This is a genomic window from Mucilaginibacter sp. SMC90 (assembly GCF_022811725.1).
In the GTDB taxonomy this organism is placed as follows: domain Bacteria; phylum Bacteroidota; class Bacteroidia; order Sphingobacteriales; family Sphingobacteriaceae; genus Mucilaginibacter.
On record NZ_CP094527.1, the window covers coordinates 4840431 to 4898101 of the forward strand.

47 protein-coding genes (2 of these 47 cut by a window edge) are annotated in these 57671 nt (G+C 42.2%); 17 read left to right on the top strand and 30 right to left on the bottom strand.

The features are described from left to right. From MTO98_RS20310 to MTO98_RS20375, 14 genes are all read right to left on the bottom strand, one after another. Positions 1 to 91 carry the start of a c-type cytochrome gene (locus tag MTO98_RS20310; RefSeq protein WP_243480819.1) on the bottom strand. 428 nt of this gene lie to the left of the window's left edge, so the window shows 91 of its 519 coding nt (coding positions 1–91); its start codon is at positions 89 to 91; its stop codon lies off the left edge, out of view. A gap of 67 nt (positions 92 to 158) precedes the next feature. Next, on the bottom strand, positions 159 to 1466 hold the full coding sequence (locus tag MTO98_RS20315) for a sugar MFS transporter (RefSeq protein ID WP_243480820.1): 1308 nt from the start codon (positions 1464 to 1466) through the stop codon (positions 159 to 161). Positions 1467 to 1910: 444 nt separating this feature from the next. Further along, positions 1911 to 2963, bottom strand: a complete 1053-nt coding sequence (locus MTO98_RS20320) for a sugar phosphate isomerase/epimerase (protein WP_243480821.1) — start codon at positions 2961 to 2963, stop codon at positions 1911 to 1913. A 27-nt stretch (positions 2964 to 2990) separates the two neighbouring features. Then, positions 2991 to 4142 carry a Gfo/Idh/MocA family protein gene (locus MTO98_RS20325; RefSeq protein ID WP_243480822.1) on the bottom strand — a complete coding sequence of 384 codons (1152 nt, stop codon included), beginning with the start codon at positions 4140 to 4142 and terminating at the stop codon, positions 2991 to 2993. Positions 4143 to 4289: 147 nt separating this feature from the next. Beyond that, positions 4290 to 4856, bottom strand: a complete 567-nt coding sequence (locus tag MTO98_RS20330) for a gluconate 2-dehydrogenase subunit 3 family protein (RefSeq protein ID WP_243480823.1) — start codon at positions 4854 to 4856, stop codon at positions 4290 to 4292. 188 nt (positions 4857 to 5044) lie between these two features. Next, positions 5045 to 6472 carry a Gfo/Idh/MocA family protein gene (locus tag MTO98_RS20335; protein ID WP_243480824.1) on the bottom strand — a complete coding sequence of 476 codons (1428 nt, stop codon included), beginning with the start codon at positions 6470 to 6472 and terminating at the stop codon, positions 5045 to 5047. Between the two features lie 40 nt (positions 6473 to 6512). Beyond that, on the bottom strand, positions 6513 to 8192 hold the full coding sequence (locus MTO98_RS20340) for a GMC oxidoreductase (protein ID WP_243480825.1): 1680 nt from the start codon (positions 8190 to 8192) through the stop codon (positions 6513 to 6515). A 270-nt stretch (positions 8193 to 8462) separates the two neighbouring features. Further along, a complete protein-coding gene (locus MTO98_RS20345) occupies positions 8463 to 10178 on the bottom strand; it encodes a GMC oxidoreductase (RefSeq protein WP_243480826.1) in 1716 nt (571 codons plus the stop codon). Positions 10179 to 10180: 2 nt separating this feature from the next. Further along, positions 10181 to 10792 (bottom strand): gluconate 2-dehydrogenase subunit 3 family protein, encoded by a 612-nt coding sequence (locus MTO98_RS20350; protein WP_243480827.1) that lies wholly within the window; start codon positions 10790 to 10792, stop codon positions 10181 to 10183. Between the two features lie 184 nt (positions 10793 to 10976). Then, positions 10977 to 11891 carry a TIM barrel protein gene (locus MTO98_RS20355; protein WP_243480828.1) on the bottom strand — a complete coding sequence of 305 codons (915 nt, stop codon included), beginning with the start codon at positions 11889 to 11891 and terminating at the stop codon, positions 10977 to 10979. Between the two features lie 17 nt (positions 11892 to 11908). Further along, positions 11909 to 13438 (bottom strand): hypothetical protein, encoded by a 1530-nt coding sequence (locus MTO98_RS20360; RefSeq protein ID WP_243480829.1) that lies wholly within the window; start codon positions 13436 to 13438, stop codon positions 11909 to 11911. A gap of 532 nt (positions 13439 to 13970) precedes the next feature. Further along, positions 13971 to 15050 (bottom strand): fatty acid desaturase, encoded by a 1080-nt coding sequence (locus MTO98_RS20365; RefSeq protein ID WP_243480830.1) that lies wholly within the window; start codon positions 15048 to 15050, stop codon positions 13971 to 13973. A gap of 256 nt (positions 15051 to 15306) precedes the next feature. After that, complete coding sequence (locus MTO98_RS20370) at positions 15307 to 17211, bottom strand: tetratricopeptide repeat-containing sensor histidine kinase (protein ID WP_243480831.1); 1905 nt, start codon at positions 17209 to 17211, stop codon at positions 15307 to 15309. A 52-nt stretch (positions 17212 to 17263) separates the two neighbouring features. Continuing rightward, complete coding sequence (locus tag MTO98_RS20375) at positions 17264 to 17830, bottom strand: acyl-CoA thioesterase (protein WP_243480832.1); 567 nt, start codon at positions 17828 to 17830, stop codon at positions 17264 to 17266. Positions 17831 to 18137: 307 nt separating this feature from the next. On the opposite strand from MTO98_RS20375, the gene MTO98_RS20380 reads away from it, so the two are divergent. Beyond that, complete coding sequence (locus tag MTO98_RS20380; protein ID WP_243480833.1) at positions 18138 to 18857, top strand: hypothetical protein; 720 nt, start codon at positions 18138 to 18140, stop codon at positions 18855 to 18857. A 147-nt stretch (positions 18858 to 19004) separates the two neighbouring features. Here MTO98_RS20380 and MTO98_RS20385 read toward each other — a convergent pair whose 3' ends face one another. From MTO98_RS20385 to MTO98_RS20395, 3 genes are all read right to left on the bottom strand, one after another. Beyond that, positions 19005 to 19508, bottom strand: a complete 504-nt coding sequence (locus tag MTO98_RS20385) for a peptidylprolyl isomerase (protein ID WP_243480834.1) — start codon at positions 19506 to 19508, stop codon at positions 19005 to 19007. A 12-nt stretch (positions 19509 to 19520) separates the two neighbouring features. Then, positions 19521 to 21542 (bottom strand): thioredoxin domain-containing protein, encoded by a 2022-nt coding sequence (locus tag MTO98_RS20390; RefSeq protein ID WP_243480835.1) that lies wholly within the window; start codon positions 21540 to 21542, stop codon positions 19521 to 19523. A gap of 262 nt (positions 21543 to 21804) precedes the next feature. After that, positions 21805 to 21963 carry a hypothetical protein gene (locus tag MTO98_RS20395; protein WP_243480836.1) on the bottom strand — a complete coding sequence of 53 codons (159 nt, stop codon included), beginning with the start codon at positions 21961 to 21963 and terminating at the stop codon, positions 21805 to 21807. 201 nt (positions 21964 to 22164) lie between these two features. On the opposite strand from MTO98_RS20395, the gene MTO98_RS20400 reads away from it, so the two are divergent. Further along, entirely contained in the window at positions 22165 to 24129 is a 1965-nt protein-coding gene (locus MTO98_RS20400) for a M1 family metallopeptidase (protein WP_243480837.1), read from the top strand. Between the two features lie 114 nt (positions 24130 to 24243). Here MTO98_RS20400 and MTO98_RS20405 read toward each other — a convergent pair whose 3' ends face one another. Further along, positions 24244 to 25407 (bottom strand): hypothetical protein, encoded by a 1164-nt coding sequence (locus MTO98_RS20405; RefSeq protein WP_243480838.1) that lies wholly within the window; start codon positions 25405 to 25407, stop codon positions 24244 to 24246. Between the two features lie 345 nt (positions 25408 to 25752). Between MTO98_RS20405 and MTO98_RS20410 the strand changes: the two genes are divergently transcribed. Next, positions 25753 to 26112 carry a two-component system response regulator gene (locus MTO98_RS20410; protein WP_110585230.1) on the top strand — a complete coding sequence of 120 codons (360 nt, stop codon included), beginning with the start codon at positions 25753 to 25755 and terminating at the stop codon, positions 26110 to 26112. A 45-nt stretch (positions 26113 to 26157) separates the two neighbouring features. Here MTO98_RS20410 and MTO98_RS20415 read toward each other — a convergent pair whose 3' ends face one another. Next, the gene (locus tag MTO98_RS20415; protein ID WP_243480839.1) at positions 26158 to 26718 is read right to left on the bottom strand and encodes an NADAR family protein; all 561 of its coding nucleotides are present in this window, start codon (positions 26716 to 26718) and stop codon (positions 26158 to 26160) included. Between the two features lie 357 nt (positions 26719 to 27075). Here MTO98_RS20415 and MTO98_RS20420 point away from each other — a divergent pair, with 357 nt between their 5' ends. The 3 genes from MTO98_RS20420 to MTO98_RS20430 all read left to right on the top strand — a co-directional run bounded on the left by MTO98_RS20420 (position 27076) and on the right by MTO98_RS20430 (position 30413). After that, positions 27076 to 29361, top strand: a complete 2286-nt coding sequence (locus tag MTO98_RS20420; RefSeq protein ID WP_243480840.1) for an ATP-dependent helicase — start codon at positions 27076 to 27078, stop codon at positions 29359 to 29361. 167 nt (positions 29362 to 29528) lie between these two features. Beyond that, positions 29529 to 29897, top strand: a complete 369-nt coding sequence (locus MTO98_RS20425) for a helix-turn-helix domain-containing protein (RefSeq protein WP_243480841.1) — start codon at positions 29529 to 29531, stop codon at positions 29895 to 29897. A 219-nt stretch (positions 29898 to 30116) separates the two neighbouring features. After that, complete coding sequence (locus MTO98_RS20430) at positions 30117 to 30413, top strand: hypothetical protein (protein ID WP_243480842.1); 297 nt, start codon at positions 30117 to 30119, stop codon at positions 30411 to 30413. A 25-nt stretch (positions 30414 to 30438) separates the two neighbouring features. Here MTO98_RS20430 and MTO98_RS20435 read toward each other — a convergent pair whose 3' ends face one another. Next, on the bottom strand, positions 30439 to 31869 hold the full coding sequence (locus MTO98_RS20435) for a tetratricopeptide repeat protein (protein WP_243480843.1): 1431 nt from the start codon (positions 31867 to 31869) through the stop codon (positions 30439 to 30441). Between the two features lie 567 nt (positions 31870 to 32436). Between MTO98_RS20435 and MTO98_RS20440 the strand changes: the two genes are divergently transcribed. From MTO98_RS20440 to MTO98_RS20470, 7 genes are all read left to right on the top strand, one after another. Next, positions 32437 to 32598, top strand: a complete 162-nt coding sequence (locus MTO98_RS20440; RefSeq protein ID WP_243480844.1) for a hypothetical protein — start codon at positions 32437 to 32439, stop codon at positions 32596 to 32598. A 51-nt stretch (positions 32599 to 32649) separates the two neighbouring features. After that, positions 32650 to 32793 carry a hypothetical protein gene (locus MTO98_RS20445; RefSeq protein WP_243480845.1) on the top strand — a complete coding sequence of 48 codons (144 nt, stop codon included), beginning with the start codon at positions 32650 to 32652 and terminating at the stop codon, positions 32791 to 32793. Positions 32794 to 32827: 34 nt separating this feature from the next. Next, complete coding sequence (locus MTO98_RS20450) at positions 32828 to 32980, top strand: hypothetical protein (protein ID WP_243480846.1); 153 nt, start codon at positions 32828 to 32830, stop codon at positions 32978 to 32980. 74 nt (positions 32981 to 33054) lie between these two features. Then, the gene (locus MTO98_RS20455) at positions 33055 to 34431 is read left to right on the top strand and encodes a hypothetical protein (protein WP_243480847.1); all 1377 of its coding nucleotides are present in this window, start codon (positions 33055 to 33057) and stop codon (positions 34429 to 34431) included. Positions 34432 to 34480: 49 nt separating this feature from the next. Beyond that, positions 34481 to 34648, top strand: coding sequence for a hypothetical protein (locus MTO98_RS20460; RefSeq protein WP_243480848.1), 168 nt, complete (start codon positions 34481 to 34483; stop codon positions 34646 to 34648). Positions 34649 to 34770: 122 nt separating this feature from the next. Then, entirely contained in the window at positions 34771 to 36141 is a 1371-nt protein-coding gene (locus tag MTO98_RS20465; RefSeq protein ID WP_243480849.1) for a dipeptidase, read from the top strand. Positions 36142 to 36245: 104 nt separating this feature from the next. After that, positions 36246 to 36383 (top strand): hypothetical protein, encoded by a 138-nt coding sequence (locus MTO98_RS20470; RefSeq protein ID WP_243480850.1) that lies wholly within the window; start codon positions 36246 to 36248, stop codon positions 36381 to 36383. A gap of 52 nt (positions 36384 to 36435) precedes the next feature. Here the strand turns inward: MTO98_RS20470 and MTO98_RS20475 are convergent, their stop codons facing one another. Together MTO98_RS20475 and MTO98_RS20480 are read right to left on the bottom strand one after the other, a co-directional pair. Then, on the bottom strand, positions 36436 to 36891 hold the full coding sequence (locus MTO98_RS20475; protein WP_243480851.1) for a GNAT family N-acetyltransferase: 456 nt from the start codon (positions 36889 to 36891) through the stop codon (positions 36436 to 36438). A gap of 4 nt (positions 36892 to 36895) precedes the next feature. After that, a complete protein-coding gene (locus MTO98_RS20480; protein WP_243487944.1) occupies positions 36896 to 37993 on the bottom strand; it encodes a mandelate racemase/muconate lactonizing enzyme family protein in 1098 nt (365 codons plus the stop codon). 207 nt (positions 37994 to 38200) lie between these two features. Between MTO98_RS20480 and MTO98_RS20485 the strand changes: the two genes are divergently transcribed. The 3 genes from MTO98_RS20485 (at position 38201) to MTO98_RS20495 (ending at position 42418) form a co-directional block, all read left to right on the top strand. Continuing rightward, positions 38201 to 38941 (top strand): DUF4290 domain-containing protein, encoded by a 741-nt coding sequence (locus MTO98_RS20485; RefSeq protein WP_243480852.1) that lies wholly within the window; start codon positions 38201 to 38203, stop codon positions 38939 to 38941. A 377-nt stretch (positions 38942 to 39318) separates the two neighbouring features. After that, on the top strand, positions 39319 to 40626 hold the full coding sequence (murA, locus tag MTO98_RS20490; protein WP_243480853.1) for a UDP-N-acetylglucosamine 1-carboxyvinyltransferase: 1308 nt from the start codon (positions 39319 to 39321) through the stop codon (positions 40624 to 40626). 229 nt (positions 40627 to 40855) lie between these two features. After that, positions 40856 to 42418, top strand: coding sequence for a glycosyltransferase family 39 protein (locus MTO98_RS20495; protein WP_243480854.1), 1563 nt, complete (start codon positions 40856 to 40858; stop codon positions 42416 to 42418). A gap of 113 nt (positions 42419 to 42531) precedes the next feature. On the opposite strand, the gene MTO98_RS20500 is transcribed toward MTO98_RS20495, so the two are convergent. Further along, a complete protein-coding gene (locus tag MTO98_RS20500) occupies positions 42532 to 43893 on the bottom strand; it encodes a pyridoxal-phosphate dependent enzyme (RefSeq protein ID WP_243480855.1) in 1362 nt (453 codons plus the stop codon). A 170-nt stretch (positions 43894 to 44063) separates the two neighbouring features. On the opposite strand from MTO98_RS20500, the gene MTO98_RS20505 reads away from it, so the two are divergent. Continuing rightward, the gene (locus MTO98_RS20505; protein WP_243480856.1) at positions 44064 to 49937 is read left to right on the top strand and encodes a carboxypeptidase-like regulatory domain-containing protein; all 5874 of its coding nucleotides are present in this window, start codon (positions 44064 to 44066) and stop codon (positions 49935 to 49937) included. A gap of 90 nt (positions 49938 to 50027) precedes the next feature. On the opposite strand, the gene MTO98_RS20510 is transcribed toward MTO98_RS20505, so the two are convergent. From MTO98_RS20510 to MTO98_RS20540, 7 genes are all read right to left on the bottom strand, one after another. Then, positions 50028 to 50882 carry an AMP nucleosidase gene (locus MTO98_RS20510; protein ID WP_208645635.1) on the bottom strand — a complete coding sequence of 285 codons (855 nt, stop codon included), beginning with the start codon at positions 50880 to 50882 and terminating at the stop codon, positions 50028 to 50030. A 90-nt stretch (positions 50883 to 50972) separates the two neighbouring features. Next, positions 50973 to 52211, bottom strand: a complete 1239-nt coding sequence (gene clpX / locus MTO98_RS20515; RefSeq protein ID WP_243480857.1) for an ATP-dependent Clp protease ATP-binding subunit ClpX — start codon at positions 52209 to 52211, stop codon at positions 50973 to 50975. Between the two features lie 134 nt (positions 52212 to 52345). Continuing rightward, positions 52346 to 53074, bottom strand: coding sequence for an ATP-dependent Clp protease proteolytic subunit (locus MTO98_RS20520; protein ID WP_090524532.1), 729 nt, complete (start codon positions 53072 to 53074; stop codon positions 52346 to 52348). A gap of 404 nt (positions 53075 to 53478) precedes the next feature. Next, on the bottom strand, positions 53479 to 54837 hold the full coding sequence (tig, locus tag MTO98_RS20525) for a trigger factor (RefSeq protein ID WP_243480858.1): 1359 nt from the start codon (positions 54835 to 54837) through the stop codon (positions 53479 to 53481). A 347-nt stretch (positions 54838 to 55184) separates the two neighbouring features. After that, positions 55185 to 56168 (bottom strand): cytochrome C, encoded by a 984-nt coding sequence (locus MTO98_RS20530; RefSeq protein ID WP_243480859.1) that lies wholly within the window; start codon positions 56166 to 56168, stop codon positions 55185 to 55187. A 91-nt stretch (positions 56169 to 56259) separates the two neighbouring features. Continuing rightward, positions 56260 to 56982, bottom strand: coding sequence for a head GIN domain-containing protein (locus tag MTO98_RS20535; RefSeq protein ID WP_243480860.1), 723 nt, complete (start codon positions 56980 to 56982; stop codon positions 56260 to 56262). Between the two features lie 116 nt (positions 56983 to 57098). After that, positions 57099 to 57671, bottom strand: partial view of a GIN domain-containing protein gene (locus MTO98_RS20540; protein WP_243480861.1) — the 3' portion only. It continues 36 nt past the right edge of the window; the window shows 573 of its 609 coding nt (coding positions 37–609); the start codon falls outside the window, past its right edge; the stop codon is at positions 57099 to 57101.

The following is a 57671-nucleotide window of genomic DNA, read 5'->3' on the forward strand; positions in this document are numbered from 1 at the left end:
CGAATACTTTTTTCATAAAAGTTGAATTGTGGTTTTTGATGATAACCTTGCCGAAAATCTGCTCCTTAGCAAAGCTCCTGCTGTTTTTCATCACGTAATTTTAATTGGGTTGGTTAATCAGGCGAAAATTACAACTTTTTATCATAAATAAAACCCCATTAAACCGATATAGCGCCTAATGAAGTAGTTTTTTTACGTGAGCGCATGTAAATTACCAGGCCTACAAATGCAATGATTAATACAACCGGAATTATCAGGGTAGTATTTAGCACTTCCGGGCCCGCAGCCGATCGTGCAGCGTCAAACGCCTTTGCCATCTCCGAGCCTGCCGGGGCCGAGCGGTAAGTATCTAAATTTGCTCCTGCCGGTAATTTTGAAACCATGATATTATCATAAAAGCCCCCCATGAACATCATATAAACAGATACGCCAAACATACCGGCTCCGCCCATCAGGTTTAAACCCACAGCACCTGTACGGGGCAGGTTTTCGGCCACAAAACCAATCATGCATGGCCAAAAGAAAGCTACGCCCAGGCCAAATACTACAGCCGCAAAATAAATGGCGTCGCCATGAAGGTGTACCATCAGGTAAATACCCAATGCTGATAAAATAGCCGAGATCAGTAATACCCCCTGCGGTGCCAAACGGTGTACAATTGGGCTTGCAAATGCGCGGCCCAATACCTGTACCGAAGCAACGAAGGTTAAAATGAGTATGGCATTATCTGTAACTGTTTTGAATAAAACGTCTGTCCATTGGTTGGTAAACAATTCGGTAATGGCAGTGCCAAACATGCAAATGATCATGAACAGGAACAACGGATTGACCAATGCCATATACATATCCTCGGTACTTACACCGGCCGATACGCGTTCGGTAACAGGGAAATCTAATTTTGAGAACAGATAACCGTAAGCGATAGTCGGGATCAGCATCAAGGCAATTTCTACCTGCGAGATCCAGTAGGGTTTTGGCGATACGCCATGAGCCAAAGCAGTATCCAGCCCGAATACTATTAAGGTACCTATTACGATACCTGCCGGGAACCAGAGGTGAAAGTGGTTAAGCTTTGTTGTTTTATTATCGGTATATAGTGAAGCCACAAGCGGGTTACAGGAAGCCTCGACAGTGCCATTAGCTATACCGATCATTAAGGTAGAGAGGAACAGCGTCCAGTAGCCATTGGCAAAAATGGTAAGCAGGATCCCCACCAGGTGAAATACAAAAGCTGATACCAGCAGTTTTTTCATCCCGATGATATCTACAATAAAGCCCCCTATAATGATGGCCAGTGGAAACCCCCAAAACGCGGTTGCCGCTATGGTACCTAATTGAGAAGCATTAAGGTGAAATCTTACACCCTGATCGTTCAGGATGCCGGCACGGATACCGAATGACAATGAAGTTACCAGCAATGACAGGCAGCTTGCCCTGAATAGCTGTGCACGGTTAATAGTTTGCATTTTAAATTATTTAGGTTATGATAATAATTGGTTAATTGGCTGTATCAAAATGCATTTCGCTGACGGTTTATTTCAGCGTTTTTCCTGCTTTGTGAATCCCATCTTCACGAGGCCGGGTAATAAATTAAATAACGAATACCACTTGCAATCATTTGTAATGAGTGCTTAATATGGTTTGGCGATTGTATCGCCTGTCGCGTTACAAACGCGAAGCAACGTTACGCACTCGTTAAAAACGAGCGCGAGATGAAAAATTTTGTCATGCTGAGAAACGAAGCATCTTCTTCGCTCTGTATAGCCGCTCTGCTTCTTGAAGAAGATCCTTCGCTATCGCTCAGGATGACAAAATTTAAGAGTCATGCCGAACTTGTTTCGGCATAACTTTTTTTTAATGCTAAATCATTCAATAAATCCGAAATCGAAAATCTCAATTCCGAAATCAAACTATATTCCTAACGTTTTCCTGTTGAAAGCATCATCAGAACCTGATGCTGCGAAATCATCAAAAGCACGTTCAGTTACACGAATAATATGATCTTTGATGAATTGGGCGCCTTCTCTTGCACCGTCTTCCGGATGTTTAAGCGCGCATTCCCATTCAAGCACGGCCCATCCTTTAAAATCATATTGTGTTAATTTGCTGAAAATCGATTTAAAATCAACCTGTCCGTCGCCCAGCGAACGGAAACGACCGGCACGGTCAACCCAGTTCTGGTAGCCACCGTAAACACCCTGGCGTCCGGTTGGGTTAAACTCCGCATCTTTAACATGAAACATCTTAATACGCTCATGATACAGGTCAATATACTCCAGGTAATCAAGACACTGCAATACAAAGTGCGATGGATCATACAGTAAGTTAGCACGTTTATGGCCTTTTACATGATCAAGGAACATTTCGTAGGTGATACCGTCATGCAGGTCTTCGCCCGGATGTATCTCATAGCAAAGGTCGATTCCGTTTTCTTCGTAAACATCCAAAATCGGTGTCCAACGTTTAGCTAATTCTTCGAAAGCGGTTTCAACAATACCAGCAGGACGTTGAGGCCATGGGTATACCATAGGCCAAAGCAGCGCACCGCTAAAAGTAACCGACGCATTCAAACCTAAATTTTTTGAGGCTTGTGCAGCATATTTTAATTGCTGAACGGCCCATTTCTGCCTTTCGGCCGGATTGCCACGTAAATGTTCGGGCGCGAAACCATCAAACAAAGTATCATAAACCGGGTTTACAGCCACCAGCTGACCTTGCAGGTGAGTTGAAAGTTCTGTAATTTCTAATCCGGCGGCATTAACAATTCCTTTAATTTCGTCAGCGTAAGTTTTGCTTTCGGCGGCTTTTTGCAGATCGATAAAGCGTGCATCAAGCGTTGGCAATTGCACACCTTTGTAACCCAAACCTGCTGCCCACTGGCAAATTGATTCAAGGCTGTTAAATGGTGCCGTATCTCCTATAAACTGTGCTATAAATATGGCAGGTCCTTTTATAGTGGTCATGTTTTTTTGATTTAAATAGATGATGAATTAAATAGTGAAATCAGTCCATTTGGTATCCGATTTACCTGATGCTATCACATTTTCGATAAAGGCCATTCCGCGAACACCCTCTTCGATACCAGGGAAATCCAGTTCTTCAGGAGTAGCCTCTTTACCTTCCAAACCGGCTTTTACTGTTAAAGCAAAGTTACGGTACAGGTTGGCAAACGCTTCCAAATACCCTTCCGGGTGACCGGCAGGTGTACGGGTGTTATGCTGCGCAAATGAGCTGGTATACCCACCGCCTGTACGCCAGGTTTCGGCAGGTTTATCGGTATACATTACAGTTAGTGAGTTGGCATCGCTCTGATGCCATTCTAAACCACCCTTTTCACCGTAAACCCTGATCTTTACATTATTTTCCTCACCGGCAGCAATCTGGGTAGCTGTTAACACTCCGCTTGCACCATTGTTGAATTTCAATAGCGCAGCGCCATCATCATCAAGTTTGCGACCTTCAACTACGATGTTGATATCAGCGCAAATTTTAGTAACCTCCAAACCGGTAACATATTCGGCCAGGTTAAAGGCGTGCGTGCCTATATCGCCCATAGCACCTGCAATACCGCTTTTACCCGGATCGGTGCGCCATGATGCTTGTTTGTTATCTTCTCCTTCTAAAAATGTGCTTAACCAGCCCTGCGGATACTCAACATAAACTTTTTTAACAGTACCAATAGCGCCTGCTTTTATCAGTTGTTTTGCTTCCTTAACCATAGGGTAACCGGTGTAAGTATGTGTAAGGCAAAACAGTTTACCTGAGGCTTTCACCACTTTTTCCAGTTCTTTGGCTTCTTCAAGCGAAAAGGTCATCGGTTTATCAAGCACAACATGGAAACCGTTTTCCAATGCCATTTTGGTTGGGGCAAAATGTACATGGTTAGGGGTTACGATACTGATCACCTGAACACGTTCGTTCTCGGGCAGTTGCTTTTCCTTTTCAATCAGTTCCTGGTATGAGCTGTATGAGCGGCTTGCAGGTAAGCCAAGTAAAAGGCCGCTGGCTTGTGATTTTTCGGCATTGCTGCTAAAAGCGCCGCAAACCAATTCATACTCGCCATCAATACGGGCTGCTATTCGGTGTACAGCGCCAATGAAGGCACCTTGCCCGCCGCCAATCATTCCTAATCTTAATTTCATTTGTTTTTGTTGGGGTTGATGTTTTTTGACTAAAGGCTTCTCAATCGATTGTATACATCAAAAACAGCATTACATGATAATGCTGTTTTTGATAATAATTTCATTGGACTTAAAGCCAAAGGTAAGATCAATTGATATCGCAATTTTTTAGGTTGCCCAGGCTTTATCGCCTTTTTTGTATGTTACGTTACCATCGTACTTACCCGGAACGGCAATATAACGTAAGGCCTGTGTAGCACCTGGTTTTGAAGTGAAGAATCCCAGCAGGGTCAATTCTTTCAGCATTCTGAAATAATGGTTTGGATCTTCGGGCTTTTTGTTTTTGGTATAGTCTTTTTGTTCTTTGTCAAGCTCGGTTAACAACTGGGTACGTTGCTCCGGAGTAGCCTCCAAAAACTTTTTACCGAATTTTTTGTCGCTTGCATCGTTCAGGTCTTTTAAACCTTTGGTAAATATCTTTTGATCATCAGCAGTATAGCAATCCTGAACCATAACAGTCATAAACTTGCCAACTTCGGCTGCTTTAGCACCCGGAGATGATGTTGCAGGCAAAATGGTTTCGCCTATTTCATCCATCAGGGCCACATCATCCTGCGTAAAAAGATCGTTTACTTTTGGCGAAGATGGTTTACATCCGGAGATGAAGAACTCGGCGCCGATGATGGTACCGCCAAGGATCAAACCTACCCTGCCTATCGCTTCTCTTCTATTCATAAATTAATTATTGATTTAGTGAATTAATGAATTAGTGATTTAGATTATTGATGAATTAGCGAATTAGTGAGTTAGTGATTTTTAATTCACTTAATCGCTAATTCATTAATTCGCTAATTAGCATTAGTAAATTAGTGAACGCAACTTTTCAATCACTAATTCACTAACTCACTAATCCACTAATTAGTTTATGCTTTTAACACGAAACCTTCACGGTAATCGCGTTTAATGTATTGGTTAACAGCATCAAAGTTGGTAACTTTCATTGCCTGGTTATCCCAAACAAGTTTTACCCTGCCGCCTTGCAGCTCATGACCGCGCACCGCAAGGTTAGCCATCAATAATGCCTCAGTAAGCGGACCAGCTTTATCAAACGATGAGCTTAATTCTGTTTTACCGTAACCGGCAATACATCCTTCAACCCATTGTGCATAGTGACCATCGGCACCACCAGGTACGCGTTTCCATTTTTGCGGAGCTTTCGCGTCTTTGGTTAATGATTTTGGCAGCAATGTTGGGGCATCAGAGTAAGTACTTGCAAACATTTTTCCTTTAGTACCGATAAATAATGTACCGTTACCTTCTTCGCCACCAAACCTTTCACTTGCTAACAGTTCCACAGGCCTTTCAGGCTGGATACCACCGTCCATCCAGTGCAGGGTAACATCACCCTTAGTTTTTTCAGTTTTAGGGAAGGTTAACGTAATGTGGCTTGACGGAGGACAGCTTTCAGGGAAGTGACCTTCTTTAAACTCATCTACATAAACACTACCAACGCTGGCTTGTACATCTTTTGCATATTGGATACCCAACACGCGGAAAGGCGCTTCAACCAGGTGACAGCCCATATCGCCAAGTGCACCGGTTCCGTAATCCCACCAGCCGCGCCAGTTAAATGGTACCAGTTTATCAACGTAATCTTTTTTAGGTGCTGTACCCAACCACAGGTCCCAATCAAGTTCTTTAGGGATATTTTGCTGTGGCGGCGGCCATGCAATACCTTGCGGCCAAACCGGACGGTTTGTCCAGCAATAAACGGTGTGCACATCACCAATCAAATCGGCATCATACCACTCTGAAAGTAAGCGTGTGCCATCGTTTGATGAACCCTGGTTACCCATTTGGGTTACCACTTTATATTTCTTGGCAGCCTCGGTTAACATACGGGCTTCCCAAATATCATGGGTTAAAGGTTTCTGAACATAAACGTGCTTGTTCAACTGCATTGCGTTGTAGGTGATGATAGCATGGTTATGATCGGGCGTTGAAACCGATACGGCATCAAAATGCTTGTGCTCTTTGTCAAACATTTCGCGCCAGTCTTTATAATACTTTGCTTTAGGGAAATCGCCGCGTGTTTTGGCCGACCTTCTGTCGTCCACATCGCATAAGAAAGCGATTTCAGCTTTACCGCTTTTGTAAAAGTTAGCGATATCACTTTGGCCCTTACCACCTGCACCAACGCCGGCAATTAACAATTTATCGCTCGGGGCGATGAAGCCTTTACCACCTAATACGTGGCGCGGAACGATCATAAAGCCAGCTGCTGCAATAGCGCTGCTTTTAAGAAACTGCCTTCTCGACGGATTAGGGGTTTTGTCCTTTTCTTCAGTCATGGGTGTTTTTTTGTTATAGGTTGTTTTTATGTGATAGTGATTAAATTTCGCCTTTTTTAAGTGCATCAACAGCGTAGTTAGCTGCACGGGCAGTTAACGCCATGTAAGTAAGTGACGGATTTTGGCAAGCCGCAGATGTCATACATGAACCATCGGTAACAAATACGTTCTTGGCATCCCAAACCTGGTTCCACTGGTTCAACACTGAAGTTTTTGGATCGCGGCCCATACGTGCAGTACCCATTTCGTGAATGCCACGACCAAGGAACGGATTGGTGTTAGAAGTTTGTACATCCTTACAACCAATTGCTTCCAGCATTTCCTTGCCGTCTTTTTCCATGTCGATGCGCATTTTCAGCTCGTTTTCTTTCAACTCTGCATCAATGGCAACAACCGGTAGGCCCCATTTATCCTTCTTGGTTTTATCGATAGTTACTTTGTTATCGTGGTAAGGTAATGTTTCGCCAAAAGCGCCCATACCTACATGCCATAAACCCGGCTCGGTTAATGCATCTTTATATGCTCCGCCAATATTTAATTCGGCAATATCACGGCCCCAGCCTTCACGGCTTGCCGAACCCTGGTAACCAAAGCCACGAATGTAATCGCGCTTTTCGCCGTTAAGGTTACGGAAACGAGGAATATAAAAACCATTTGCACGACGACCGAAGTAATATTTATCCTCATAGCCTTCAAATCTGCCCGAAGCACTAACGTTCAAGTGGTGGTCCATCAGGTTGTGGCCCAACTCGCCGCTGCTGCTGCCCAAGCCGCCTTCCCAAACATCGGTAGCCGAATTCATCAGGATCCATGCAGAGTTGATGGTTGAAGCATTCACAAATACGATCTTAGCAAAGTATTCGTAAGTTTTGTTGGTTTCTGCATCCAATACCTCAACACCTTTTGCTTTTTTAGTGTCTTTATCGTACAAAATTTTGGTAACGATAGACCAAGGGCGTACTGTTAAGTTACCGGTAGCCATAGCCGCAGGTAAAGTAGCAGATTGTGTACTGAAATAAGCACCAAACGGACAGCCTAACCAGCATTTGTTACGATACTGGCAGTTAGTACGGTTGTTATGTGGCACAGTGATATTAGCGGTACGGCCAATGATCATGTGACGTGCTTCTTTATAATATTCTTTTAAACGTTTTGCAACGTCCTTTTCAACCACGTTCATTTCCATTGGCGGCATAAAATCGCCATCAGGAAGGATTGGTAAACCATCTTTATTACCCGAGATACCGGCAAACTGCTCGGCATAGCTATACCATGGAGCAATATCTTTATAACGGATAGGCCAGTCAACAGCGATGCCATCTTTTAAGTTAGCTTCAAAATCAACATCGGCCCAGCGGTATGACTGGCGTCCCCACATTAATGAACGGCCGCCTACGTGATAACCACGAAACCAGTCAAACCTTTTGATCTCTGTGTAAGGACTATCCTTATCACTTGCCCAATAGTCAAGGTTGGTCTCATTTAAGGGGTAGTCGCGCTTAAGAACAGGATAATCCTCGATCATTTTTTGAGTACGACCACCTCTGTGCGGAAATTCCCACGGATCTTTAGTAGCGTTAACGTAATCTTTAATGTGTTCGATATTACGACCACGCTCAAGCATGATGGTTTTCAAACCCTTTTGTGTTAGTTCCTTGGCAGCCCACCCGCCTGAAATTCCTGAGCCAATGACTATTGCGTCATAAGTGTTTGCAGACATACGAATATTATGGTTAGTTTAATTTGTTTAGTACTTGGTTATCCGGTTAAATGTATGAATAAAATTCATTTTCCAAAATTGCATTGTGTTTTTTTTACACAATGTCCCTTTATCAGTTAGCAGTTTTCGGTTTGCAGTAAGCAGTTACCAGTTGGCAGTTCTCTGTTTGCAGTTCGCGCTGATTAAATTAATAATCTATCCTTTTTTAGCTGCAAACAGCCAACTGATTACTGCAAACTGAAAAGCAAACTGTCCACTCAAAACTGCAAACTACAGGTTTCCCTTTTTCATCTCGCTCATGGCATAGTCAGCCGCCCTTGCCGTAAAGGCCATATAAGTCAACGACGGATTTTGGCACGAGGTTGAGGTCATGCAAGCTCCATCGGTAACAAATACGTTTTTAACACTGTGCACCTGGTTCCACTTATTCAATATAGATGTTTTAGGATCGTTACCCATGCGGGCACCACCCATTTCGTGGATATCTAATCCGGGGGCACGCCTGTCTGTACTGGCTTTGATGTTAGTAAAGCCGGCACTGGTGAACATCTCGGTTAACTGCTCCACATAATCCTTCTTCATCTTTTCATCGTTATCATCATAATCTATATTCATTTTAAGCAATGGCACACCCCAGGCATCTTTTTGCTTATCATCCAAACTTACAAAGTTACTCTCCTTCGGAATAGTCTCTCCCATCATGTGCGAGCCTACGTGCCACGGCCCAAGCTCTTTGTTAGCCAGGTTATCTTTCAAACTACTGCCTACCCCATCCCAGCTACGTTCAGGATACCTGTACGCGCTAAAACCAGATGCATAGCCACGTAAAAAATCGGTTTCCTGCTTGTAAACGTTCCTGAAACGCGGAATATAACCACCACCAGCCGGGTTACGCCCATCGGTTGTCCATTCTTTAGCGCCATCGTACTCGGCACCAATATGGGCAGAGTAATTATGAAACGCCACATACTTGCCCAACACTCCGCTATCATTACCCAAACCATTTGGGAAACGGTGTGATTTGGAGTTTAATAATATCAGGTTGGTGTTTAAGGCCGCTGCATTTACAAATATCACTTTAGCGTGGTATTCAATAGCTTCTTTGGTATTGGTATCAATCACCCTTACGCCGGTTGCTTTACCAAGCTTATCATCATAAATAATAGATTCAACTACCGAGAATGGCCTCAAAGTGGCATGACCAGATTTTAAAGCCCACGGAATAGTGGTTGCGTTGGCGCTAAAGTAACCACCGAATGGACAGCCCCGCTCGCAGATAGTGCGCCTTTGGCATTGTACACGGCCCTGATCCAGATGGATCTGGTTAGGGGTTGATAAGTGCGCGCAACGTGCGCTGATCACATAGCGGTTTTTATAGGTGCTTTTCACGTGATCTCTAAAATATTCCTCAACGTTGTTTAACGGAAACGCCGGTAAAAACTCGCCGTCGGGCAATTCGGCAATACCATCCCTGTTTCCTGAAATACCTGCAAACTTCTCAACATAGCTGTACCATGGCGCAATATCTTTATAGCGGATAGGCCAGTCTACAGCAAAACCGTCGCGGGCAGGGCCTTCAAAGTCAAATTCGCTCCAGCGCTGGGTTTGACGCGCCCACAGCAGGGATTTACCACCAACCTGGTAACCACGGATCCAATCAAAAGGTTTATCCTGGATGTACGGATGCTCGGCATCTTTTACAAAAAAATGCGCAGCGCTTTCTCCAAATGCGTAACAACGGTTTACTATAGGGTTGGCTTCCTGAACACTCATTGGCAATTCGCCCCGGTGCTCAAACTCCCATGGGTACATATTGGTGGTAGGATAATCCTTAATGTGTTTAACATCGCGGCCCCGTTCCAGTATCAGTGTCTTTAATCCTTTATCAGTAAACTCTTTAGCAGCCCATCCCCCGCTCATGCCCGAGCCAATTACTATCGCGTCGAATGTGCGTTCCTTAACGCTGTCGATATTTAAATTAGCCATTACTATACCGCTTGCTTTTGTTTGTAAGGGAAATGCGCGTTGTACCTGCCCGGCACAAGCTCATAAACCACTATGTTGGTCATGAAATATTTTGAATTGGTATAACCGTTTATGGTTTGTCTTTTTACTATGCTGTAAAACCTTTTAAGTTCGGGCGAATACTTGCCCGCCGGCGGAGCAGCCGGAGCAGTATTTTTTTGCTGGATATTTTTCTTTGCAGCTTCCTCTTCTGCTTTGCCTTCTTTTTCTATATCCAGCAAAAATACTTCCCTCGTTTTAGTATCAAGCTGATTAAACGTTTTACTATATATTTTTTGCGACTGATCGGTAAAATGACCCATACCGGTTATAAATGCCTGCTGATCTTCCTTTTTATAGCAATCATCTAACATCTTCAACACAAATAAATGCAGCTGCAGGTCCTTGGCACCCTGCGTAGTTGTTTTAGGGATAAAGGTTTCCGCTACGTCACCTATCAGTTGCTCCTGATCGGCTGTGATATCGATATTTTTAAGTGCAACCTTCGACTTTGCCTTGTTCTGCGAACAAGCCGGGAGCAATGCTGCCCCTCCTACTATCAAAGCCAGGTTTTTAATGACGGTGCGCCGGTCCATTGTTTAAACTAAATTGTTTTAGCGAAGCCTATTTTATCGTCCTTAGTATTTTACTTATTAAACAGATAAAGGGTGAGGCTTACTTATGATCTATAACGTAGTTCCAAACTTAATAATTACAATTTAAAATCAAAGTCTGGAAAAATTTTAATTCTTCACGAAGGTGTAAGTTAGCTTTATACTATCAATAGCCCCATTTTTTCATGATTTGTAAATCAATTTTTACACAATCGATTGGGTCTTTGCCCTGGTATGCCTCCTGCTCAATAATGAACAGTGAAGTGCCACCTTTTTTAGCCCCGGCTTTCACGATATCCCTAACAGGCAAAATCCCGGCACCTAAAATGGTACTTTCGGTATCGTCACCATCATGTGGAGGTACTTTAATTTCGTCTTTCACATGCATCGACTGGAACCTTCCGGGATATTTGTTGATAAACTCAAGGGCTTTGCCACCGGTACTGAACATATTGCCAATGTCTATCTGCTGGGCCACCAATGCCGGGTCGGTATTTTGGATGATATAATCATAAAGGGTGATATCGCCCACTTTGGTGCTGATTTCAAAGTTGTGGTTATGATAACCAAACATCATTGATGATTTTTTACACAATTCACCGCATTTGTTAAACTGCTCCATTGCACGTTTCAGGGCATCGGTGTCGGTACGTACCTTTTCATCAAGCCATGGGCTTATCACAAATTTTTGCCCCATTGTGGCGGCGTCTTCAACAGTGTATTTCCAGGCATCGGTAAAATCGTTTTTTGAAACATCCCAATGCTGGGCAGTCATAACGGTATGGCCGCTTGGCATTTTCAGGTCAAGATCAGTCAGGATCTTTTTAAACTCTTTGGCATTGTAGCCATAAAACTTCCTGTCGACATAATTAGCATGCTCCACGTGGGCATAGCCGGCATCAGCTATCTTTTTAAGCGTTCCCTGCGGATCTGCTTTCATGGCATCGCGTACACTGTAAAGCTGTACCCCTACCCGCTTCAGTTTATTATCAGTTGCTGCAAATAAGCTATCAGGAAGCAAAGCGGCACCGGCTACGGCCATGGCCCCGGTTTTTAAAAATGATCTGCGTGATGTGTGCATGGTTTTACGTTTTAAGGTTATTTAGCTATTGGGAATACAGGAAATAATAGATCAGAATTACTTACAAAGGCCAGGTGCTTACTATCCGGTGCCCATGACGGGGTATTGATGGTACCCTGCCCACCGTATAAATAAGCAACCACTTTTGATGCACCGCCTTCAACCGGCATTACCCTTAAATATACATGTTTATAAAATGGGTGATCGCCGGGCGCAACTTCGCTTTTAAGAAAAGTAATGTATACTATCCATTTACCATCGGGCGAAATATGTGGAAACCAGTTGTTATAATCATCATTGGTAAGCTGGGTTTGCTCACTGCCATCGGCTTTCATACGCCAAACCTGCATCAAGCCGCTGCGTACCGAGTTAAAGTAAATGTACTTGCCATCCGGAGAATATTCGGGCCCGTCATCAAGGCCCGGAGTATTGGTAAGCCGCTCTTCAGGACCGCCAGCAGCCGGGATACGGTAAACGTCAAATTCCTTATTTCGCTCGCCGCAAAAAACGATGTATTTTTTATCGGGCGACCAGCCATGCATATAGCTTGCCCCGTGCCCGGTTTGTGTTACACGGGTAGCTTCGCCCCCGGCAGATGATACGGTGTACCCTATAGAAGGGCCGCCGTCTCCGCTGCTGATAGCAAGCATTTTGCCGTCAAAAGAAAGCACATGATCATTATTGTTGTTTTTAGCGATGCCGGTATTTAGTACCGTTGGTGTGTGCGATTTAAGATCGAATTTGTACAGCGAGCCTTCGCTGTTGTAAATAAGCGACTTGCTATCAATCGTCCAGTTTGGTGCCTGAATAGATTTTGGCGATTGATAGATCACTGTAGTATTCTGGCTGGCCAGGTCAAGCAGTTCGATAGCGCTTCCTAAATATTGTTTATAAGGGACCAATGTGGCTGGCGCAGGCGTAACTATCCGCACGTTGTTAAATAGCGCTTTTTCGGTAACATCGGCATTGTGCGAGCAAATGAAAATACCTACATAAACTTCATCGCCCAAATCAAGATCGGTTACCTCTTCACTCACAAACAGATCGCCTTTGCGGGCTACCGACATGGTATACGTATTTCCTTTACGTTCCAGCTGGATTACATCAGCGGCTGTGATAGATGCTTTCTTTTCTTCGGTTATACCACTTATCGCTTTACGGTATTGAAGTGAAGTTAAACCGTCGCCGTGCACAACGGCATTGATATGTTTTGAATTTGAATCGAGCGTACTGCGCACCATTAGTCCAACCTTGCGATGGGCTTCAACGCCCTTGCCTATGAAAGCAGCATTGGTGCGGAGGATGAAATCGCCTTTCATCTTTTTCCACACAAAATGAAAATCATCATGTGTAGCCCAGATGTTTTGGCCCGAACCGGTTAAGGTGTATTGCTGTAGTTTGGCATCATATACCCCGCTTCCCGGATGTTTGACCGTACCTACATCGGTTTGCCCGTCAAAGATACCCGGTCCCTGGGCATTAACCCGGAACGAAAACAAAGCAAGGCAAGCCATGCATAACACAACGTTTAATATTTTACAGCGCATTGGTTTTGGTGTTTAGTGTACACTATAATTGGTTCCACTAAAGGTATATAATCAATTTGCAATTAAGATAGTACTATTTTAACAATTCTCCACATTTTTAAGATCTAACCAGATTTTTACAAAGTGTAATTTTAACACCTTGCAGGGCGATCTGTTGTAAAAAACGGTGGCTCGATTTCATCCGGCACGCAAGGCATAGAAGATGTGTGCTTTTGCTGGTGGTAACATCGTGGCTGTTAACCCAGGCAATTAATTGAATAAAGGATTTTAAAATCCCCTCTCGAGAGCGCGCGCGGAGGAACGAGAGTAGGCAGGGGTGTGTTATACAAGCGATAAGCCGCACGTAGAATAACACACCCCTCCACCCCTCTCAAGAGGGGAATCGCACAACCCCTCGCTTTTGAGGAGTTTTTCACTTTAAGTTAAGGACAATGGTGGCAGTACTAACAACGGTATAAATCCCCCATCAATAAAAAAAACCATAGCGATTGTCTCGCTATGGCCTTCCATATATAAATATTATAAAATCAGCTTACTCCGCAGCTACCAATACTTTAGCGTCATCGGCAACCAATACCGCCACCGGTACAATAACAGGCGCAGGAGTACAGTACTCTTTCAAAAAATCAGCTTTTGAGTCGCGGTACGAGCTTACGGCTCCCAGCATGCTCATCATTTTTATATAGCACCAGGCCAGGTCAAACTGATATGGTTTAAAGCCAGAGCGGGCACTTTTAGGATACAGGTGGTGGTTGTTATGCCATTCGCCAGCCACATAACCTGGCCATAGCTGATTGATTGACATATCCTCGCGGTTATGGTCGATGCCTTCGCGGCGCATATCTTTTCCTTTACCGTGGCCTTCATAGTTAAATGTACGTACGCCAACTGCCCAAATACCGGCAGAACCAAATACGGCACAAGCCAGTGCAGGGCCGCCTAAAAGGTAAAAAGCTGTAAACCAAAAACCCCAGTTGAGTATGATCCCAATTATGGTACGTTTTGGATTGGCCAGGGTGCCCCATTTTTGATATTGCTTGTAAGTATTTGTAGTTACCCCTGTATGTTTCATGAGATTAACACATTTTTTATAACAGGCTTCGTCCATACTGCGGGCTATGGGCTGGTGGTTAACATCGGCCAAAAAGCAATACATAAAGCCTCCTTGTGCATTGTACGGATCACCAGGCTTATCTGACAAAGCGTGGTGCACATGGTGCGATACCGCATAGATCTCTTCGGGAATAATTTTAAGCGTAAGATTTTGAGTAAAAAAACGCCAGAATTTATTTTTAAAAGTATAAGCACCATGAGTGCAATACCTGTGATGCCAGATAGTACCATGGGTACCCATAATGATCATACTGTATACAAAGGCTACTATAAGACCAGTGATAGTGAAATACTTAAAAATGAACAGGCCTAAAAACGGCACCAAAGCCACAACCAACGACCAGCTTAAAAACGAAAGCCAGTTCTTTTTATCGCTGAATACATTAAGCCGCTTAAAAAATTCCTTTACAATTTGCTTGTTGGTAGGTTTTGAGAGGTTGCCAAGTTCATCTGTCCAACCATATGCAGGTGGTTCGAGCACAGTGTTTAAAAATGCCATTAAGTTTTGAGAGGTTAGTTAAGAGTGGGGAATGTTTTGTCTATTTTGTCACAATATAGTAAAAAGTACTTATTGCTTATACGTAACAACGGGATAAATAGATTTAAATTACCCAACAAATGATTAAAACTTTTTCAGAATAATTAAATTTCTTTATAGGAAATTATAAAAGTCAATTTCGGCGAGATATTACTTAATAAGAACATCAAGGCGATAAAACAGTTGAATTTAAATAGGAATAATTTTTGTGGAAGTGTCAATCACCTATCAAAGAAAGGCTAAAACTAAAAGTACTGCCCTTGTTTATTTCTGAGTTTACCCAAAGCCTGCCGCCGTTAAACTCAACAAGTTCCTTGCATAAAAACAAGCCGATACCATTGCCTTTTTCGCCGGAGGTACCTGTTGCCGTATATTTAGTATTGAGGTTAAATAAACTAACCAGTTTTTCGGCAGGAATGCCATTACCGGTATCAGCAACGCTTATTATCAAATCGTTGCCATCAACAGCACTTAATAGCGTAATAACACCATTATTACTGGTAAATTTAATGGCATTACTAATCAGGTTACTTAAAACTACTTTGATATGTCTTTCGTCGGCCTGCACGCATGTTCCGGGTAAAGCCTTATTTTTAAAGCTGATATTCTTTTGCTGAAAAAGATAACTGAACGTGCCTTCCATCTCAATGCCAATTAAACCGATATCAACCGCCGATGGCTCATGGTTAACGCCTTTGAGTTGGCTGCCTGCCCATTCAAGCAAATTTGAAAGGGTGAGCTCGGCACCCTGTACTACGGGCTCAATCTCCCTCATCAGTCCCCGTACTTCTGCATCAGTTAAAACACCTGTATTATAAAGGCGCAATATAGAATGCAGGTTGCCAATTGGCGTACGGAGGTCGTGCCCTATAACAGCCAATAACCTATCCTTAAGGCTATTGATACCAGCCAGGTTTACAGACTGCTCTTCTATTAATTCTTTTTGGATAAGTAAAGCTTTGTGCTGCTTACGCATCCGGTTACTTAAAATTCGTTTTTGTTTATAATGATAGTACGTAACCGATAAAGCCAATATTACAATACACAATGCAATGATCAGGGTAATGATTATCGCTTTTTGTAAATGTATTTTTTCGCCGTACTCTTTAGTCTTTTGCTCAACAGCTGCAATAGCGTTAAGACGGCTGTTTAATTCAAAATAACTTTGAATCAGTTCGGTATTTTTACGTTTGTTAGTAGCGTTAAGGCTGTCAAGCGCCTGGGTGTATTTTTTTTGATAAACTAAGGACTGTACTATGTTTTGCTTTTGCTCAAAGCTGTAAGTCATCGTTTTATAAGCCGACGATAAACCATCCATAACACCAATGCTATCAGATAAAGCTGCACCTTTTTTTGCAAGATCAATGGCTTCATCATACCGGTTTAACGAATTGTAAATAACAGCACGTTCAATAAATGATATTGCCCTTAAGCGCTTGTTATTAACCCGGTAGCTCATATTCAAAGCTGTATCTGAATGAGCTATTGCCTGCGTGTATTGTCCTTTTAACCGGTAAGCATTGGCCAGCCTGCTATGTAATATGCAAATAGCCGGCTGGTCGTTCACCGTACGGCTAAGCTGCATGGCAAATTTGGCAAGAGCAATGCCTTTATCATATTGCTTAAGCCTTGCGTAAACAAATGAGCGTTCATTATAAACCTCAGCAAGCATTTTATGATCCTGACCTGCAAATCGCGCGGCTGTATTCAAATTTTTTAATGCCTTGTTATAGTTCTGCAAATCGGTATAAGCCCGGCCTATGGAACTGTAGCAATGAGCAAGTAACAATGGCTTATTTTTGGGCAGATAGGTTAAAGCCGAATTAAAATAAAATAAGCTGATAGGATAATATGATTGGGACCAGTATACATGTCCTAAATTTAGAAAAGCACAGCCCGTGCCCTCGTTATATTTTATTTTTTCCGAAAGCAATAAAGCATGCTCGGCCATTATCCGGCCTTCATGAGGGGCACCAACGTAGGTATCTTCAATAAGCGTGTTAAGGCTATCGATGGTTTTGATCAATGCAGAAAAACTTTTCGGTTCGGTTTTGCCTACTTTTTGAGCATAGGTAGTACCATGCATCAATAACAGCAATAATAAACCTACAGGCCGCCTCATTAGTTAATAGTTTCAAACCGCAATCTAACAATAAACTTTATATACGCAACAACTACCCGGCAACCAGGCAGCGCTCCCCCCGCAGCAGTTCGATACAATGTTCATAGTTATCAGGCATTTGAATCTGTTCAACTTCCTTCATATAACTTTGTTTTATTTCTTTACGGCGGCGCGCCTCTATAAAACGCCTCACCTGCTCGCGGTTTTCGAGTACCAAACCGGGCACTTTGGCCGGCTTGTTAAACTCATCCTTAGCAACCATGGTAAAATAGCTGGTATTGGTATGCTTTACCGAATGGTTTTTGATATTTTCAGAGATCACCCTGATCCCTACCACCAGCGAGGTGTTGCCCACGTAGTTTACCGATGCCATGAGCGATACCAGCTCTCCTACTTCTACCGGCTGTAAAAAATCCACAGTATCGATAGATGCTGTTACACAATAGTTACCCGCATGTTTGGCAGCGCATACATAAGCTACCTTATCCATCAGCGAAAGCAGGATGCCCCCGTGAATTTTACCGCCGAAATTTGAATAAGAAGGGATCATCAGCTCGGTAATGGTGGCCTGTGAAAAAGCCACACTTTTATAACCGTCGATATCAGGTAAAGTGCTCATAAATAATGATAGTATAGTATAAGGTTATGCACTAAAATATAATTTACGCAACATTAACATTACATAAGGTTAAATTGTTAAACCTTTGTTAAACTGAATGGTCAATAGCCTAAATTGACCCTAAACTATGAAAAAACACTTAAGCTTACGTTTATAGGCATTCTTTTTTTATCAACTGCATATGCCCGGCCGCTACTTAAGCGCAGGGTACTGTGTTAACCTCGAAGCCAGAGCATAATTTGTATTCCGCTTTTTTTGGAGATACGTTAAACGCTGTTATATATTTACAACAATCTATAACCCTGCATTGAAAAAGCTTATTTTAACTTTTATATCGATAGTATATATCGGCAGCGCGTTTGCGCAAACCAAAGATACAGCACCCGGAAAAACCGGCCCTGAAACGGTTATTGTAAAACGTCGCCTAACCGATTCGGTGGTGGAGCGGTTTAATGTACAGAAAATTAACAAGGGCATACGGCAAGGCTTATACCAGGCCCTTTATCAAAAAAATTATGCGCTGGCCAGTGGCTATTATGATAACGATAAAAGGACCGGTGTCTGGCATTTTTTTGACAACCGCGGGCACCTGGTACAAAACTTTGATTACAAGACCAATCAGATCACTTATGAAGCGCCCGAAGACAGTACCTCAAACCTGCAGTATTTTGTGGATTTAAAACTTAATGATACCGCCCAAACAACCAAGCCTGTTAAAGTAGGGGGCAGGTTTTTTGGTTATCTCCCTTATCTGAACCTGTTTAAGCTTCCACCTGAGTTAATGAACCTCAATCCTAATGTATCGTTTGGTGCTGTAGAACTGCTGATCAGTCCGCTTGGAAGGCTTGCGTCATTCAAAGTACATGTATACAGTGGCTCTTTTGAAAAAACATTTAACATGAGCATTAACGTACCGGATCCTGCCGACAAGATTTTTATACCCGCTACAGTGAACGGCGAAGCCGTTAGCTGCCGGGTATTAATCAAATGCGCATTCAGGAGCGATGGTGGGCTGGAGTTTTATTAGTACCAGCAGCTGACAGCCCCTCTAAATCTCCTCCGAAAATGGGGGACTTCTCATTAGCATGATAAATAAAAAAGGTCATCTTACTTATCGCAAGATGACCTTTTTATTTAAAGCCCTCTTTCTTTAGGGGAGGGCTGGGTGGGGTTATTAGTGATCGTGATGACCATCCGGGCCGTGTGCGTGGCCGTGTGATAATTCTTCGGGAGTTGCCGGGCGTACGTTAAGGATATTACCTTTAAAGTGCAGTTCCTGACCAGCCATTGGGTGGTTAAGGTCAACAATAACTGCATCTTCGGCAATTGAAACTACCATAGCCTGGAAACGGTGGCCCTGGTTATCCTGTAAAGGCAAAATGCTGCCAATTTCAGGCATTTCGGTTCCCTGAAACATTTCTTTCGGCAGGTTAGCTACTGCTTCTTCATCATATACACCGTAAGCATCTTCCGGAGATAAGCGAAACTCATAGCTATCGCCTGTTGAAAGTGTGCTTAGATTGTCTTCAAATTTAGGCAGCATCTGGCCTGCACCAAATAAAAAGGTTAGTGGTTGTTCCTGGGTAGTACTTTCTACCAATGTTTCGGTACCTGTGTTTTCGCGGTCTACGTACAAATCGTAGGTTAATGATACTACGTGCTGAGGTGCAATCTTCATTATAAATTGTTTTTAGTTGTAAAATCTGGCTTCAACTTCATTAAGGGCGTCGGCCGGGTTATTAGCAGGTAATCCGCAGGTTTTATCTTTACAAATAAAAATTTGTGTTGATACACCAAACTTATCCTGCAACAAAGGTAAACTTCCTGCATTACCGCCCAACATAATTTTATTGGGGATGTAATTATTTTCCATTTCCTTTCTGAAATCTTCGGCACCGGTACCTGTTATCGCAATTTCATTTACGCCAAATACCTCATCAAGCAATAGCATTACCCAGTTTGAATAGGCCGAGCCATATTTTGGTAATTGCGGCATTACATTGCGTAGTAACTGCGCCGAAACTTCAGTATACTCTTCGTTATCAAAAAGCAAGCCTAACTTTTTAAGCACGCGCGCCATAACCGAATTTGATGCCGGAATCACACCGTCCATGATCTCTGATTTACGGGCTATCAATTGCTCGTCATCATCGGCAGTGAAAAAGAATATCCCTTTAGTTTCATCGTAATAATGCGCAAGAGCAGTATTTGCAAGCTTGCGGGCCTGCAGCAGCCAGTCCTCATTAAAGGTAACTTCATACAGCGCAATAAGGCCGTCAATGATATTAGCGTAATCATCCAAAAATGCAACAGGATTACCCTGCGACGATATGGCACTGTAAACCCGTGATAGCCTGCCATTTTGACCCAGCAGGTTATTTAAAATAAACCCGGCATTATTTAGCGCAAGTTCAAGGTATTCTGGTTTGTTGAAAGCGCGGTAAGCATCGGCAAGCCCCTTCAGCATTAAACCATTCCACGATGCAAGGATTTTATTATCCAGTCCTGGCCTTACACGCCGTGCACGTGCTTCAAATACCTTCTGTTTTGAAGCTCCTATTTTGGCAGACAGTTCATTAACAGCAATCCCTAATTTTTGCGCCAATTCATGATCACTATCTTTACGGAATAATACATTAGACTCTTCCTCTTCCCAATTCCCATCTTCGGTAATATTGTAGTAGATACAGAACAGTTCAGCCTCATCCCCCAAAATTTCTGCTATCTCACTTTTGGTAAAAATGTAAAATTTGCCTTCTTTGCCTTCACTATCGGCATCAAGGGCAGAATAAAAACCATATTCGGGCGACATCAACTCAAGCGTACTGAAAGTGACGATCTCATCAACAACCTGCCCGTACAATTCATCAGGCTGCCAGGTGTAAGCTTCGGCATACAAACTGATAAGCTGAGCATTATCATACAGCATTTTTTCAAAGTGTGGTACATGCCAAAGCCCATCAACCGAGTAACGGGCAAAGCCACCGCCAACATGATCATAAATACCACCGAAAGCCATTTTATGCAGTGTAAGTTTTACCTGTTCAGCAACCTCATCGTCTTTCATTAAATAAGCATAGCGCATCAAGGCCTGCCAGTTATTGGGCATCGGAAATTTGGGGGCATTGCCGCTGCCTCCCTCCCGCTTATCAAAATAGCGCTTCCAGTTACTGACAATAGTTTGCAGATCCTCTTTGGTATACCTGGCCTGGGCCTCTACAAATTCAATCGACTCATATTTTTGGATCCCCTCGGTAAGGCGAACGGCATAATCCTCGGCTTCTTCGGGTTTTTGTTTATAAAAATCGGCCAGGTTAAAAAGCAGCGATGTCCAGTCGTTTTTACGGAAGTACGTACCGCCGTAAATAGGTCTTTGATCGGGCAGGCAGATGCAGTTAAGCGGCCAGCCGCCCCTGCCGCTCATGAGTTGCACGGCACTCATATAAATCTGGTCAACATCGGGGCGCTCTTCCCTATCTACCTTGATACAAACAAAATATTCGTTCATTACAGCAGCCACGGCTTCATCCTCGAAGCTTTCGTGCTCCATCACATGGCACCAATGGCAGGCTGAGTAACCAATACTAACCAGGATCAGTTTATTTTCGGCCCTGGCTTTATCAAGAGCTTCTTTACCCCAGGGGTACCAGTTAACCGGGTTATTGGCATGTTGTAATAAATATGGCGATGTAGAGTTGGCCAAACGATTCATAAGCTATGTATTTGATGCAAAAATGCAGATATAATTGCACCTGTAAGTTAAATGGTAATTATTTAGAAAAGTTTTACGAGAAGGGTGGTATTTATAAGCGTTATAAAGTGAGAGTATTTCACGCAAAGGCGCGAAGACGCAAAGTTTCTTTCTTAGCGCCTTCGCGCCTTTGCGTGAAATATCTTTTTGTTCACTCAGTATCGCTCGAAGAGACCCCTGAGGTTCGCAGACCCAGATGGGACTTTAAATAAGAATCAAACACTTATGGCAGCAAATACTTGTACACAGAAGGGCGTGCCAAATCGATCACCTCTTTAGTAACTTTTACTAATTGCGATTCAGTTTTTTTACTGGGTTCAGCATTTGAGTTGCTATCATTTTTACTAATACCCTTGTTTAAAAGGGTATGATTAGTTTCCATGTTATATTGTGTTTATACCAAAACACATTTATTCTGATAAAATATCCGTCGGCGTTTAATGCTGCGACGAAAAGTAACATCCCCATTACAACCCTAACCTAATATGTCAAAATCACTTATATCCAACCCTTTCGGCATCTAAAATTATCAAACTCACAAATTATTTCCCTTTATTTGCCCCCTTGTTATCAAAAATTTAAGATGAACTGTTTAAAACTGAATTATTTATTATGCGCTGTGGCGCTGATGCCGTTAACGCAAACGGCATCTGCTCAAAGTACCGATACTACAAAATACAATCACCAGGACCTTTTTGGCCCTATTACCTGGCCGGTTACCAGTGGCGGCACACGCTCTGCTGCTGGCAAACCTTCACCGGCTTACTGGCAAAACAAAGCTGATTACCAAATTAAGGCCTCACTTAATGAAGGCAAAGACACAACCATTACCGGCGAGGTTAAAATTACCTATACCAACAACAGTCCGGACAAACTGGATTACCTGTGGCTGCAGTTAGATCAAAACCTGTTTAAACCAGATTCGCGCGGGGCAGCGGTTACTCCTTATACCGGCGATAGGTTTGACGTTCGCGGGTTTAGTCGCGGAGGTTATCATATTGCCTCGGTTGAGGTTACTTACAAAGGCGAGACTTACAAAGTTGATCCGATCATCACTGATGCCCGCATGCAGCTACGCCTTAATGCCCCTATGGACGGCAAAGGCGAAAAAATAGAGATCAAGGTAAATTACGATTTCGCGATCCCTTTTTATGGTGCCGACCGTATGGGCCGCAAAAAATTTAAACAAGGCTATGTTTACGAAATTGCTCAATGGTATCCACGCATGTGCGTTTATGACGATGTAGAAGGCTGGAACACCCTGCCTTATATGGGATTAGGCGAGTTTTATTGTGAATATGGCGATTTTGACTATTACATCACCGCTCCTGCCAATAAAATAGTGGTTGGCTCGGGCGATTTGCAAAACCCGGAAGAAGTGCTTACCCCTGCTCAATTAAAAAAACTGGAAGAAGCCCGCAACAGCGATAAAACCGTAACTATAATAAGTGCAGCAGAGGTTGGCAAAGGTTCAACCCGGCCATTTAAGGGCACACTTACCTGGCACTTTAAAATGCAAAACACCCGCGATATTGCCTGGGGAGCATCTGATGCATTCATTTGGGATGCCGCAAGGGTTAATTTCCCATCGGGGCGTAAGGGCATTGCGCAGTCGGCTTACCCACTTGAAAGTTCCGGTAAAGATGGCTGGGGCCGCTCAACCGAATACCTGAAAAACAGCATGGAAATTTATTCAAACCTATATTTTGAATACCCATGGAACTCGGCAGTAAACGTATCAGGTGTAGCATTAGGCATGGAGTATCCTGGTGCTATTTTTTGCTTAAGCAATCTTAAAAATGGCGACCTTTGGGGCGACGTTACCCATGAAATAGGTCATAACTGGTTCCCGATGATTGTAGGCTCAAACGAGCGCAAATACATGTGGCAGGATGAGGGTTTCAATACCTTCATTAACGAATATGCTACCAAGGAATTTAATAAAGGCGAGTATGCTGAAAAAAGCGGTTCGGCACAAAATGTATTGGCTGGTTATCGCAACAGCAAAGATCCACTCATGACCCCTCCTGAGGCTATCGGACTTAGAGATTACGGTCAGTATTACAACAAAACTGCTTTAGGTTTGGATATTTTACGCAACGTAGTACTCGGTCCCGAGCGTTTTGATTATGCTTTCCGTGAGTATGTTAAAAACTGGGCATTTAAACACCCGCTTCCATATGATCTTTTCAGGGCAATTAACGATGCCAGCGGCGAAGATCTGAACTGGTTTTGGAAGTCATGGTTCTTCACTACCTGGAAACTTGACCAGGCTATTACATCGGTAAATTACATTAAAGGCGACCCGGCGGGCGGTGCTATGATCACCCTAACGAATAACGAAAAAATGGCAATGCCTGTTGATCTTAAAATTGTTCAGGCCAACGGTAAAACAGAAACCCTTCATTTACCGGTAAATATCTGGCAACGTGACGGCGTTTGGAAATTTAAATATCCTTCAACATCGGCCATTAAAAGCATAGAGATTGACCCTGACCACCAACTGCCAGACGTAGATCTGAAAAACAACATTTACAGGGGAGAGTGATTTTGATTTCGGATTTGGGAATTTCGATTTCGGATTTATCCGGGGATTAGAGATTAGAGGAAATTCTAAAAGGCGATGAGCGTTTGGGCTCATCGCCTTTTTTATGGCCGCTTTTCAATCAAAATCAACCTGGCTAAAATTTGTTTTAACAACAATGTTCCTGCTTGCGCTGCCTTTGCCTAAACGACCTTTATAATTTTTAACCGGGGTATCGGCCATTGGGTTGGCAACTAACTTAATATGAGGATCGCGGCTGTTCAAACGTCCGTAACAGGCGCTCATATCAAAATCTGCATTTAACCCCGCAATCTTACCGAATTGTACGCTGGTATATGCAGCATTTACATTTAACGTTTTTATATGTTTGTCGATATTATCAATCCTGAGTTGCTTGCCGAACTTTACGCTAATGTTAGCCGTCGAATAAACTTTCCCTATCCGCGCCGGCCCATAGGTTACGCTCGCATTAAAATTATTCCCTTCATTAAGGTTGAGACCGCCATGCAAAATTTCAAGTTTGGTACCGCTAAATGATTCTATATTGGCGTTGCCAAAATTTAATTTTACGTTGTTAAGCGGATTGATCAATCTTTTTGCCTCAAGGTTACTATACAAGCTGTTTAGCATCAGCTTCCCTTCAAAATCGGGCAGAATAACAGCTCCATAACTGTTACTCACGTTCAAAGCATTTTTTGACGGCATAAACACCACATAATTGATCTCTATTTTTTTAAGATGAGGTTTGTCCTCCCCTTTCCATAACACATTACTGTTTCCGCCGTTATCACCAATAGTTGTTTTAAAGGATACTGAGGCTTCTTTCCTGCTATCAATCACATTGATTAGCTCTAAAAAGTTTCGTGCGTCGGCTTGCTTATCAGCATAAATTTTCACCTGTACTTCCACGCTAAACTCATTGCGGCTCCAGGTATTAATTTTCACTTCGCCAAAACGGTTATCGATCATCAACTCATCCAATTTGCCCGCAGTATAGGTTTTACTATATTTTTTTGAGGCTATTTTTAATGCACCATAGTCGATTTCACCATCAGTATAAGCATCATCGTAAATGATCGCTGTAAGCTTAGAAACCTCCGGCACAGGCATGATTCCAACTGCACCGCTGCCAAGCGTATCGGGTTCGTTTGGGCCGTAAACCGCAGTATTATCGATTTCCGTTTTATCAGCCATCTGGGCGACACTTTTGTTTGCAACAGCAACAAAACAGATCAAAAACATCAAGCCAAGGTTAAATTTCATTTTGGTTTTGCAGATCATATCCGTCAGGTTATATACTGCAAATGACACCCAACTTTTTGATGCGTTGCATCCGCATTAGTAAATAACACCAGCAATCATCTTAACATTATTATTACAATGCGGTTATCCAACTAACTATCAGTTGTTTCTATTGCAAAAAAGCATCCGAAATAATTATCTTTACAAAAAGATAAAATACTTTAAAATTGTATCATATCTAACTGTTAATAAGGAACATATCAGTAAAATAAACCTATATTAACTTCAATTAAACATCAGGGAATATTTTTAATTATAAAACATTTTGTTTATTTGCTACATTAAAGGCTAATAGCAAATACACCATAATTAGCATTTTTATCTATGGCAAAAAATATACTCATAATTGAAGATGATGCCGAAATTTTGCGGGTACTTGAAACAGTATTAACCTTTCATGATTTTGAGGTTACAGGTCTTGACCGCACCGATGATATTATTGCAGCCGTAAAAAATTACAATCCCGACCTGGTATTAACCGACTATATGCTGCCCGGCCTCAATGGCGGCCGCATTTGCCAGCTTATTAAAGGCAACGAAGATACCCGGCATATCCCCGTGATCTTGATCTCGGCCTACCATGAACAGGCCATAGCCCTGGTTAATTTTGGTTATGATGCTTTTGTGCCAAAGCCTTTTGATGTAAATAAGCTGGTGAAAACCATCAATAGGTTTTTGAATTGAAGACCAGCTTAATTAAAAGCAATTCCCCATAAACCTAACAAAATACTACTTAGCAGCTTTCAAAGTATCCCTTACTTCCATCAGCGCAAATCCTAACAGGTTCAATCCACGCCAGGTATCAGGATGCTGTGCTTTGGGATTATCCCCTCCTAAACCTATGCCCCATATCGTGTCTGTCGGGCTCGCCTCAACTAAAACGCGGTCTCCGGTAGCCAGCAGGTAATCGGCAAAAAGCTTGCTCTGGCCAAATTTGTGAATATTGCCCTGCTTAACTATTTCGTAACGTTGTGCTTTCCATACCTGATCATCAAAGTTTCGTACTTCCCGGCCAAGATCTTTGGCTTCGCCGGGCTTAACGGCTTCAATAATTTTATCGTGAATTTCGGTATCGTTAAACAACAAAGCTTTTTTGGCCATCATCCAATGTTCAGCGGTGCGATAGGTTATCCCTTCAACGGTAAAAGGCAATTCATACCATTGGCTGAAACAAAATTTCCCTACCTGTTCGCCGGGTTTCGGGCTGTGGCCCCAAAAGAAAAGATATTTAACCGGTTTCTTTTGTTCAAACTCTTGAGTGAGCCATTGTTTATCATAGTGCTGTAGCATGGATTAAAGCTATAAAAATTTTGTTTAACGGTATTAAATATCTTTCACTACGCGATACAATCGCGAAACCAGGTTAAGCACACATCACAGATGAGCGCAAGGATAAAAATGAAGTAAAAAAGAAACCCAAATCTAAAACCCGTCTTTAAAAAATCAGCGTAATCAATGCAATCACCTACATCAACAGTCAAAATCGGTGTAATCAAAAAATAATCGGTGTAATCCCAGAAACAAAAATCATACTCTGTAATCCCAACAAAAAAACCAAATCCGAAATCTCAAATTCGATATCCGAAATCCTTTCCCCTTTCGCCCCAAAACCTTAATTTCGCTGCCTCATAGAAAGAGGAAAAGATTTTGGATTATTTACAGGGTTTAAATCCCGAACAAAGGGCAGCAGTTGAACAAACTGAGGGGCCGGTGATGATCATTGCCGGTGCCGGATCGGGCAAAACACGTGTTATTACCTATCGCGTGGCACATTTGATACGCAAGGGTGTTGATTCATTTAACATACTGGTGCTAACCTTTACCAACAAGGCCGCCCGCGAAATGCGCGAGCGTATTACGCACGTTGTTGGCACCGAAGCCAAAAATATATGGATGGGCACCTTTCACTCGGTGTTTGCCAAAATATTACGTGTAGAAGCCGAAAAAATTGGCTACCCCAGCAATTTCACCATTTACGACACCGACGACAGCAAAAGTGTTTTAAGGGCCATTTTAAAAGAAATGAACCTTGATGATAAGCTATACAATGTAAACTTTGTGCTCAACCGCATTTCGGCATCAAAAAACAACCTGATCTCCTGGCAGGAATATAACAAAAACGAACAGATCCAGGCCGACGACTTTTCGAGCGGACGCGGACAAATGGGCAAAATTTATGAGATGTATGCAACCCGCTGCTATCGTGCCGGTGCCATGGATTTTGACGATTTGCTGTACAAAACCAACGAACTGCTTAAACTGCACCCCGATGTATTAAACAAGTACCAGCACAAGTTTAAATACCTCATGGTTGATGAGTATCAGGATACCAACTTTTCGCAGTACCTGATTGTTAAAAAGCTTGCTGCCGTTAACGAAAACCTGTGTGTTGTAGGTGATGATGCTCAAAGTATCTACGCTTTCCGCGGTGCCAACATCCAAAACATCCTCAATTTTGAGAAGGATTACCCGGATCTGAAAGTGTTTAAGCTTGAGCAAAACTACCGCTCAACCCAAAACATTGTGAATGTGGCCAATAGCATCATCCGCAATAATAAAGACCAGCTTAAAAAGAACGTATTCTCCGAAAAAGAATCGGGTGAAAAGATCAAGGTAATGCGTGCCTTCAGCGACAACGAAGAAGGTAAAATAGTAGCCGAAGCCATTATGCAGGATCGCAGCTCGAACGGGCTTAAATGGTCGGCATTTGCCATACTATACCGTACCAACGCACAATCACGCTCAATGGAGGAAGCCCTGCGTAAGCTGGGCATCCCGTATAAAATATACGGTGGTCTTTCATTTTACCAGCGTAAGGAAATTAAGGACCTGATATCATATTTCAGGCTCACCTTTAACCCTAATGATGAAGAAGCTTTAAAACGCGTTATCAACTATCCTAAACGCGGTATAGGTGATACCTCGGTTGATAAGATCATTGTAGCTGCCGACCAGCACGGTATAACACCCTGGGAAGTGATTGTTGAGCCGGGAAAATACCTGGAAGGGAAAATATCAGGCGCAGTGGCCAATTTTGCTACCATGATCCAAAGTTTCCAGGTGCTTACCAAAACCAAATCGGCCTATGAATCTGCCTTATATATTGCTCAGCACTCGGGCTTATTGAAGGATTTGTATGAAGATAAATCGGTAGAGGGACTTAACCGTTACGAAAATATCCAGGAGCTTTTAAACGGTATCAAGGAGTTTTCGGAGCGTGAGGATATTGAAGAAAAAGGCCTTGATATTTTCATGCAGGATGTAGCCCTGCTTACCAATGATGACAAGGATAAAAACAAGGATGCCGAAACGGTATCGCTCATGACCATCCACTCGTCAAAGGGCCTCGAATTTCCGCAGGTTTATGTTGTGGGGCTCGAAGAAAATCTTTTCCCTTCACAAATGTCCCTTAACTCGCGCAGCGATTTGGAGGAAGAGCGCCGGTTATTTTATGTAGCCGTTACCCGTGCCGAAAGTAAGCTGCATATCAGCTACGCTACCTCGCGTTTTAAGTTTGGAACACTCATTAATTGCGAGCCAAGCCGCTTTTTGGATGAAATAGACGCTAAATACCTTGAGCTTGACTATACTGCCAAACCCGCATCAGGCAGCAACCCATTTTTTGACGACGAGCGCAAAGCCTGGAGCAGGGACAAGCAGCCTGATACATTTTCAAAGCCCAAACCGGCGGCAGCTGCACCTGTAAAAACCACTTCCATTTTGGCTAAAGCCCATGTACCTTCGGCTAATTTCAAGCCATCTGACACCTCCGGTTTACAGGTAGGTATGGAGGTTGAGCACGAGCGTTTCGGCTTTGGTAAAGTGATATCTTTGGAGGGCAATAAGCCCGATATAAAGGCTACTATCTTCTTTAAAGAGATTGGCCAAAAGCAGTTATTATTGAAATTTGCCAAGCTTTACATCATTCAGTAAACATAAACTGAGAGTTAAAAATCCCTACTTTGAGGAATTGATTCCCCAGCTCTCACCACAACTAATCGTTAAATTGCCTTTATAACACAAATTTAAAGGTAATTTAATGATGGCATACCATTTGGATTGTATAAGTATCCCCTTTCCTTAATTAATATTTAATTGATATGAGCGATACTGTAAAAAAGAAAACAAACAAATCCGTTGGTAAAAACATCCGGACATTACGCCACCAGCATGGATGGAGCCAGGAAGATGTGGCTAACCGTTTGGGCATCTCTATTCCTGCATTTTCAAAAATTGAAACCGGGGTAACCGATATTAACTTATCGCGCCTTGAGCAAATAGCTAATATTTTTGAGGTTAACGTTGTAAACATACTGGCCCTTGATACCGAAGAGGTTGACATGAAGCCGTCGAGCTTAAGCGTTGCGCAAAAAAAGCTTATAGACCGCGAATCAGAAATTGCCAATTTGCAACGTAAGGTAATACTACTTTATGAAGAGTTGCGTAACAAAACCAGTGTGGCTGTTTAAATGTGTGCTGTAAATCTTACAGTTTACAGATAGTGTACATTGTTTGCTTCGCATTGGTGTCCTGTTTTATTTAACCAATTAAATACCAGTTAACATTATTTAATAAAAGGAAACACAATTAAAAATTCGCAATTTTATATCGGCTAATTTATCGATAATGAGCGTTTTATGATGATTTTGGAGTAATAATTGTGGCGTACAAATTATAAATCAAATTGTATGTCAAATTATCTTATCTCGATATCAAAAAATGAAACCTTAACCGATGGTATTATTCATGATCCTAAAAGTAAGTTAAAAATCAAGGCATTTGATTTATTGAGGGCCCGTTTTAAACCAAGCCAGGGTGAGGTTAGATTTTTTGTAACTGCAGGTAGTGAAACCCTTGCCTTTGAAACCCAAGGGTATGATAAGCATAGGCAGTTACTGGTTTTACAAATGATATCGTGGTATTGTATCTATCTTGGCCTTATAGAGGCACAGATACACTCAAGCTTGCCTGTGCATTTTGTTTAGCAGTGAAGATGGTATCAAATACAAGCTAAACCCTGGGCGGGTTATGTAACATGTCACTCATTTCGATGATCTTCTCATCAATTTCAGATACGCACTTATCCATCATATCCAAACATTCGGCCTGGTCAACCAGGCCTTCTTTTTCCAGGTTAATCAAGCCGCGTAAAGTAGCTATAGGCCCCCTGATTTGATGGGACAGGTAGGAAGAATGCTCAGAAAGCTTTTTATTTTTCAATTGCAGATCCTTGGTTCGTTCATCAATGATCTCTTCAAGGTGATGATTTATCCGGTCAAGATTATCCTTCTGTCGTGATACCTCGCCGTTTAACAACGTAAGCTGCGCGTTGGTTTTAGCTTTACGTTTCACATTGCTGATAAGCAAACCAATTACCACAAGCATCAAACCGGCAACTACAGTTACCGCCCAAAACTTCGACCGGTCATAGGCCTGGCGCTCAGCAATCCGCTCGTTTTCTTTCACCTGCTCTTCCTGTTTGCGTTTAGCCTCAACTAAATTCATTTGTGCCGATACGTTGGTTTTGTAGGTAGTACTGTCCAGCGTGTAAATTTCGCGCAATAACACTATCGCACGCCCGTAGTTCTTTTTGTTATATTCAAGCTCGTAAGTGGTGTATTTATAATCATAGTCAAGCTTAGGGTCCTTTACCAATTGGGTATAGGCAGTGCCCTCCTGCACCATTTTTTCTGCATTTTTAAAATCGCCCTTGGTCATATAAAGCGCTGCAAGGGTAAGATCAACACTGGCTACCGACTCATTCAAATCCCCTGCTTTTGCACCTGCGTTGGCCTCAAGCAGTAAACTTAGTGCCTTGTCATAATCTTTAAGCTTAAAATAAATAACACCGCGATTTTGCAAACACTGGATCATGTTTATCGTATCGTGGCGCTTTTGAAACATAGGAAAGCTTTTGTCATAAAACTTAAGCGCCATGTACAAATTATTTTTACGCGTGTAAACGTTGCCTATGTTTAGATATAATGATCCAAGTAGTTTAGTATCATTTATTTTTTGGGCTATCTCCATGCCCTTATTAAGATAATCAAGAGAGCGTTCATAATCATGATCACGAAACAAGATCCCGATATTATTATAAACACTTGCCTCGCCTTTGAGGTTATTGTTGCGGGTAAAATATGAAAGTGAATTAAGGTAATTTTCTATAGCTTTTTCGGGCTGATCCAAATAGTATTTACCTATACCAATAACACGGTAAGCTTCTGCAATGCCATCAATATAATTTAGCTTAGTTGACAGCTTGAGGGCCCTGTTTGCATCTTCAACAGTTTGCTGCGGATTTGTCAGCCTGTTTTTATACGCATTAGCATTTATGGTTATAACCTCATTGGTGTCTTTAGCAGCAACATCAATCATATCATTCGCGTATACCGATAACGATAATAAAAGGAATAATATAAATGTGCCGATTTTTTTCATTAAAACACTTCTACGTTCTGTTGGGGTGAAAGTTATAAAATAATGCTGAATTATATTTAATGTTAAGAATAAAAAACCGTGTGGAAAATTATTTCTATATTTTTTTAACTAATTAAAAAAACATATTTATATTTGCATCGTTAAATAACTGATATACAATGTATTAAATACACAAATACCGCCATAAAACAGCATTTCAAAAAGCTTATAACCAATTAAAATAAATAATTAAACATATATGCAAAATATGCGATATGTTTATAATTTGTATATCAAATAAGCGAAATAATGTGAAAAACGTGCAACAAATTGTATACCATACCAGTAACCAACCGGAATGATATTACATTTAAAATTAGTAATTTAACGGAATAATTAATAACGTAAAATACGAAACAGGGAGTTTTTTTTACAAATTTTAAAACAAACAAATTTTAAAAAACAGAGAGTAAAATCAGGCTTTTAAAATATTTGTGATAAGTTTTCAATAAGCTTAACGAGTTTTATTAAATACTCACTATCGTATTAATTTAAAAAATAGAATAATAAATACAATAATTAATCAATATGAAAAAAACAGTGTTTTTCGTACTCCTTACCGCAGGCGCCGGAGTACTGTCATCGTCATCAGTTTTGTCATCGTCGGCAAAAAAAGATGCGCAGCCAACAGCTGTCAATTTCACAAAAACATCAACGGGTTTTAAACGTGACCTGGGAAGTGCCGATTGAAATTCGCTCAAAATCATATTTACAATTCAACATCGATAATATCACACGATCATGAAAAAAATAATCACTATCGCTTTAGCAGTTTTATTTACAGGAGTGATTTCATCCTGCAAAAAGGAAAGCCCAAAAGTTGAGTTTGCCAACCTCCATTTATTCACAACAGGCTATAAAAGGGACTTGGGAAGTGCTGACTGATTTATCTATTCAAGATCAATAAACATAAAACAACATGAAAAAATTCATCCTCATAACAACAGTAATACTTAGCGCAGGTGCATTATCATCAGCTACAAACAAAAATGAAAACAAACAAAAATTTGTCATTGAACCGGTAAACTCATTAACAACCGGCTTTAAAAGAGATTTAGGCAGCGCCGACTAAGAAAAAGCAACATCATACAACAGAGATATATCAAACAAAAAATATTTACGTACCCCCACACATTAAAAAACATCATGAAAAATTTAACACTGATAGCAACTTTAGCATTAAGCACCATATTATCAACAGCAACATTGGCAAATGCCGCCAACGGTCCTCAACCAAAACGTGATTTAGGATCTGCCGACGCTCGCGGCCCTCAACCAAAACGCGATCTTGGTTCTGCTGATTTTGCTCGTGGTCCTCAACCAAAACGCGATCTTGGTTCTGCTGACTTTGCTCGTGGCCCTCAACCAAAACGTGATCTTGGTTCTGCTGATTTCGCTTTCGGTCCTCAACCAAAACGCGATCTTGGTTCTGCTGACTTTGCATTCGGCCCTCAACCAAAACGGGATCTTGGTTCTGCTGATTTCGCTTTCGGTCCTCAACCAAAACGCGACTTAGGTTCTGCTGATTTCGCTTTCGGTCCTCAACCAAAACGCGACTTAGGTTCTGCTGATTTTGCTCGTGGCCCTCAACCAAAACGCGACTTGGGTTCTGCTGATTTCGCTTTCGGTCCTCAACCAAAACGCGACTTAGGTTCTGCTGATTTCGCTTTCGGCCCTCAACCAAAACGTGATCTTGGTTCTGCTGATTTCGCTTTCGGTCCTCAACCAAAACGTGATTTAGGTTCTGCTGACTTCGCATTCGGCCCTCAACCAAAACGCGACTTAGGTTCTGCTGACTTCGCTTTCGGTCCTCAACCAAAACGCGACTTAGGTTCTGCTGACTTCGCTTTCGGTCCTCAACCAAAACGCGACTTAGGTTCCGCTGATTTTGCTCAGTCTGGTCCTGGCCCAAAAAGAGATTTAGGTTCTGCTGATTTTGCTCAATCTGGTCCTGGTCCAAAAAGAGACTTAGGTTCTGCTGATTTTGCTCAGTCTGGTCCTGGCCCAAAAAGAGATTTAGGTTCTGCTGATTTTGCTCAGTCTGGTCCTGGTCCAAAAAGAGATTTAGGTTCTGCTGATTTTGCTCAATCTGGTCCTGGTCCAAAAAGAGATTTAGGTTCTGCTGATTTCGCTCAGTCTGGTCCTGGCCGAAAAAGAGATTTAGGTTCTGCTGATTTCGCTCAGTCTGGTCCTGGTCCAAAAAGAGATTTAGGTTCTGCTGATTTCGCTCAGTCTGGTCCTGGCCCAAAAAGAGATTTAGGTTCTGCTGATTTCGCTCAGTCTGGTCCTGGTCCAAAAAGAGATTTAGGTTCTGCTGATTTCGCTCAGTCTGGTCCTGGCCCAAAAAGAGATTTAGGTTCTGCTGATTTCGCTCAGTCTGGTCCTGGTCCAAAAAGAGATTTAGGTTCTGCTGATTTCGCTCAGTCTGGTCCTGGTCCAAAAAGAGATTTAGGTTCTGCTGATTTTGCTCAATCTGGTCCTGGCCCAAAAAGAGATTTAGGTTCTGCTGATTTCATGGCATAATCGCCCTTAAAAAACAATAAACACCTCACATCATAAAACTGTTAACAACATGAAAAAATTTATCATAGCAGCAGCGGTTTTAATAGCCACAGGCCTTACCGCCGTTTCATTAACCCACAAGGAAGCAAAACAAGAAGTTAAAATAAAAGTTGAAAAAACTGAGTTTACTACCAAAGCGGTAAATGCTCCAAAATCAGATCTGGGATCGGCAGACTAATGATTAATTAGCGATTTAGTGAATTGGCGAATTAGTGATAGCTGTTAAAAAAATCACGCACCAATAAACTAATGAACAAGTGAACCAATGAACTAACTATATTTGCTGCAAACAATAATATTATGCAGCACATAAAGCAATATGTTGAGCAAAACAAGCAGCGTTTACTTGATGAGTTATTTGACCTGTTACGTTTAGCATCGGTTAGTGCCGACCCAAAATACAAACCTGAAGTATTAAAGACTGCCGATTATGTGGCAGCAAAGCTCCGGGATGCCGGAGCCGATAATGTTGAAATTTGCCAAACCGCCGGCTACCCCATTGTATACGGCGAAAAGATTGTAGATGCATCAAAACCTACTGTATTGGTTTATGGGCATTACGATGTACAACCACCGGATCCTTTGGAACTGTGGAAAACCCCGCCCTTTGAACCAACCGTTCGCGATGGCAAAATATATGCCCGCGGTGCCTGCGACGATAAAGGCCAGTTTTACATGCATGTAAAAGCTTTTGAGCTAATGATGCAAACTAATACGCTTCCCTGCAATATCAAATTTATGATTGAGGGAGAAGAAGAAGTTGGTTCATCAAATCTGGGCATCTTTGTAAAAGCGAATAAAGAAAAACTTAAAGCCGATGTAGTGCTGATCTCCGATACTTCGATGATCAGTATGGAGCACCCATCTCTTGAAACCGGTTTGCGCGGCCTTTCTTATCTTGAAGTTGAAGTAACCGGCCCTAACCGCGATCTGCATTCGGGGGTTTATGGCGGCGCAGTAGCCAACCCTATTACTATCCTGGCGCAAATGATTGCCAGCCTGCATGACCAGAACAACCACATTACCATTCCCGGCTTTTATAACGATGTAGTGCCACTTACCGAGGCTGAACGCAACGCCCTGAACAGCGCACCTTATAACGAAGCCGAATACAAAAAAGACCTTGACGTTGCCGAACTCTGGGGTGAAAAAGGGTACAGCACATTTGAACGTACAGGTACCCGCCCAACCCTTGAATTAAATGGTATTTGGGGCGGTTACATTGGCGAAGGGGCAAAAACGGTATTACCTTCAAAAGCAAATGCCAAAATATCTATGCGCTTGGTGCCCAACCAAACTTCAGAAGCGATAACCAAATTATTTACCGATCACTTTTTAAGCATTGCCCCACCAAATGTTAAAGTAAAAGTAACGCCTCATCATGGAGGCGAACCTGCTGTAACGCCTACCGATAGCGTTGCTTATCGTGCGGCGCAAAAAGCCATTGCCGAATCGTTTGGTAAAGAACCCATCCCAACCCGTGGCGGTGGCAGTATTCCTATTGTTGCCTTGTTTGAAGCCGAGCTTGGTTTAAAAACTGTATTGATGGGTTTTGGGCTGGATAGTGATGCCTTGCATTCGCCTAACGAAAAATATGATATTTACAATTATTATAAGGGCATAGAAACCATTCCGCTGTTCCACAAATATTTTGCCGAGTTATCACTTTAATGTCATGATGCCTTAATTTGCACACTAAGGGTAGTTATTTTTTGATTTGCGTAAAACAAATAATAAATTTATGATATTATCTTATCATACAAAACATAACAACCATGGCAACTAAAGAATTGGACAAAGAAAAGACCGATGCATCTAAGCAGTTGCGCGATCAAAAGTCGTCAAAACAGGAAAAAACAAACGCAGCTAAAGCGTTAAGCGGAAGCAAAATGAAACGAAAGCCCCTGTTATAAGATATTTTATGACACCCCATGAGCCGGTAAGCAAAACTTACCGGCTCTTTTTTTATACGCGTATCCGCATTTCAATCATACGTTTTTCAAACCCGGCTTTTTCATAAGCCTTAATAGCGCCGATATTATCATTATAAACCTCAAGTCTTATTTCGGCCAGGCCTTGTTTGCCTGCCCATTTCTTAAGTTCTTCAATAAGTGCTTGATTTACACCTTTACCACGATACGCAGGCAATACGTACATAAAGCCCAGGTAGGCATAGTTTTCAAAGTCATAATATGTATCCGGGTTGTTTTTAATACGGGCATATCCGCTGCCTGCAATCTTTCCGTCAATTTCGGCCACTAAAACCTCTGCTTCGAGCGAGGCAATAAATGCTTTGAGATCATAGTAACTGATATCGCCGGGCTTAAGTGTGCTATCAAACGGCCGTTCGGTATTTATAATTTCCTGTTCAAACTGTAGTAAAACAGGCAAATCTTCAATGGTAGCTTTTCTGATCAGCATGAGGTTAAATAGTAAATCGTTCACAATCTGTCAGGAAAGCTTCATCAGCATCAGCACCAATTCCCGGCGCGTCATCAATAGTTAAATAATATCCATCGTACACAGCCCCGCCAATGCAGGGGTCAACCAGGTGGCCTAATTTGCATGTATCCATATCATAAAACCGGATATTGGGACAGGCGTATACAAAATGCAGTTTAGCACTTAGGGCTATACGGCTTTCCAGCATCCCGCCCATCATACAGGGAATGCCATATGAAGCAGCCACATCATGGATCTTTTTGGCTTCGTAAATCCCTCCCGACTTAGCCATTTTGATATTGATATAATGGCAGGCCCCGGCGTTGATTTGCTTGCGGGCGTCATGGTGATTATAAACACTTTCATCGGCCATGATCTTAACGGGCGATAACTGCATCAGTTCGGGCACCCTGTCGTCATACCACGTACGTATCGGTTGCTCGCAAAATTCAATATCGTACTGTGCGATAGACTGCAGTGCAAAAACGGCTTCGTTAAAACTCCAGCCCTGATTGGCATCAATGCGGATCTTCATAGCCGGCCCAACAGCTTCGCGAATTTGTTGAATGCGCTCCACATCTTCTACTACATTTTTACCAAGCTTTACCTTTAAAATATTTGCACCCGAGGCCTTAAAATCAAGGGCCTTTAGCGCCATGGTATGATGCCCGGCTATACCTATAGTAATATCTGACTCTACAACACGCTTTTCGCCACCCAAAAACTGGTATAAAGGCAAGCCCGCATTTTTGGCGGCTATATCAAACAAAGCATTATCAAAAGCACTTTTTATAGTTGTATTACCGGCAGTAAAACTATGCAGCTCCTGCAACCGCGCTTCTATATCAAGCGCATTCTTGCCTTTCCATAACCGGGCAAACTCACGCGCCATAATCAGGCAGGTATCCTGTGTTTCGCCAACAATCATCGGGAAAGCCGAGCACTCCCCTACACCATAAAAACCGGCATCGGTATGTACGCGGATAAAAACATTTTGGGCATCGGATAAAGTCCCCGTGGCTATGGTAAACGGCTCCATCGGGATACTGAAGCGGTAAATATCTATATGAGTGATGGTAATTTGCTGATTTTCCAAATTGTAAATGTTTAAAAGCTAAATTAAAACAAATAATTGCAACAATTAACCAACGTAATTTGCATATTATAAGTATTAGTTTATATTTGCATTACTTCAATACAAGTAACAATTCAATTTTAGCCTCTTTTGCCCTTCCAATCAGGGAAATTTGCCTGGCTAACTTTCAAACTTTCATAAAAAACTATTAACATGGCTAAAGAAAACACGCCTGCAAATTTTGATTATAACTCAACCAGGAATAAACTCATCCTGTCTGAATATGGCCGTAACGTACAAAATATGGTTAAATATATTGTAGCGCTGCCAACTAAAGAAGAACGTAACCGCTACGCACAGGTAGTTATTGACCTTATGGGCTTCCTTAACCCCCACCTGCGCGATGTGGCCGATTTTAAACACAAACTTTGGGACCACCTGCACATCATATCCGATTACCAGATTGATGTTGATTCGCCATATCCAAAGCCATTGCCTGAAGCCGCGCATATTAAGCCCGCGCCATTAAACTACCCTCATCAGCGTATCAAATACAAGCACTATGGTAAAACCATTGAGCTAATGATTGAAAAGGCCAAGGCTATAGAAGAGCCAGAACGCAAGCGTCACATGATACAAGCTATAGCCAATTTCATGAAAATGGCTTACGTGCAGTGGAATAAAGATTCGGTAAGTGACGAAAGTATCCTGTCCGACCTGTATGCTTTATCAGGCGGTACGCTGAAACTGGAAGAGAACATTAACCTTAACCGGGTTGATTTCCGTCCTAATAATTTCCAGCAAAACAATACCAATAACAACAATCGCGGCCGTAACAACAACCAAAACAACCAAAACCGTGGCGGTGGTAGCGGCGGCCGACAAAATAACAATCAAAACCGCAACAACAACCAAAACCGCAACCGTAACAACGGCGGCGCGAAGAAATATTAACCCAGGCACTCCCACAGTACCCGGCAATAAGAAAGCGTCATTGCGAGGTACGAAGCAATCCCCAATTAGCAGGTCCGCCCTGTGTAGTTCGCGATTGCTTCGCTCCGAGCAATGGCGTTTTTGTATTTTCGTCCCATCAGGGTCTCTCGCAGAGGACTCTGATGTATACGCCATACATATTAGCAGATCAGCCCTGTATAATTCGCGATTTCTTCATGCCTCGCGATGACCTTTTTGCATTAATGATAAATCCCCTCTGCCTTTTATTTTATCTGCATTAATTTTCTAATCTTTGCCCTATATAAATTATTTGACAAAACCGATCATAGCTTTTACAGTTTATCATTGGTGATCTTATCAATTATCCGAAACTCCGCATGACTAACGCATTTGTAATAAACGGCGGCAAACCGCTAAAAGGTGAAATAACCCCGCAGGGTGCAAAAAACGAAGCTTTACAGGTTATATCTGCTGTATTGCTTACCGACGAGAAGGTAACTATCAGCAATATCCCCGACATTAAGGATGTAAACAAGCTGATTGAGCTGCTTGGCGATATGGGTGTTATTGTTGAACGCATCAACGAGCATACCTATACTTTTGAAGCTAAAGATATTAACCAAGACTTTTTCTTATCCGAAACCTTCAAATCAAAAGGTGGCGGTTTACGTGGTTCTATCATGATAGTTGGCCCCTTGCTTGCCCGCTTTGGCAAGGCGTCTATCCCTAAACCGGGTGGCGACAAAATCGGTCGTCGCAGGTTGGATACCCACTTCCTGGGTTTTGAGAAGCTTGGTGCTCAATTTAACTATAATCCCGAAAACGGTTTCTTTAATGTAGATGCTTCTAATTTACAGGGTACTTATATCCTGCTGGATGAGGCTTCGGTAACCGGAACAGCCAACGTAGTAATGGCTGCGGTATTGGCCAAAGGCACTACCACCATTTACAATGCAGCCTGCGAACCTTACCTGCAGCAGCTTTGCAAAATGCTGAGCCGTATGGGTGCTAAGATCAGCGGTATTGGCTCAAACCTGTTGACTATTGAGGGCGTTGAAAAACTGGGCGGTACCGAGCACCGTTTACTGCCCGATATGATTGAGATCGGTTCGTTTATTGGTCTGGCTGCCATGACCGGTTCTGAGATCACCATTAAAGATGTTCAGTACAAAGAACTGGGCATGATCCCCGATGTTTTCAAGCGTTTAGGCATTAAATTAGAACTTCGGGGCGATGATATCTTTATCCCCGCACAGGAACACTACGAAATAGAAACTTTCATTGATGGCAGCATCATGACCATTGCCGATGCACCATGGCCGGGCTTCACGCCGGACTTATTAAGTATTGTATTGGTTGTTGCTATCCAGGCTAAAGGTTCGGTACTGATCCATCAAAAGATGTTTGAGAGCCGTTTATTCTTCGTAGATAAACTGCTGGATATGGGTGCCCAGATCATCCTTTGCGACCCGCACCGTGCCACCGTAATTGGCCTGGACAACCAGGTTAAACTGCGTGGTATCTCTATGACCTCGCCGGATATCCGTGCCGGGGTTTCATTGTTGATCGCAGCACTTTCGGCACAAGGCCAATCAACCATTTACAATATTGAACAAATTGAACGCGGCTATCAGCATATCGATACCAGGCTAAAAGCTTTGGGTGCTGATATAACAAGAATATAAGTTTAGGTTAAAGGCGAAAGGTTAAAGGTTAAAGGTAGCTGCACTTAGCACAACCTTTAACCTTTTTCTATTTTAGAACTTTTCATATAAAATAGGCTATTTAAGCCCGGAATACTGAAATAGTTGTACATACAGGGACCATTGATCTTTCCTTTTTAAAAACCTTTCGCCTTTAACCTTTTACCTTTCACCTCAAAAATACTACCTTTAAAAAACCATTATATAAACAATGCCTTACAAAAACCGGAAATCTACCTACGTTTATTTTGTACTGATATTTGTATTTATTAAAGTTGTTCTTAACCTTTTCGCTATATCAAATTTTGGTTTCCACCGCGATGAGTTCCTGCACCTTGTACTGGCCGATCATCTGGACTGGGGATATAAGGAAGTCCCTCCTTTTATAGCCATACTGGCTAAAATTTCCATTACCTGTTTTGGCAACTCGGTTTTTGCTGCAAGGTTATTTCCTACACTGTTTGGCGGTCTCATTGTTTTGCTTACCGGACTAATCGTTATTGAATTTGGCGGAAAAAGGTTCGCCATAACCCTTGCTTGTTTATCACTCATCTTTGCACCCGCCTTTGTAGCAAGCCAATACCTTTTCCAGCCCGTAGTGTTCGATCAGTTTTGGTGGGTGCTAACGGTTTGGCTGCTGATAAAATACCTCAACACTACCGACGTAAGGTACCTGTACTGGCTTGGCGCGGCAGTTGGCCTTGGTATACTTACCAAATATACCATGTTGTTTTTTACCGTTTCGCTGCTTGCAGGCATCCTCATCAGTAAACAGCGCAAATTGCTATTTAACAGGCACATTCTTGGTGCCGCCGTAATAACGGTAGTTATTGTACTCCCCAACCTCATTTGGCAAATAAGGCATCATATGCCGGTTTTTACCCATATGAAAACCCTTCAACAGGAGCAGCTTGATTATATCACGCCCACCAACTTTATAAAGCAGCAATTACTGATTAATGGTGTAGCGTTATTTGTTTGGCTTAATGGGCTGGCATTCCTGATATTTTCGTTCAGGTTGCGTAATTTCCAGTTTCTGGCATTAGCTTATGCACTCATCTTCTTTTTTTTACTGATGATGGATGGCAAAAGCTATTACATATTTGGGGCCTACCCCATGTTGTTTGCAGCAGGGGCGTTTGGTTTTGAGCGTTTATTAAAAACAAATGGCTATGTTTTACGTACAGCCTTGATCATATTATTTACACTGCCCAATGCTTTGTTACTGCCCATTTTATTGCCCGTTTTACCAATGAACCAAACGCTTGCGTTTTTTCGCTTTGCAGATAAATATCTGCCGCCCGTTCGTTTTTCGATGATTTGGGAAGATGGCAAAAAACATGCAACCACACAAGATTATGCCGATATGCTGGGATGGGACGACATGGCCGCACTGGTTGATAAAGCCTACAAGAGCCTCAGCCCTGAAGATCAAAAACAAACTATTGTTTATGCCGACAATTACGGTGAAGCAGGTGCCCTGCACCACTATGGCAAGCGATACGGCTATCCAGACGTAATTTCGCTAAACAGCAGCTTTACCCTTTGGGCACCCGACAGCCTCAAATGCAAATACATGATCTACGTAGATGAAGATGGCGGCAAAAACATTAAAGAATTTGTGGAAGGAAAAATGATTGGCAGCTTTACCAAAGTAGGTGAAGTAACCAATCCTCTTGCCCGCGAAAAAGGGACGGCTGTGTTTATTATTACACCAAATTATCGGTTAAATCAGCGATATAGTCCTGAATTGGCGAAGAAGAGATTGGAGTAATGTTGAGGTGAAGGGCGAAAGGTAAAAGGCGAAAGGTTTTAAAAGAAAAAGGTTAAAGGACACCGCAAATTGCAGCTACCTTTAACCTTTTGCCATTAACCTTTTACCTCAAATCAGGCTGAAATAGCGTTTATAATATCATATTGGGTAATGATCTCAATTTTGCCATTCCCATCTTCAACCAGTACGGCTATATTATCTTTATTGATCATGGCCGAGATCCTGTCGATTGAAGTGTTCAGATCAACAAACGGGAACGGTGCGGTAGTGATGTTTTTGATTGGCTGCGATTTGATGGACGGATTTTCGATCAGCGAATCGAGAATATCGCTTTCGGTGATCTTCCCTATCACCATTCCTTTTTGTGTAACCGGGATCTGCGAGATATTGAGCGATTTAATTGTATTGATAGCTTCCAGCACGCTCTTTTCACAATCAATGGTAACAATTTCCTGCACGTCCTTTTTGCTTATGATATCGCGGGCAGTTAGTTTTCCGTCTTTCAGAAAACCACGATCGCGCAGCCAGTCGTCGTTATACATTTTACCGAGGTAGCGGGTACCGTGGTCGGGGAAAATTATAACAACCACATCGCCTTCTTTAAACTTATCCTTCATCTGCAGTAAACCTGCCACGGCCGAGCCGGTTGAGTTACCAGAGAAGATCCCTTCTTTGCGCGCAATTTCGCGGGTCATGAGGGCAGCATCTTTATCGGTTACCTTTTCAAAGTGATCTATCAGGTTAAAATCAACATTTTGCGGCAGAAAATCTTCACCAATACCTTCGGTGATGTATGGATAGATCTCGTTTTTATCAAAAACACCTGTCTCCTTATATTTTTTAAATACCGAACCATAGGTATCAATACCCAATACCTGGATTGCCGAATTCTTTTCTTTCAGGTAGCGGGCAATACCTGATATTGTACCACCAGTACCTACGCCTGCAATCAGGTGTGTCACTTTACCTTCGGTTTGCTCCCAAATCTCCGGACCTGTTGATTCATAATGCGCCTGCGAATTACTCAGGTTATCATACTGATTAGGCTTCCACGAATTAGGCACTTCTCGCTCCAGGCGCGATGATACCGAATAGTATGATCGTGGATCTTCCGGCTCTACATTGGTAGGGCAAACAATTACCTCTGCACCAAAAGCACGCAAGGCGTCAAACTTTTCTTTTGATTGTTTATCGGTACTGGTAAAAATACATTTATACCCTTTTATGACCGCAGCAATGGCCAGGCCCATACCGGTATTGCCCGATGTACCTTCAATAATGGTTCCTCCGGGTTTAAGCTTGCCGCTTTTTTCGGCATCCTCAATCATTTTAAGGGCCATACGGTCCTTAATGGAGTTACCCGGATTGGTTGTCTCTATTTTAGCCAAAACGGTAGCAGGGATGTCTTTTGCTATTTTATTCAGTTTTACCAGCGGCGTATTGCCAATGGTATCAAGTATGTTGTTGTACCACATAATTCAAATCTCTACTAACCCGGTATATATAGCAGGGTTACGCCTCAAAAATAAGTTTCTTAAATGATATTTCTTTTATGGAATAGTAAATAGATATGCATCTTATAAACTGACAAGCATAAATGTAATAAATTTAAACCAGTGGTAATTACCACAAAACATACCTAAACATGCGGACAATACTAAAAAGATCGTTAATATATTTCAGCTTTTTAAGTCTCTGTATCACTGCTGCATTTGCGCAAAAGCCGCTAACACCAAGCAGGCAAAGCAGTTATTATACTTACATATATAAAATAACGGCCGACGATGTGTTTAAATTTTATCGCTACCCGCGTAAAAATCCCGACGAGCAAATATTACGCAACCCCATTGACTCATTCAAAACAAGTGATCAATGGAACAACACCCTCTCTCCCGGTAACTATTTGAAAGTAGTTGCCAAAAAGAATTTACTGAGCTACTCCCTTATCGAAAACCGCTCGGCTAATTTAAAGCTGCTGGCTAATAACTATGACCTCCGCTTTATTTTGGTTGATCAGGCAGGTAAAGCTATTAACAATGCTTTGGTACAATTTAATGATCATACTGTTACTTATGATTCAAAAGCAGGTTTGTATATAGCCAATCCTTCAAAAAGGGATACCATACTGAAAGTTGATTATGCAGGCGTAACCAATTATTATGCTATAAAAAAGCAGCAGCGCTCATATTATTATCATTACAATCCTTATCGCCACATGAGCTTTTTTAAGGCTACATGGAAACGGTTTAAAAACCTGTTTAAGGGACACGGTCAATATTACAGCCGGCAACCCGCAAATAATTACGAAGGCTTTATAGTGTTTAACAAGGCCATTTATAAACCGCATGATACGGTGAAATTCAAGGCCTTCATCTTAAATAAAAAATCAAAACGGCCCGTAAACGCAGCTCAGCTTTTAGTGCGGCTCAAAGAACGGTATGATGAGGATGGTAAGATCATCGGCAAAGTAAATAGTTACCGTGATGGAGCTTATGAATATAGTTTTGCGCTTACAGATAGCCTTGATCTTTCGCTTGATGAAGATTACACCATATCGCTCGAAGACCCATCAAGCGAAAAATACAAATTGGATGATTATGAGGGCAATGACGATCAGGGCTTTTTAGCCAAGCGAAAGGTTTTACTGACCGGCCAGTTTAAATACGAGGAGTACGAGCTTAAATCAATAACCTTCAGCACCAGGGTTGACAAGGAAGAACACGGGCCCGGAAACCCGGCTACATTATATTTAAAAGCTGTCGACGAAAATAACCTGCCTGTTACGGACGGACGGGTTACTGTTACCCTCAACACACGGGGCACCGGCACGCACCGGCAAAATTACATCTTTGTGCCCGACCAGCTTTGGACACATCAGCTACAGCTTGACCCCATTGGGGAAACCAAGCTAATTATTCCCGATTCTATTTTTCCGAAAGCTGATGTCAGTTACCAGATCAACTCCGAGTTCCTGAACAGTAATAATGAGCAGCAATCGGCCGATAACAGTATGCAATACCGGTACAGTCGGTTTAGTGTTATTGCCAAATTAAACGGTGATACATTGATCAGTAACGCCTTTGATAATGGCAAGCCCATACAAACAATGGCTACCATCAGCAGTCTGAACGCGAAGTATGATACCTTATCCAGGGTTAGGGTAATGCTCCCGTCTAAAACTATTATTAATCCTTACGCCGATAGCTACAATATTGAAGCGGACAGCGCCTATTCCGATCTGGACTTGAAAGATAGCAACGCAGACATCTCGCTATCAGGCTATCGCACAGCCGACTCGGTGTTTGTAAAGGTTGAAAATCCGCGGCACCTGCATTTCTGGTACTCGGTATTTGGCGGCAATAAATTAATTGATGCCGGGCAGGCCGATAACCTTTTTTATACACGTGCTTACAATGATCAAAACCTCGTAAACTTCCAGGTGCATTATATTTGGGCTGGCGAAAGCAAAACCGAGGCTACCGATATCATGTACCGCGATAAGCTGTTAACCATCAACGTTCGTCAGCCGGTATCCGTTTATCCCGGGCAGCAGGCCAAAACCGACATAGTAGTTACCGACGCCAAAGGCCAGCCCGTAGCCAATGCAGATTTAACGGCCTGGTCAATGACGAGTAAGTTTACCGACTATAAGACACCTTACATACCTTACCTTGGCAAAGGCTTTGTTTATCGCAAGCAAAAACCAGGTTTTAATACTGGCAGCGTAAACAGCAATGGCTCATTACAGCTTAACTGGAAACGCTGGAGCAAGGAAATGGGGCTCGACAGTATTGCCTACTACCAGTTTACCCATCCCAACAAAATTTACCGGGCTGAAGAAGATGCCAAAGATTCGCTAACCCAGGTAGCGCCTTTTTTGGTTAAAAACGGCGATGTACTGCCTGTGCATATCCTTTATATTGATGACCGGCCGGTTTACTTCGACCAAACGCAGCAGCTTAAACGCTACAGCTTCGCGGTATCGCCTGGCAAACATATGTTCAGGTTCAGGACCAGCCATCAAAATATTTGGGTGGATAGCGTAGATGTACAAAAATCGAAAAAGCTGATCTTCAGCATTAATGCCGACAATGCACATTCAACAAAGGTTTTGGACACTTTGAGCACCTACGAATGCGATTTCATTAACCGTTACCTGATCACCGTTATCAATAATTTTGGCTGGAAGATGGCACTGCTCACCCAAAACGAAAGGCTATTTATGGTCAACCCCAATCCCGACTATGGCTATCGGAACAATAATGTACTTGTAGGCCCACTTGCCGAAAACTTTGCCAATTTAGATGTACAGGGCAGCGGCTCGCGATATTTTGTTACTGAGCCTGGTTACTCGTTTCTGTTCGAGCCCGGCCTTATCAAGCAAAAAAGTATTGCTACTACTTATCCATTCAACCCTATACTGTCGTCATATCTCGGCCCTGCCGATGATTATACCCAACAGGTACTCACCCAGCCCGAGGCCGAAAGTATCTGGCAGCAATATCTTGATCTGCGCAGCAACACGCAGCAACTGTTTATAAACCTCAATATCACGGGCGAAACGGGTAAACTAAACATAAACATCGATCAGCCTAAAGACAAAAAATTGCTGATCAAAAATGTGATCGTTTATAAATATGATGACCCGGACTTTATAATGATCTATCCCGGCAATACCACTTACATTAACAGCCTGAACGCCGGCAGGTACAGGATTCTATTTTTGCTTAAAGGTGATAGCTATGATATTAAAGAAAACGTAACAATAAAAACAGGTGGCACTAATTTTTACAACTTTACGGTATTGCCCACCCATGGCAAAGACTCAATAGGAACCCGGATCAGCAACATTATCAACAACCGGACAGGCAGTTATAATCATGGGGACCGGGAAATAGAAAACGATGCCCTCAAAATAAAAGAAGCGTTTAATGATAAATACCTTGATACCGGCAATTTTGGTGACATGATGAGCGGTATAGTTATCGCCAGCGATGATAAATTAGCTGCACCCGGTGTAACCGTAAGGGTAAGAGGTGCATCAACAGGAACAGTCACGGATGCAGTCGGGCGCTTCAAATTAAAGGTACCTAAAACCGGTAAGCTCATTATAAGCTTTATAGGCTACGAAACGCAGGAAGTAAGCATCCAACCCGGTGCAACTGTTAAGATTGTCTTAAAATCAAGCTCAAAATCATTGCAGGAGGTAGTGGTTGTTGGGTATGGCGTGCAACGAAAAGCAGATATTACAGGATCTATAGCAACCGTATCTTCCTTAGAGAGCAGGGTTGCCGGTTTGAGCATAGGCGACGGTAGTCCCGGGGCCAATATCATGATCAGGGGCGTTGGTTCATCACCAACGGCCCAGCCGCTGATTGTAGTGGATGGTGAGATCGTGGATAAACTATCTGATATCAATAAAGATGACATTGCAGAAATTAGTGTATTGAAAGACGCCGCCGCCACCGCGATATATGGTTCCCGTGGTGCAAATGGTGTAATCGTGATCAGAAGCAAGGCTAAACCTGGTTTGGCCGGAGGCCAAAGGGCCGACAGCACACAAACCGGCAACTCGCAAACCATGCGTAAAAACTTTTCTGATTATGCGTATTGGCAACCCAAGCTGACTACTGACGAGCATGGCAAAGCCAGCTTCATGGTTACTTACCCAGATGATATCACCAACTGGCGAACATTTATCATCGGCATCAACGGCAACAGGCAAACTGGTTTTACCCAAAGCAGCATCAAATCGTTTAAACCGTTAAGTGCCAACTTTATCGCGCCCCAATTTGCCGTCGCCGGCGATGAAATGAACCTAATAGGTAAGGTGATGAACTATAATAGTACACCTGCAAAGCTTACCCGTATTTTTAAATACAACGGCCAAACGTTGAAACAGGATGAACTGGAGGTTAAAAACTCTAAAATAGATACACTTGCCATAACTGCTACCTCTGCCGACAGCCTCAGTTTTGAATATACCATTAAACGGGACAATGGCTATTTTGATGGCGAGCAACGCAAGATCCCGGTAATGCCGCAGGGTGTTAAAGAAACCAAAGGTTTTTTTGAGGCACTCGACCGCGACACCATGGTGAACATGAAATTTGATCCGGCATTAGGCCCTGTCACTTTCCGGGCCGAGGCTTCTGTATTGCCCACGTTGACTGAAGAAACCCGCAAGTTACTGGAATACAAGTATCTATGTAATGAGCAGCTGGCCTCAAAACTAAAGGGCTTGCTCATGGAACGGCATCTTAAAAAGTTTTTGGGCGAGGATTTTAAGTACGGGAAAAATATCCAGGACGTAATTAAAAAGCTAAAAGAGAACCGTAAAAGCAATGGTACCTGGGGCTGGTGGAAAGATAGCAACGAGGAACTCTGGATAAGCCTGCATGTAGTAGAAGCGCTTGTAGATGCCCAAAAAGAGGGCTACACCATTGATTTGGACAAACAAAAACTAACCGACTATCTAATCTTTCAGTTGGAAAGCTACAAACGCAGGGACAAAATACTTTGCCTTCAGTTACTTCATAAACTGTGGGCTAAAGTTGACTATCAAAAGTATATAACAAGCATTGAAAAAGAGCAGACCAAGGATCAAAAAAACTTCGACTATAAATTATCAGGTTATGACAAATTAAGAATGATGTTATTACGGCAGGAATCGGCGCTACCCATAAAAATGGATAGCTTGCTCAATACAAGCAAACACACCATGTTTGGTAACATATATTGGGGCGAAGATGGCTATCGCTTTTTTGATAATTCGGTACAGTTAAGCGTATTGGCCTACCGCATTATCAAAAACGATGGCAGGCATCCAGAATTACTGACCAAAATACGCGGCTACTTCCTTGAACAACGCCGCCTTGGTGATTGGCGTAACACTTATGAATCAGCCCTGATCCTGGAAACTATCCTTCCTGATCTGCTGATTGAAAACAAGCAGGTTAAACCATCGCAAATCACGCTTACAGGCACCGATACAAAAACTATCAGTAAGTTCCCCTATTCGGCAACGTTAAGCGATAAAACGATCAGTATCAGCAAAACCGGCAGTCTGCCTGTATACGTTACCGGTTACCAGCAGTTCTGGAACAGCAAGCCCGAAAAAGTAAGTAAAGATTTTACGGTAAACACCTGGTTTGAGCGCAAGGAGAAAGCAATAACCACCCTAAAGGGCGGCGAGCCGGTATTATTAAAAGCAGAGGTAACAGCCCGCGGCGACGCTGATTTTGTGATGATAGAGATCCCTATACCTGCCGGATGCTCGTACGAAAGCAAGGAACAGCAATGGGATAACAACGAGGTACACCGCGAATATTTTAAGGAGAAGGTAAGTATATTTTGCCGCAGTCTTAAACAGGGCAAATATACATTCACCGTAAACCTCATCCCCCGTTACAACGGTAAATACACCCTAAATCCGGCCAAAGCCGAAATGATGTATTTCCCGGTATTTTACGGCAGAGAGGGGATGAAGCGGATTGTCATTGGTTCATTGGTTCATTAGTTCATTGGTATGCCTGGCTCATTGGTATTTGGTTCATTTGTTTAGCGCTTGCTAAGACAAATGAACTAATGAACCAGTGAACTGATGAACTTAAAACTTTAAATGCTTAACCGTTAACCCGTTATTGATCAACTGCTTTAACGATTCGATACCAATATGCAGGTGTGTTTCAACAAATTGCTCGGTTACTGATGAATCACTTTCGGCGGTTTTAACACCTTCGGGGATCATCGGCTGATCTGATACCAGCAGCAGCGCACCTGTAGGGATCTTATTGGCAAAGCCTGTTGTAAATATAGTTGCTGTTTCCATATCAACGGCCATGGCACGCAGGTCTTTAAGGTATTTCTTAAAGTTTTTATCATGCTCCCAAACGCGGCGGTTGGTGGTGTAACAGGTACCAGTCCAGTAATCGCGTGAGTAATCACGAATGGTGGTCGAAATAGCTTTTTGCAGCGCAAATGATGGCAATGCAGGTACTTCGGGTGGTAAATAATCGTTTGATGTCCCTTCGCCCCTAATGGCAGCTATCGGCAATATCAGGTCGCCAACGTTGTTCTTCTTTTTCAGGCCGCCGCATTTACCCAAAAATATTACCGCTTTTGGATGAATTGCAGTAAGCAAGTCCATTACAGTGGCTGCAACCGAACTGCCCATACCGAAGTTAATAATAGTAATACCATTGGCTGTAACGCTTTGCATTGGCTTTTCGAGCCCCATGATAGGCGCGTTATCATTCCACTGCGAAAACAGCTGGATGTACTTTGAAAAATTGGTAAGGATAATGTACTCACCAAATGCTTCAAGCGGCCGGCCGGTGTAACGCGGTAGCCAGTTGGCTACAATAGCTTCTTTTGTTTTGAGGCCCGATTTAATTGGGGTGTGTACCTCTTTTACTTTTTGGATGTTGTCTCCATCCTTTTTTACATCTAATTCTTCGTTCATATGATTTGTTTTTATACAGCAAACCCCGGTGTAATAACCAGGGCCGCTTTATTTTTTAATAAATATAAGTGTTTACTTATATACTGTGCATTAAGCTACTTTTAACTTTTTCAGATCAGATTTTTCAAACTTCTCGCGTGCATAATCCAATGTTACGTTTAAACGCTTTACATCTTTTTTTGACGGAAACTCAAACATAGCATCAATCATGATAGCCTCACATATTGAGCGTAAGCCCCTTGCTCCCAGTTTAAATTCCATTGCTTTATCAACAATAAACTCCAATACCTCGTCTTCAAAATCAAGCTTAACGCCTTCATATTCAAACAGCTTTTTGTATTGTTTCAATAATGAGTTTTTAGGCTCTGTAAGGATATTGTGCAGCGCTTCCCTATCAAGCGGATTGAGGTAGGTAAGCACCGGCAAACGGCCTATCAATTCGGGAATCAATCCGAACGACTTCAAATCCTGCGGTGTGATATATTTATAAAAATTCTTGGTATCAATATCACCCTCGTCATGCTTAAATTTGTAACCAACGGTTTGGGTACGCAAACGGTTCGCAATTTTCCGTTCAATTCCGTCAAAGGCACCTCCGCAAATAAACAAGATATTGCTGGTATTCACCGTTATCATTTTCTGATCCGGATGTTTACGGCCGCCTTGTGGTGGTACGTTAACCATGGTACCTTCTAATATCTTTAACAGCGCCTGTTGTACACCTTCGCCAGATACATCACGGGTTATTGAAGCGTTGTCACTTTTACGCGCTATCTTATCAACCTCATCAATGTAAACTATACCTTTTTCGGCAAGGGTTACATCATAATCGGCAGATTGCAATAAACGGGTAAGGATACTTTCAACGTCCTCCCCTACATAACCGGCTTCGGTTAGTACAGTGGCATCGCAAATACAAAAAGGAACATTTAATACTTTGGCAAGCGTTTTTGCAAGCAGGGTTTTACCCGTACCCGTTTCACCAACCATGATGATGTTTGATTTTTCAATCTCAACCTCATCTTTATCAATACGCTGGTTTAAGCGTTTGTAATGATTATATACAGCTACTGAAAGTATCTTTTTGGCATCGTCCTGACCTATAACATATTGGTCAAGATGCGTTTTCATTTCTGATGGCTTAAGTAAGGCCGGCGCCAATGGCGATGACTTCACTTTACGCACCTTCAACTCCTCAGCCAATATTTCATTGGCCTGGTTCACACATTTATCGCAAATATGTGCGTCAAGTCCTGCTATTAACATCAGGGAATCCTGTTTACCGGCACCGCAAAATGAACACCTGATCTCCTTGCTGTTTTTATTCATCTGATTCGTCTTCTTACTCAAAGTTAAATAATTAGTGGCAGAAAACAAAGTTAGTAACCATAAGTACTAAGTCTCAAGCCTAAAGTCATTTTTTTTGACTTCAAACTTAAGACTTAGAACTCAGGACTAAAAAATTATTTTCCTTTGTTACCTCTTAAAATTTCGTCAACCATACCAAATTCTTTGGCTTCTTCTGCAATCATCCAGTAATCACGGTCAGATGCATCCCAAACTTTTTGGTAAGGTGCACCGCTATGATCAGCAATGATCTGGTACAGCTCTTTTTTCAATTTGGTGATCTCCTGATAAGTGATCTCGATATCCGATTGCTGGCCCTGAGCACCGCCCGATGGCTGGTGGATCATAACCCTTGCATGCGGAAGTGCTGCCCTTTTACCTTCTGTACCTGCTACCAATAGTACTGCAGCCATTGAAGCGGCCATGCCTGTACAGATAGTAGCCACATCATTTGATATGAATTGCATAGTATCATAGATACCTAAACCTGCATAAACTGAACCACCTGGTGAATTGATATAGATCTGGATATCGCGTTTAGCATCAGCCGACTGCAAGAAAAGCAATTGAGCCTGGATAATGTTTGCAATATTATCATAAATAGCATCGCCAAGGAAAATGATACGGTCCATCATTAAACGTGAAAACACGTCCATGGCCTGTACATTAAGCTGGCGCTCCTCAAGAATGTATGGTGTCATGCCAGTTGGTACGGTAGTGATACCGCCTGTTGGCATGTTACCTCTTTCAACACCTGCGATATATTTGTCTACATAAAGGCTGTTAATACGGTGATGCTTAACAGCATATTTTCTGAATTCGTTTTTATCGATATTACTGCTCATGGTTTTTGTTTGTTGTTCGTTAGGAAATGCGGGCGTCTTACCCGCGATAAATATAGTTTTTAGTTCAATAGTTTTTTTGCAAGATAGTTTTTATTACGTAATTTTTTGATGAGGCCTAAGTGACGAAACCGGATTTTTTTTGCCAAAAACTAACAGTAGAGCTTACCGGAAAATGTTGGCAACAACACCAACATCGGGCGCCACATCCGCATAAACAAATCCTAAAACTATGTCATTGCGAGCGCAGCGTGGCAATCGCATACTATACAGAGCGGCCCTGTATAGCATGCGATTGCTTCGTCGTTCCTCCTCGCAATGACATCATAGTATGTATAAAACACCAAAAGCAACCTTGTGAGTTGCTTTTGGTGAATATGCTAATCTCCTGTCGGAGATAAAACTGCTTACTGTGCGGCGGTAACCAATGCACTGAAATCAGTGTAAAGGATGTCCTGCTTATCTAAAGTGATCACATTTTTGATATAGTCAAATACCTTTAACGCTTTTACCTCTTCAAATATTTTGTTAGCGTTGTCTTTGTTTTGCAGGTACTGAACAGTGTACTGGCCTAACTGATCTTCAGGGATCGGGGTTGGGCTGTACATTCTGAACTGCTGATCTAAACGGATCTTAGCCAATTCAAACACATCTTCATATTTAATTTCGATAGTGTTATCAGTAATGATCTTGTTTTCGATCAAAGTCCATTTCAAGTTTTGAGCAAAATCATTGTAACCACCTTCTAATTCCTCATCGCTCAGTTTCTCGTTGGTTGCTTTTAACCAGCGTTTCAGAAACTCATCAGGAAGTGCAAAATCAACTTTAGCGATAGCCAATTTGTACGTATCATCCTGCAATTTGCGATCAGAATCCTGTACCATCATGCTTTCAAGCTCTTCAGTAATTTTAGTCCTGAATTCTTCTTCAGTAGTTACTGTACCTTCACCAAATAATTTGTCAAAGAACTCCTGGTTAAGATCGCTTTCTTCTAAACGGTTAACGTTTTTAACAGTTAACTGAAAATCACCTCTTAAATCAGCTGCGTCATCTTCTTCAATCTTCAATAAACCGGCAATTTTAGCTGCGTCGTTATCAAAAGCTTTACGGATATCAAACTTAACAACATCGTCTTTTTTCAAACCGATCAATGAAGCTTTGATAGCCTCATCTTTGATCTGATCTAAACGTACAGACGCCGTGTTGCTAATCCCACCCTCAAAAACACTACCATCGGCCGAAAGTTGAACCAAATCGCTGTAAAGAACGTCATCATCTGCCGATACGTCAGGATTTGTCATTTTGCCATAGCTGCGACGGATATTTTTGATCCTTGAAGCCAATGTTTCATCATCAATTTTAATAACGTATTGCGTTAATTTATCAGCTGATGAAAAATCGATGCTGAACTCAGGAGCCAGGCCTAATTCATATTTAAACTCAAAGTTATCGGCAAAATCCCAGTTATATTCTTTGTTGTCGTCGATAGCAGGTAAAGGCTGACCTAATACGGCCAGTTTTTGCTCGTCGATGTAGTTATTTAAAGTATCTTGTAACAGGTTGTTGATCTCGTCAACAAGGATGCTTTTACCGTACATTTTTTTGATGTGCGCGGCAGGCACCATGCCCGGGCGAAAACCAGGAAGCTTTGCTTTTTTAGCATTTTCCTTTATAGCTTTTTCAACACGAGGCTGGTAATCTTCAGGGTTGATGTTAATTTTAACAACTGCGTTCAGGTCATTAATTTTTTCCTGTGTAATATTCATCTTTTACCGGGTATTTAATTTAATCCTTTGAAATATAGCCTAAAACCTAATCCGTGCTATACAAAATTCGAGGCGCAAAAGTATAAATTTATTTTTAATTAGCACTTGATTTTATATTGTTTTAAAGGAAAATGAAGCAGCTTTTAAACGGGCTAACCGGCAGCACAGCATAATATATAGCGAATAAATTTATTTGAACCTGTGTTTGTGTTAACCCGACTTCTACCAAATCTTTACAATTGATTGAACTCAAGTGCGCTTGCATATAATTTCTGATAAATTTTCAAATTCAATAAATTGGGGCTCAGACAATAATATGGGCAGTGCGTTAAGCTAACCTCACATCTTTAGTTGCCCTTTTTCTCAAACTTTACCACCCGGTTAGTAATGGGTTTTATCGTTTTCAAATAAGTGTAAATAGCTTCCAGGTCAGATACCTTCATGCTGCCATATCTCCACCATGGCATAATGGTTTGAAATTCACCCGGTTTTACCGGCGTTGGCTGCATTTTACCATCAGCATATTGTGTAAACCGACCTACAAACTGCTCCTTTGTCCAGTTGCCTATGCCGGTTTCTTTATCAGGCGTAATATTAGCCGAAAACACTTTGCTTCCTCCCGGCACAATATAGCCCTGGCCTCCGGCAAAAGCCATAGCCTCATTAAGCTGCCCTTTGTTTGATTGCGTATGGCATTCTTTACAAGCCGCAGCATTTAATAAATAGGCCCCGTATTTAACGGTATCAGCCAGACTTGGAATACTGCCTAACGCTGCCTTTTGCGGCATGGTATGCACTATAATATTAAGCGGAAAATCAAGCTTGTGACCAGGATAGTTTTTACCAACCGGTTTTAATGTACGCATATAAGCGATGATGGAGTAAAGGTCTTCCCTATCCATTTTTGCGTAGTATGGCCACGGCATTATCGGAAAAATTGCCGAACCGTCTTTTTTAACGCCGGTGGTCATGGCCCTGAATATTTCACCATCGGTCCAACTACTTAAATTTAAAGGGGTAATATTGGGCGAATAAACCGTACCAGGGAAACCGGCCGAGGCATCAAACTTTTCGCCTCCGGCACCTGAAACAGTCGAATCGGAAGGGCCTGCAAATTTATCCCAGCTTCTGGTTGAATGACAATCCAGGCAAACGGTTACATTATTGGCCAGGTACTTACCACGGGCAATACGCTGCGGCGTGGCGTCAACTTTAATTGCCTCAGGCTGGCCCACATTAGGGAGTGCCAGCGTTATGTATGATATGCCGGCAATTGCGATCAGGACAAGCACTATAACTGCATAGGCTATCCATTTTAAAAACTTTTTCATTTTTAATTAGTGATAAATAGGTGGTTAACAAATAAAAAGCCGGAAATCTATTTAAAACCCCGGCTCTTAATGTTTCTTAAAAAATGATCGATCAGTCAACTTTTTTTATAGATGAAGCTCCCGATTTATCGTTATTTACGGTAGATGGAGAACCTTTATATTGAATTTCGGATGCGCCGCTGGTATGTACGTTAAGGGTTTTTAACACGTTGATCTTACAATGGCCAATGCCTGATGTTTCAATATCATAATCGCCAACTACAAAATCAAAGGCTTCTATTTTACCGGCTCCGCTCAAATCAACTTTGTGCGATGCCGCCTGGCCTGTAAGATGAACTTCTGTAGCCCCGCTGCCATCGGTTGAAACGTTGGCCGCATTAAGGTCGAGGGTTATTTTGGTAGCTCCGGAAAGATCAAGGTTAAAATCCTTGGCGTTTATTTTACCGTCCGAATTAACCTCAACTGCTCCGGCTGCTTTTATCTCGTTAAGATTTTTCACGCCGATATTGATCACCATATCGCCGGGATCACAGAAGTTCTTTTTTGATTTGATATGCAATATGCCGCCTTCAACCGAAGTAGAAATATATTTGATCAGGTTGTCATCGGCTTTAATGTCAATAGTTAATGAACTATCTTGTTTCAGGTGCACTTTAAACGCCCCGGAAATATCTATTTTTTTAAAGTCTTCGGCCTGGCGTTTCTCAGTGGTTTGGTTGCCGGATCCGTGTACGCACCTGTAGTTACATGATGATAATATCCCTGTAGTAATTAATGCGCCTGCTATAGTAAAGGTAAAAAGGTATTTTTTCATAGTTCGGTTGTTAGGACGCCGACTGGCGGTTTAGTGTTACATCAAAATTAAAAAAAGCTACCACATTTTAGGTGATAGCTTCTGAATATATGATAGACTTTTGCAAAAGTAAGATATTAAAGACCTGCAAATTCGTTTTCAACTGTGTATTTGGCAGGTGCGTTGGTTACTTTGTCGGTAAAGTTTGCTGCTGCAAAAGCGTTGTTGTTTACAAATGATTCGCGGGTGTGGTTTAGGGTATAAACATCGGCAGTGCCTGTAAGCTCTGCTTTGGCTTTGTCAAGAACGTTAACTGTAGCTGCGTAGGCTTCAACGTTCAACTTGGCTGAAGCATTGTTATGAAGGTTAACGCTTAGATCAAGAGCGGCAAGTTTTCCGAATGATTTAACTTCGGCATTGTCATAAGCATCAATGGCTTTAAGATCATTTGCAGTTACCCAAACTACCAGTTTTTCGTTTTTGTATGAGGTGATACGTAAAGTACCGTTGTTGTTTTGTACAAGTGCGCTTTCTGAGTAGTATTTGTTGTAAACTTTAACTTTGTCATTTTTGCCTGCTGAAACATATACTTCAACATTACCGCGAACTTCGATCTTACTGATCTTGTTTACGTTGTTTAAAACTACGGCTGCGCCGTTGTCAATTTTGGTTGCTGCATTAGCTGCGGTTGATACTCCAAGTGCTAAAAC

What these genes read in the sequence shown, in the direction of transcription:
- MTO98_RS20455 (WP_243480847.1), top strand. Translation starts at nt 33,055, where the DNA reads ATGAAAAATTTAACACTGATAGCAACTTTAGCATTAAGCACCATATTA.
- MTO98_RS20500 (WP_243480855.1), bottom strand. Translation starts at nt 43,893, where the DNA reads ATGTGGTACAACAACATACTTGATACCATTGGCAATACGCCGCTGGTA.
- MTO98_RS20435 (WP_243480843.1), bottom strand. Translation starts at nt 31,869, where the DNA reads ATGAAAAAAATCGGCACATTTATATTATTCCTTTTATTATCGTTATCG.
- MTO98_RS20370 (WP_243480831.1), bottom strand. Translation starts at nt 17,211, where the DNA reads ATGAGGCGGCCTGTAGGTTTATTATTGCTGTTATTGATGCATGGTACT.
- MTO98_RS20400 (WP_243480837.1), top strand. Translation starts at nt 22,165, where the DNA reads ATGAACTGTTTAAAACTGAATTATTTATTATGCGCTGTGGCGCTGATG.
- MTO98_RS20530 (WP_243480859.1), bottom strand. Translation starts at nt 56,168, where the DNA reads ATGAAAAAGTTTTTAAAATGGATAGCCTATGCAGTTATAGTGCTTGTC.
- clpX (WP_243480857.1), bottom strand. Translation starts at nt 52,211, where the DNA reads ATGAATAAAAACAGCAAGGAGATCAGGTGTTCATTTTGCGGTGCCGGT.
- MTO98_RS20425 (WP_243480841.1), top strand. Translation starts at nt 29,529, where the DNA reads ATGAGCGATACTGTAAAAAAGAAAACAAACAAATCCGTTGGTAAAAAC.
- MTO98_RS20345 (WP_243480826.1), bottom strand. Translation starts at nt 10,178, where the DNA reads ATGGCTAATTTAAATATCGACAGCGTTAAGGAACGCACATTCGACGCG.
- MTO98_RS20410 (WP_110585230.1), top strand. Translation starts at nt 25,753, where the DNA reads ATGGCAAAAAATATACTCATAATTGAAGATGATGCCGAAATTTTGCGG.
- MTO98_RS20465 (WP_243480849.1), top strand. Translation starts at nt 34,771, where the DNA reads ATGCAGCACATAAAGCAATATGTTGAGCAAAACAAGCAGCGTTTACTT.
- MTO98_RS20535 (WP_243480860.1), bottom strand. Translation starts at nt 56,982, where the DNA reads ATGAAAAAATACCTTTTTACCTTTACTATAGCAGGCGCATTAATTACT.
- MTO98_RS20405 (WP_243480838.1), bottom strand. Translation starts at nt 25,407, where the DNA reads ATGATCTGCAAAACCAAAATGAAATTTAACCTTGGCTTGATGTTTTTG.
- MTO98_RS20315 (WP_243480820.1), bottom strand. Translation starts at nt 1,466, where the DNA reads ATGCAAACTATTAACCGTGCACAGCTATTCAGGGCAAGCTGCCTGTCA.
- MTO98_RS20340 (WP_243480825.1), bottom strand. Translation starts at nt 8,192, where the DNA reads ATGTCTGCAAACACTTATGACGCAATAGTCATTGGCTCAGGAATTTCA.
- MTO98_RS20320 (WP_243480821.1), bottom strand. Translation starts at nt 2,963, where the DNA reads ATGACCACTATAAAAGGACCTGCCATATTTATAGCACAGTTTATAGGA.
- MTO98_RS20460 (WP_243480848.1), top strand. Translation starts at nt 34,481, where the DNA reads ATGAAAAAATTTATCATAGCAGCAGCGGTTTTAATAGCCACAGGCCTT.
- MTO98_RS20475 (WP_243480851.1), bottom strand. Translation starts at nt 36,891, where the DNA reads ATGCTGATCAGAAAAGCTACCATTGAAGATTTGCCTGTTTTACTACAG.
- MTO98_RS20440 (WP_243480844.1), top strand. Translation starts at nt 32,437, where the DNA reads ATGAAAAAAACAGTGTTTTTCGTACTCCTTACCGCAGGCGCCGGAGTA.
- MTO98_RS20350 (WP_243480827.1), bottom strand. Translation starts at nt 10,792, where the DNA reads ATGGACCGGCGCACCGTCATTAAAAACCTGGCTTTGATAGTAGGAGGG.
- MTO98_RS20430 (WP_243480842.1), top strand. Translation starts at nt 30,117, where the DNA reads ATGTCAAATTATCTTATCTCGATATCAAAAAATGAAACCTTAACCGAT.
- MTO98_RS20385 (WP_243480834.1), bottom strand. Translation starts at nt 19,508, where the DNA reads ATGAAGATTGCACCTCAGCACGTAGTATCATTAACCTACGATTTGTAC.
- MTO98_RS20375 (WP_243480832.1), bottom strand. Translation starts at nt 17,830, where the DNA reads ATGAGCACTTTACCTGATATCGACGGTTATAAAAGTGTGGCTTTTTCA.
- MTO98_RS20365 (WP_243480830.1), bottom strand. Translation starts at nt 15,050, where the DNA reads ATGGCATTTTTAAACACTGTGCTCGAACCACCTGCATATGGTTGGACA.
- MTO98_RS20360 (WP_243480829.1), bottom strand. Translation starts at nt 13,438, where the DNA reads ATGCGCTGTAAAATATTAAACGTTGTGTTATGCATGGCTTGCCTTGCT.
- MTO98_RS20520 (WP_090524532.1), bottom strand. Translation starts at nt 53,074, where the DNA reads ATGAGCAGTAATATCGATAAAAACGAATTCAGAAAATATGCTGTTAAG.
- MTO98_RS20445 (WP_243480845.1), top strand. Translation starts at nt 32,650, where the DNA reads ATGAAAAAAATAATCACTATCGCTTTAGCAGTTTTATTTACAGGAGTG.
- MTO98_RS20325 (WP_243480822.1), bottom strand. Translation starts at nt 4,142, where the DNA reads ATGAAATTAAGATTAGGAATGATTGGCGGCGGGCAAGGTGCCTTCATT.
- MTO98_RS20470 (WP_243480850.1), top strand. Translation starts at nt 36,246, where the DNA reads ATGGCAACTAAAGAATTGGACAAAGAAAAGACCGATGCATCTAAGCAG.
- MTO98_RS20450 (WP_243480846.1), top strand. Translation starts at nt 32,828, where the DNA reads ATGAAAAAATTCATCCTCATAACAACAGTAATACTTAGCGCAGGTGCA.
- MTO98_RS20355 (WP_243480828.1), bottom strand. Translation starts at nt 11,891, where the DNA reads ATGCACACATCACGCAGATCATTTTTAAAAACCGGGGCCATGGCCGTA.
- MTO98_RS20505 (WP_243480856.1), top strand. Translation starts at nt 44,064, where the DNA reads ATGCGGACAATACTAAAAAGATCGTTAATATATTTCAGCTTTTTAAGT.
- MTO98_RS20485 (WP_243480852.1), top strand. Translation starts at nt 38,201, where the DNA reads ATGGCTAAAGAAAACACGCCTGCAAATTTTGATTATAACTCAACCAGG.
- MTO98_RS20335 (WP_243480824.1), bottom strand. Translation starts at nt 6,472, where the DNA reads ATGACTGAAGAAAAGGACAAAACCCCTAATCCGTCGAGAAGGCAGTTT.
- MTO98_RS20415 (WP_243480839.1), bottom strand. Translation starts at nt 26,718, where the DNA reads ATGCTACAGCACTATGATAAACAATGGCTCACTCAAGAGTTTGAACAA.
- tig (WP_243480858.1), bottom strand. Translation starts at nt 54,837, where the DNA reads ATGAATATTACACAGGAAAAAATTAATGACCTGAACGCAGTTGTTAAA.
- murA (WP_243480853.1), top strand. Translation starts at nt 39,319, where the DNA reads ATGACTAACGCATTTGTAATAAACGGCGGCAAACCGCTAAAAGGTGAA.
- MTO98_RS20510 (WP_208645635.1), bottom strand. Translation starts at nt 50,882, where the DNA reads ATGAACGAAGAATTAGATGTAAAAAAGGATGGAGACAACATCCAAAAA.
- MTO98_RS20495 (WP_243480854.1), top strand. Translation starts at nt 40,856, where the DNA reads ATGCCTTACAAAAACCGGAAATCTACCTACGTTTATTTTGTACTGATA.
- MTO98_RS20390 (WP_243480835.1), bottom strand. Translation starts at nt 21,542, where the DNA reads ATGAATCGTTTGGCCAACTCTACATCGCCATATTTATTACAACATGCC.
- MTO98_RS20330 (WP_243480823.1), bottom strand. Translation starts at nt 4,856, where the DNA reads ATGAATAGAAGAGAAGCGATAGGCAGGGTAGGTTTGATCCTTGGCGGT.
- MTO98_RS20395 (WP_243480836.1), bottom strand. Translation starts at nt 21,963, where the DNA reads ATGGAAACTAATCATACCCTTTTAAACAAGGGTATTAGTAAAAATGAT.